This is a genomic window from Polaromonas sp. (assembly GCF_013817205.1).
In the GTDB taxonomy this organism is placed as follows: domain Bacteria; phylum Pseudomonadota; class Gammaproteobacteria; order Burkholderiales; family Burkholderiaceae_C; genus Polaromonas.
On sequence record NZ_JACDDD010000010.1, the window covers coordinates 1 to 55,341 of the forward strand.

At 62.3% G+C, this 55,341-nt stretch carries 56 protein-coding genes, 2 tRNA genes and 1 pseudogene (1 of these 59 only partly in view); 22 read left to right on the forward strand and 37 right to left on the reverse strand.

Annotated elements, in window-relative coordinates:
- From H0W47_RS03905 to hemP, 4 genes are all read left to right on the forward strand, one after another.
- Positions 1 to 325 (forward strand): energy transducer TonB (locus tag H0W47_RS03905; protein WP_296921026.1); only part of this gene is annotated, 325 nt, incomplete at its 5' end.
- 6 nt (positions 326 to 331) lie between these two features.
- Positions 332 to 1,045: a MotA/TolQ/ExbB proton channel family protein gene (locus H0W47_RS03910; RefSeq protein WP_296921029.1), complete on the forward strand. Its 714-nt coding sequence runs from the start codon at positions 332 to 334 to the stop codon at positions 1,043 to 1,045.
- 25 nt (positions 1,046 to 1,070) lie between these two features.
- A complete protein-coding gene (locus H0W47_RS03915) occupies positions 1,071 to 1,484 on the forward strand; it encodes a biopolymer transporter ExbD (RefSeq protein ID WP_296921031.1) in 414 nt (137 codons plus the stop codon).
- A gap of 267 nt (positions 1,485 to 1,751) precedes the next feature.
- Entirely contained in the window at positions 1,752 to 1,907 is a 156-nt protein-coding gene (gene hemP / locus H0W47_RS03920; protein ID WP_296921169.1) for a hemin uptake protein HemP, read from the forward strand.
- A gap of 238 nt (positions 1,908 to 2,145) precedes the next feature.
- Here the strand turns inward: hemP and H0W47_RS03925 are convergent, their stop codons facing one another.
- Positions 2,146 to 2,553, reverse strand: a complete 408-nt coding sequence (locus H0W47_RS03925) for a heme-binding protein (protein WP_296921034.1) — start codon at positions 2,551 to 2,553, stop codon at positions 2,146 to 2,148.
- Between the two features lie 193 nt (positions 2,554 to 2,746).
- Between H0W47_RS03925 and H0W47_RS03930 the strand changes: the two genes are divergently transcribed.
- On the forward strand, positions 2,747 to 3,436 hold the full coding sequence (locus tag H0W47_RS03930; RefSeq protein ID WP_296921037.1) for a Bax inhibitor-1/YccA family protein: 690 nt from the start codon (positions 2,747 to 2,749) through the stop codon (positions 3,434 to 3,436).
- Between the two features lie 66 nt (positions 3,437 to 3,502).
- On the opposite strand, the gene rlmD is transcribed toward H0W47_RS03930, so the two are convergent.
- Positions 3,503 to 4,993, reverse strand: coding sequence for a 23S rRNA (uracil(1939)-C(5))-methyltransferase RlmD (rlmD, locus tag H0W47_RS03935; protein ID WP_296921040.1), 1,491 nt, complete (start codon positions 4,991 to 4,993; stop codon positions 3,503 to 3,505).
- Between the two features lie 61 nt (positions 4,994 to 5,054).
- Here rlmD and H0W47_RS03940 point away from each other — a divergent pair, with 61 nt between their 5' ends.
- Complete coding sequence (locus H0W47_RS03940) at positions 5,055 to 5,483, forward strand: VOC family protein (protein WP_296921043.1); 429 nt, start codon at positions 5,055 to 5,057, stop codon at positions 5,481 to 5,483.
- Between the two features lie 105 nt (positions 5,484 to 5,588).
- Here the strand turns inward: H0W47_RS03940 and H0W47_RS03945 are convergent, their stop codons facing one another.
- From H0W47_RS03945 to surE, 3 genes are all read right to left on the reverse strand, one after another.
- Positions 5,589 to 6,464, reverse strand: a complete 876-nt coding sequence (locus tag H0W47_RS03945; protein ID WP_296921046.1) for a peptidoglycan DD-metalloendopeptidase family protein — start codon at positions 6,462 to 6,464, stop codon at positions 5,589 to 5,591.
- Between the two features lie 131 nt (positions 6,465 to 6,595).
- Positions 6,596 to 7,435 (reverse strand): protein-L-isoaspartate(D-aspartate) O-methyltransferase, encoded by an 840-nt coding sequence (locus H0W47_RS03950; protein ID WP_296921049.1) that lies wholly within the window; start codon positions 7,433 to 7,435, stop codon positions 6,596 to 6,598.
- Positions 7,432 to 8,238, reverse strand: coding sequence for a 5'/3'-nucleotidase SurE (gene surE, locus H0W47_RS03955; RefSeq protein WP_296921053.1), 807 nt, complete (start codon positions 8,236 to 8,238; stop codon positions 7,432 to 7,434). Before surE ends, H0W47_RS03950 begins: the two co-directional genes overlap by 4 nt.
- 108 nt (positions 8,239 to 8,346) lie before the next feature.
- On the opposite strand from surE, the gene H0W47_RS03960 reads away from it, so the two are divergent.
- Entirely contained in the window at positions 8,347 to 9,321 is a 975-nt protein-coding gene (locus H0W47_RS03960) for an NADPH:quinone oxidoreductase family protein (protein WP_296921056.1), read from the forward strand.
- Between the two features lie 123 nt (positions 9,322 to 9,444).
- Positions 9,445 to 9,885: a response regulator gene (locus H0W47_RS03965; protein WP_296921059.1), complete on the forward strand. Its 441-nt coding sequence runs from the start codon at positions 9,445 to 9,447 to the stop codon at positions 9,883 to 9,885.
- Positions 9,886 to 9,940: 55 nt separating this feature from the next.
- Here the strand turns inward: H0W47_RS03965 and H0W47_RS03970 are convergent.
- The 6 genes from H0W47_RS03970 to H0W47_RS03995 form a co-directional block, all read right to left on the reverse strand.
- Positions 9,941 to 10,016: transfer RNA gene (locus H0W47_RS03970), tRNA-His, on the reverse strand.
- Positions 10,017 to 10,069: 53 nt separating this feature from the next.
- On the reverse strand, positions 10,070 to 11,980 hold the full coding sequence (locus H0W47_RS03975; protein ID WP_296921062.1) for a SurA N-terminal domain-containing protein: 1,911 nt from the start codon (positions 11,978 to 11,980) through the stop codon (positions 10,070 to 10,072).
- Positions 11,981 to 12,079: 99 nt separating this feature from the next.
- Positions 12,080 to 12,155, reverse strand: a tRNA-Val gene (locus tag H0W47_RS03980).
- 24 nt (positions 12,156 to 12,179) lie between these two features.
- On the reverse strand, positions 12,180 to 12,452 hold the full coding sequence (locus H0W47_RS03985; RefSeq protein WP_188709168.1) for an HU family DNA-binding protein: 273 nt from the start codon (positions 12,450 to 12,452) through the stop codon (positions 12,180 to 12,182).
- A gap of 256 nt (positions 12,453 to 12,708) precedes the next feature.
- On the reverse strand, positions 12,709 to 13,809 hold the full coding sequence (locus H0W47_RS03990) for a tartrate dehydrogenase (protein ID WP_296921070.1): 1,101 nt from the start codon (positions 13,807 to 13,809) through the stop codon (positions 12,709 to 12,711).
- 13 nt (positions 13,810 to 13,822) lie between these two features.
- A complete protein-coding gene (locus H0W47_RS03995; RefSeq protein ID WP_296921073.1) occupies positions 13,823 to 14,746 on the reverse strand; it encodes an alpha/beta hydrolase in 924 nt (307 codons plus the stop codon).
- Between the two features lie 78 nt (positions 14,747 to 14,824).
- On the opposite strand from H0W47_RS03995, the gene H0W47_RS04000 reads away from it, so the two are divergent.
- On the forward strand, positions 14,825 to 15,784 hold the full coding sequence (locus tag H0W47_RS04000) for a LysR family transcriptional regulator (RefSeq protein ID WP_296921076.1): 960 nt from the start codon (positions 14,825 to 14,827) through the stop codon (positions 15,782 to 15,784).
- Here the strand turns inward: H0W47_RS04000 and H0W47_RS04005 are convergent.
- The 3 genes from H0W47_RS04005 to uvrC form a co-directional block, all read right to left on the reverse strand.
- The gene (locus tag H0W47_RS04005) at positions 15,747 to 16,655 is read right to left on the reverse strand and encodes a DMT family transporter (RefSeq protein ID WP_296921079.1); all 909 of its coding nucleotides are present in this window, start codon (positions 16,653 to 16,655) and stop codon (positions 15,747 to 15,749) included. The two genes, H0W47_RS04000 and H0W47_RS04005, sit on opposite strands and share 38 nt — an antisense overlap.
- Positions 16,652 to 17,218 (reverse strand): CDP-diacylglycerol--glycerol-3-phosphate 3-phosphatidyltransferase, encoded by a 567-nt coding sequence (gene pgsA / locus H0W47_RS04010; RefSeq protein ID WP_296921082.1) that lies wholly within the window; start codon positions 17,216 to 17,218, stop codon positions 16,652 to 16,654. Before pgsA ends, H0W47_RS04005 begins: the two co-directional genes overlap by 4 nt.
- Positions 17,219 to 17,326: 108 nt before the next feature.
- Positions 17,327 to 19,240: an excinuclease ABC subunit UvrC gene (uvrC, locus tag H0W47_RS04015; RefSeq protein WP_296921085.1), complete on the reverse strand. Its 1,914-nt coding sequence runs from the start codon at positions 19,238 to 19,240 to the stop codon at positions 17,327 to 17,329.
- Between the two features lie 39 nt (positions 19,241 to 19,279).
- Between uvrC and earP the strand changes: the two genes are divergently transcribed.
- The 3 genes from earP to H0W47_RS04030 all read left to right on the forward strand — a co-directional run bounded on the left by earP (position 19,280) and on the right by H0W47_RS04030 (position 22,005).
- Entirely contained in the window at positions 19,280 to 20,392 is a 1,113-nt protein-coding gene (earP, locus tag H0W47_RS04020; protein WP_296921088.1) for an elongation factor P maturation arginine rhamnosyltransferase EarP, read from the forward strand.
- A gap of 106 nt (positions 20,393 to 20,498) precedes the next feature.
- Positions 20,499 to 21,053: an elongation factor P gene (gene efp, locus H0W47_RS04025; RefSeq protein ID WP_296921091.1), complete on the forward strand. Its 555-nt coding sequence runs from the start codon at positions 20,499 to 20,501 to the stop codon at positions 21,051 to 21,053.
- Between the two features lie 88 nt (positions 21,054 to 21,141).
- Positions 21,142 to 22,005 (forward strand): TIGR00730 family Rossman fold protein, encoded by an 864-nt coding sequence (locus H0W47_RS04030; RefSeq protein WP_296921093.1) that lies wholly within the window; start codon positions 21,142 to 21,144, stop codon positions 22,003 to 22,005.
- Positions 22,006 to 22,015: 10 nt separating this feature from the next.
- Here H0W47_RS04030 and H0W47_RS04035 read toward each other — a convergent pair whose 3' ends face one another.
- A complete protein-coding gene (locus H0W47_RS04035) occupies positions 22,016 to 22,615 on the reverse strand; it encodes a TetR/AcrR family transcriptional regulator (protein WP_296921094.1) in 600 nt (199 codons plus the stop codon).
- A 109-nt stretch (positions 22,616 to 22,724) separates the two neighbouring features.
- On the opposite strand from H0W47_RS04035, the gene H0W47_RS04040 reads away from it, so the two are divergent.
- Complete coding sequence (locus H0W47_RS04040) at positions 22,725 to 23,210, forward strand: nuclear transport factor 2 family protein (protein ID WP_296921095.1); 486 nt, start codon at positions 22,725 to 22,727, stop codon at positions 23,208 to 23,210.
- Entirely contained in the window at positions 23,200 to 24,126 is a 927-nt protein-coding gene (locus H0W47_RS04045; RefSeq protein ID WP_296921096.1) for an MBL fold metallo-hydrolase, read from the forward strand. Before H0W47_RS04040 ends, H0W47_RS04045 begins: the two co-directional genes overlap by 11 nt.
- Positions 24,127 to 24,155: 29 nt before the next feature.
- On the opposite strand, the gene H0W47_RS04050 is transcribed toward H0W47_RS04045, so the two are convergent.
- The 9 genes from H0W47_RS04050 to H0W47_RS04090 all read right to left on the reverse strand — a co-directional run bounded on the left by H0W47_RS04050 (position 24,156) and on the right by H0W47_RS04090 (position 33,322).
- Positions 24,156 to 25,328: an MFS transporter gene (locus H0W47_RS04050; RefSeq protein ID WP_296921097.1), complete on the reverse strand. Its 1,173-nt coding sequence runs from the start codon at positions 25,326 to 25,328 to the stop codon at positions 24,156 to 24,158.
- A 74-nt stretch (positions 25,329 to 25,402) separates the two neighbouring features.
- The gene (locus H0W47_RS04055; protein WP_296921171.1) at positions 25,403 to 26,740 is read right to left on the reverse strand and encodes a DNA recombination protein RmuC; all 1,338 of its coding nucleotides are present in this window, start codon (positions 26,738 to 26,740) and stop codon (positions 25,403 to 25,405) included.
- A 12-nt stretch (positions 26,741 to 26,752) separates the two neighbouring features.
- Positions 26,753 to 27,736 (reverse strand): D-glycerate dehydrogenase, encoded by a 984-nt coding sequence (locus tag H0W47_RS04060; protein ID WP_296921098.1) that lies wholly within the window; start codon positions 27,734 to 27,736, stop codon positions 26,753 to 26,755.
- 10 nt (positions 27,737 to 27,746) lie between these two features.
- The gene (locus tag H0W47_RS04065) at positions 27,747 to 29,156 is read right to left on the reverse strand and encodes a sodium:proton antiporter (RefSeq protein ID WP_296921099.1); all 1,410 of its coding nucleotides are present in this window, start codon (positions 29,154 to 29,156) and stop codon (positions 27,747 to 27,749) included.
- A 45-nt stretch (positions 29,157 to 29,201) separates the two neighbouring features.
- Positions 29,202 to 30,398: a nicotinate phosphoribosyltransferase gene (gene pncB, locus H0W47_RS04070; protein ID WP_296921100.1), complete on the reverse strand. Its 1,197-nt coding sequence runs from the start codon at positions 30,396 to 30,398 to the stop codon at positions 29,202 to 29,204.
- Positions 30,399 to 30,588: 190 nt separating this feature from the next.
- Complete coding sequence (locus H0W47_RS04075; protein ID WP_077591948.1) at positions 30,589 to 30,939, reverse strand: FKBP-type peptidyl-prolyl cis-trans isomerase; 351 nt, start codon at positions 30,937 to 30,939, stop codon at positions 30,589 to 30,591.
- 267 nt (positions 30,940 to 31,206) lie between these two features.
- A complete protein-coding gene (locus tag H0W47_RS04080) occupies positions 31,207 to 31,863 on the reverse strand; it encodes a nitroreductase (RefSeq protein WP_296921174.1) in 657 nt (218 codons plus the stop codon).
- Between the two features lie 41 nt (positions 31,864 to 31,904).
- Complete coding sequence (locus H0W47_RS04085; protein ID WP_296921101.1) at positions 31,905 to 32,360, reverse strand: thioesterase family protein; 456 nt, start codon at positions 32,358 to 32,360, stop codon at positions 31,905 to 31,907.
- A 5-nt stretch (positions 32,361 to 32,365) separates the two neighbouring features.
- Complete coding sequence (locus H0W47_RS04090) at positions 32,366 to 33,322, reverse strand: histone deacetylase (protein WP_296921103.1); 957 nt, start codon at positions 33,320 to 33,322, stop codon at positions 32,366 to 32,368.
- Between the two features lie 287 nt (positions 33,323 to 33,609).
- Between H0W47_RS04090 and H0W47_RS04095 the strand changes: the two genes are divergently transcribed.
- The gene (locus H0W47_RS04095; protein ID WP_296921105.1) at positions 33,610 to 34,152 is read left to right on the forward strand and encodes a phasin family protein; all 543 of its coding nucleotides are present in this window, start codon (positions 33,610 to 33,612) and stop codon (positions 34,150 to 34,152) included.
- 201 nt (positions 34,153 to 34,353) lie between these two features.
- Here H0W47_RS04095 and H0W47_RS04100 read toward each other — a convergent pair whose 3' ends face one another.
- Entirely contained in the window at positions 34,354 to 35,322 is a 969-nt protein-coding gene (locus H0W47_RS04100) for a patatin-like phospholipase family protein (protein ID WP_296921107.1), read from the reverse strand.
- 32 nt (positions 35,323 to 35,354) lie between these two features.
- Between H0W47_RS04100 and H0W47_RS04105 the strand changes: the two genes are divergently transcribed.
- Complete coding sequence (locus H0W47_RS04105) at positions 35,355 to 36,410, forward strand: extracellular solute-binding protein (protein ID WP_296921109.1); 1,056 nt, start codon at positions 35,355 to 35,357, stop codon at positions 36,408 to 36,410.
- 233 nt (positions 36,411 to 36,643) lie between these two features.
- Entirely contained in the window at positions 36,644 to 37,402 is a 759-nt protein-coding gene (locus H0W47_RS04110) for a 3-hydroxyacyl-CoA dehydrogenase (protein ID WP_296921111.1), read from the forward strand.
- Here the strand turns inward: H0W47_RS04110 and H0W47_RS04115 are convergent.
- Positions 37,399 to 38,319, reverse strand: coding sequence for a LysR family transcriptional regulator (locus H0W47_RS04115; protein ID WP_296921113.1), 921 nt, complete (start codon positions 38,317 to 38,319; stop codon positions 37,399 to 37,401). The two genes, H0W47_RS04110 and H0W47_RS04115, sit on opposite strands and share 4 nt — an antisense overlap.
- A 190-nt stretch (positions 38,320 to 38,509) precedes the next feature.
- Here H0W47_RS04115 and ggt point away from each other — a divergent pair, with 190 nt between their 5' ends.
- The 3 genes and pseudogenes from ggt to H0W47_RS18620 all read left to right on the forward strand — a co-directional run bounded on the left by ggt (position 38,510) and on the right by H0W47_RS18620 (position 41,541).
- Entirely contained in the window at positions 38,510 to 40,378 is a 1,869-nt protein-coding gene (ggt, locus tag H0W47_RS04120; protein WP_296921116.1) for a gamma-glutamyltransferase, read from the forward strand.
- 535 nt (positions 40,379 to 40,913) lie between these two features.
- Positions 40,914 to 41,186: pseudogene (locus H0W47_RS18615) on the forward strand (cyclic nucleotide-binding domain-containing protein); the annotation flags it as partial.
- Between the two features lie 244 nt (positions 41,187 to 41,430).
- Positions 41,431 to 41,541, forward strand: a complete 111-nt coding sequence (locus tag H0W47_RS18620) for a hypothetical protein (protein ID WP_367265082.1) — start codon at positions 41,431 to 41,433, stop codon at positions 41,539 to 41,541.
- Positions 41,542 to 41,711: 170 nt separating this feature from the next.
- Here H0W47_RS18620 and H0W47_RS04130 read toward each other — a convergent pair whose 3' ends face one another.
- Positions 41,712 to 42,620: a YihY/virulence factor BrkB family protein gene (locus tag H0W47_RS04130; protein WP_296921121.1), complete on the reverse strand. Its 909-nt coding sequence runs from the start codon at positions 42,618 to 42,620 to the stop codon at positions 41,712 to 41,714.
- Positions 42,621 to 42,715: 95 nt separating this feature from the next.
- The gene (locus H0W47_RS04135; protein ID WP_296921123.1) at positions 42,716 to 44,362 is read right to left on the reverse strand and encodes an acyl-CoA synthetase; all 1,647 of its coding nucleotides are present in this window, start codon (positions 44,360 to 44,362) and stop codon (positions 42,716 to 42,718) included.
- A 135-nt stretch (positions 44,363 to 44,497) separates the two neighbouring features.
- Here H0W47_RS04135 and dnaG point away from each other — a divergent pair, with 135 nt between their 5' ends.
- Together dnaG and rpoD are read left to right on the forward strand one after the other, a co-directional pair.
- On the forward strand, positions 44,498 to 46,459 hold the full coding sequence (gene dnaG / locus H0W47_RS04140) for a DNA primase (protein WP_296921125.1): 1,962 nt from the start codon (positions 44,498 to 44,500) through the stop codon (positions 46,457 to 46,459).
- A gap of 303 nt (positions 46,460 to 46,762) precedes the next feature.
- Positions 46,763 to 49,162, forward strand: a complete 2,400-nt coding sequence (gene rpoD / locus H0W47_RS04145; RefSeq protein WP_296921127.1) for an RNA polymerase sigma factor RpoD — start codon at positions 46,763 to 46,765, stop codon at positions 49,160 to 49,162.
- 119 nt (positions 49,163 to 49,281) lie between these two features.
- Here rpoD and H0W47_RS04150 read toward each other — a convergent pair whose 3' ends face one another.
- The 9 genes from H0W47_RS04150 to ligK all read right to left on the reverse strand — a co-directional run.
- Complete coding sequence (locus H0W47_RS04150) at positions 49,282 to 50,313, reverse strand: aldo/keto reductase (protein WP_296921129.1); 1,032 nt, start codon at positions 50,311 to 50,313, stop codon at positions 49,282 to 49,284.
- A gap of 9 nt (positions 50,314 to 50,322) precedes the next feature.
- Positions 50,323 to 50,721 carry a hypothetical protein gene (locus H0W47_RS04155; RefSeq protein ID WP_296921131.1) on the reverse strand — a complete coding sequence of 133 codons (399 nt, stop codon included), beginning with the start codon at positions 50,719 to 50,721 and terminating at the stop codon, positions 50,323 to 50,325.
- 70 nt (positions 50,722 to 50,791) lie between these two features.
- Entirely contained in the window at positions 50,792 to 51,217 is a 426-nt protein-coding gene (locus tag H0W47_RS04160) for an AsnC family transcriptional regulator (RefSeq protein WP_296921133.1), read from the reverse strand.
- On the reverse strand, positions 51,214 to 51,594 hold the full coding sequence (locus H0W47_RS04165; protein ID WP_296921135.1) for a GIY-YIG nuclease family protein: 381 nt from the start codon (positions 51,592 to 51,594) through the stop codon (positions 51,214 to 51,216). The genes H0W47_RS04160 and H0W47_RS04165 overlap by 4 nt, the downstream gene beginning before the upstream one ends.
- Positions 51,595 to 51,759: 165 nt before the next feature.
- Positions 51,760 to 52,713 carry a Gfo/Idh/MocA family oxidoreductase gene (locus H0W47_RS04170; protein ID WP_296921137.1) on the reverse strand — a complete coding sequence of 318 codons (954 nt, stop codon included), beginning with the start codon at positions 52,711 to 52,713 and terminating at the stop codon, positions 51,760 to 51,762.
- Positions 52,714 to 53,580, reverse strand: a complete 867-nt coding sequence (locus H0W47_RS04175) for a class III extradiol dioxygenase subunit beta (RefSeq protein WP_296921139.1) — start codon at positions 53,578 to 53,580, stop codon at positions 52,714 to 52,716. It abuts the gene before it with no gap.
- 2 nt (positions 53,581 to 53,582) lie between these two features.
- The gene (gene ligA / locus H0W47_RS04180) at positions 53,583 to 54,026 is read right to left on the reverse strand and encodes a protocatechuate 4,5-dioxygenase subunit alpha (RefSeq protein ID WP_296921140.1); all 444 of its coding nucleotides are present in this window, start codon (positions 54,024 to 54,026) and stop codon (positions 53,583 to 53,585) included.
- 2 nt (positions 54,027 to 54,028) lie between these two features.
- The gene (locus tag H0W47_RS04185; RefSeq protein ID WP_296921142.1) at positions 54,029 to 54,955 is read right to left on the reverse strand and encodes an amidohydrolase family protein; all 927 of its coding nucleotides are present in this window, start codon (positions 54,953 to 54,955) and stop codon (positions 54,029 to 54,031) included.
- A gap of 20 nt (positions 54,956 to 54,975) precedes the next feature.
- Positions 54,976 to 55,341 carry the 3' portion of a 4-carboxy-4-hydroxy-2-oxoadipate aldolase/oxaloacetate decarboxylase gene (ligK, locus tag H0W47_RS04190; protein WP_296921144.1) on the reverse strand. 318 nt of this gene lie beyond the right edge of the window, so only the last 366 of its 684 coding nucleotides appear in the window; its start codon lies off the right edge, out of view — the gene reads right to left on this strand; it ends in the stop codon at positions 54,976 to 54,978.

Sequence of the window (55,341 nt, forward strand, 5' to 3'; positions counted from 1 at the left end):
GCCCACGCCGCCCGCCCCCCCTGCGCCGCCGCGCACGGTAGAAGTCACCCAGGGCGAAACCGAATACATCCGGCCACCGCGTGTGGTTTACCCCTCGCTGAGCCGGCGCAACGGCGAAACCGGTGTGGTGCTGATCGCGGTGTACTACAACGCCGCCGGCCGCGCCGTGCGTGGCAGTGTCTTCAAATCCAGTGGCTTCGAACGCCTGGACCGCGCCGCCTACGAGGCCGTGATGGCCTCACAGGTCACCCCATTCCGCCGTGCAGGTACCGATGCCCATACCGAGTACCTGCTCAAGGCCCCGATCAATTTTGTTCTGGAGTAAGCAATCATGAATTCACAATTTGGCCTGATGAACGTCTGGACGCAGGGCGACCTGGTCACCAAGGCGGTGGCCGTCCTGCTGATCGGCATGTCGCTGGCATCCTGGATGGTCATCATCATCAAGACCCTGGACCTGCTGAAGTACAAAAAAATCGCGCGCGGCGCAGAGGATTTTTGGCACAGCGAGGACTTCCCCGCCGGCCTGTCCAAGCTCGGCAGTGACCCCGGCAATCCCTTCCGCCAGCTGGCCATCGAGGGCCGCGAGGCAACCGCCCACCATCGCACCACCAAGGCGCACCTGCACGATACGCTGGATGTCAGCGACTGGGTTACACGCAGCCTGCGCAACACCATCGACGAATTTACATCGCGCCTTCAGTCGGGCCTGGCGATTCTGGCCTCGGTGGGCTCCACCGCCCCCTTCATCGGCCTGTTCGGCACGGTCTGGGGCATTTACCACGCGTTGCTGGCGATTGGCACGGCCGGCCAGGCCACCATTGACAAGGTGGCCGGCCCTATCGGTGAGGCGTTGATCATGACGGCGCTCGGCCTGGCAGTGGCAATTCCGGCGGTGCTGGGTTACAACGCGCTGGTGCGCGGCAACAAGGGTGTGCTGCAAAAACTCAACCGCTTTGCGCATGATCTGCATGCCTACTTTGTCACTGGTGCCCGCGTCAGCAACGGCACCTCGGCCAAAGTGGTGCCGATGAAAAAAGCCTGACACCGAAACCGAACGGGACTCAACCATGGCTTTTGGAACACAGGACGACACCGACGATGTCATGAACGAGATCAACATGACGCCCCTGGTTGACGTGATGCTGGTTTTGCTGATCATCTTCATCATCACCGTTCCGGTGATGAAACACGCGGTCAACATCGACCTGCCGCGCGCCACCAACGAGGCGCAGGACAGCAAGCCCGAAACCGTGCGCCTGACGGTGGACGCACAAGGGACCTACTACATCAACGAAGCGCCCATAGCCGACAAGGACCTCGCGCCGCGCTTCCAGACCGCCGCAGCGCAGAACCCGCAGCCTGAACTGCACATCCGCGGCGACAAGGCCGTGCGCTACGAACGTGTGGCCCAGGCCATGGCAGCGGCGCAGCTGTCGGGCCTGCGCAAGATCGGGTTTATCACCGAACCCGACAAGCCCTGACACCAGAGGCCCGCCTGCCATCGCGCGACGCTTGGAGCCGCAAGGAGCCAGGCGTTTTTTGTTTTCCATCTCAAGTCGGGTGGTCAAGTCCAGTCGAAAAACAAAATAAAACACCTTGGTGACTTGACTTTTAATTGCGAATCATTATCATTACCATAACGCCAATCCAATCCACAAACCCCTATCCACCAAGCAATAAACACCATGTCCCTCGCCCTTCACCCGACCACCCTGAGTTTGCCCTCTCGCGCCACTCGTCAGCCAGGGATGGCCACGCCTGCGGCACCGGCGCGCGATGTGTCGGGCAATGTACTGGAAAGCACCGAAATCCTGCGCGGCCAGAAGGCCGTGGAGATCAATCACAACGGCCTGACGTACCGCCTGCAGGCCACGCGCCTGGGCAAATTGATCCTGACCAAATAGGCAGTACGCCACACCCGTTTCATCGTGGGGCGATCCGGGGCCTCAACAGGCCCCACAGATCGTTTTTTGCCAGCCAGACCTGCGCCTTCGGGCACAAGCATTAGCCAGGCTTTTTTTCTCCACACTGCATGCAAAAAGCCGACCTGAAGGTCGGCTTTTTCACGTCAAATCGGGCTCCAGCCCTTGTGCAGCAAGCGCCAGCAGCTATTGATTCAATAGCGTTCAGCGAGGGCGTGGCTTACAGGCCGATGGCTGCCATGCCGGCGCGCGCGATCTGCGCATCTTCGGTGGACTTCACGCCGCTGACGCCGACCGCGCCCAGGCACTGGCCGTCCTTCATGATGGGCACGCCGCCTTCGAGCAGGCCCTTGAGCTCGGGCGCGCTCAGGAAGGACACGCGGCCGCCATTGATCATCTCTTCATAAATGCGGCTTTCACGGCGTCCGAGCGCGGCGGTGTGAGCCTTGGCCGGCGCGATATGGGCCGAGATCGGCGCCGCGCCGTCCAGCCGCTGCAGGTGCAGCAGATGGCCGCCATCGTCGACGACGGCAATTGTCACCGCCCAGTTGTTCTTGAGGGCTTCGGCCGTCGCTGCGGCCGCAATGGCCTGCACGTCGGAAAATTCAAGCACTGCTTTTGATTTCATGTTTTTTTCGGGGTTGTAGGACAAGAGCGCAAGCATACGCAACTTTGGCGCTGTCCAAGGGTCACATTACCACCTTAAAACCTGATAGAACCCTCAAAAAAAGTCGGCAGTGCGCAGGGTTAATCCTTGAAATCTGCCGCAGTCCCCTAAAATGATCTTGCCTGCATATGCTGGCCTCTTGGAGAAGACGCTCATGAATGACAATGTTCAAACCCTTGACCATGGCTACGTTGCCTCTGCCGAGCAGCGCAACCGGGTTTTGCGCAACACCTACTGGCTGCTGGCCCTGAGCATGCTGCCCACCGTGCTGGGCGCCTGGGTCGGCGTTGCCACGGGCATCACCGCCTCGCTGACCGGTGGTCTGGGCCTGATCGTGTTCCTGGGCGGCGCCTTCGGCTTTCTTTACGCGATTGAAAAGACCAAGAATTCCGCCGCCGGCGTGCCAGTGCTGCTGGCTTTCACTTTCTTCATGGGCCTGATGCTGTCGCGCATGATCGGCATGATCCTGGGCTTTCGCAACGGTTCCGAGCTGATCATGACCGCCATGGGCGGCACGGCTGGCGTGTTCTTCGTGATGGCCTCCCTGGCCAGCGTGATCAAGCGTGACCTGTCAGGCATGGGCAAGTGGCTGTTTGTCGGCGCCATGGTCGTCATGGTCGGCGGCATCATCAACGTGTTTGTCGGCTCCACCGCCGGCATGCTGGCCCTGTCGGTGGCTGTGATCGGCATCTTCAGCGCCTACATGCTGTATGACCTCAAACAGATCATGGACGGCGGCGAGACCAACTACATCAGCGCCACCATGCGCCTGTACCTGGACCTGTTCAATGTGTTCCAGGCCCTGCTGGCCCTGCTGGGCATCATGGGTGGTGAGAAAGATTAATTGTCCGCTGCGCTCCAGACGGAAAAAAGGGGCCTTTGGCCCCTTTTCCTTTTCTTTTTCTTTTTTTTAGACGGCGGCCAAATCGAACACGGCGATGGACTCCACATGTGCGGTGTGCGGGAACATGTTGACCACGCCGGCTGAAGTGCAGCGGTAACCCGCATCATTGACCAGCACACCGGCATCTCGCGCCAGCGTCGCCGGGTTGCAACTCACGTACACGATGCGTTTTGGCGGCACCCAGTCGCCCCTCTGCAGGTTTTGCTGCCCACCCGCGTCGTCGCAGGGTACGCCCGTGATGGCCTGCTGGTGCAGCGCGGCCAATGCCTTGAACAGCTCGAACGCACCCTCACGAGGCGGATCGACCAGCCATTTGTCGGCCGCGCCGTCCCGCACCAGCATGCCGGGTGTCATCTCGAACAGGTTGCGTGCTACAAATTTGGTAGCTGCCAGCGTCCGTCCTGCGGGGGCTGAGGCCTGATTTGACAGATAATTTTCACGCGAGCGGGCGACCAGCGCCTCGCTGCCCTCGATGCCCAGCACCTCGCGCGCCTGGGTCGCCAGCGGCAGGGTGAAGTTGCCCAGCCCGCAAAACCAGTCAATCACGCGTTCGTCACGCTGCACATCGAGCAGGCGCAGCGCGCGCGAGACCAGCACCTGGTTGATCTGCGGGTTGACCTGGGTGAAGTCGGTCGGCCGAAACGGCATGGTGATGCCATAAGCCGGCAGCGCATAAGCCAGTTGCTGCGCAGGGTCGCTGACCGGATCGAGCAGCGTCACCGTATCCGGCCCGCCCGACTGCAGCCACCACTGCAGGCCCGGATGGGCTGCCGCAAAGGCGCGCAGCTTCGCGCGGTCGCCATCGGACAGCGGCTCCATGTGGCGCAGCACCAGCGCCGTGATGGCGTCGCCGCAGGCCAGCTCGATCTGCGGCAGGGTCTCCTTCGCGTCCATTGCGCCTATCAGCGCGCGCAGCGGCAGCAGCAGATCGCTGACATGTTTCGGCAACACATGGCATTCGCGAATGTCGGCGACGTAACCGCTTTTGCGCTCATGAAATCCGACCAGCACCTCGCCCTTCTTGCGAACAAACCGTACCGACAGACGCGCGCGGTAGCGGTAGTTCCAGGCCGGACCTTCGATGGGCCGCATCACATTTTCTGCCTTGAGCTTGCCAAGGTGCCAGAGGTTGTCTTCCAGCACACGCTGCTTGACGGCCACCTGCGCTGCCACATGCAGGTGCTGCATCTTGCAGCCGCCGCAGGCCCCGGTGTGCAGGCCGAAATGCAGGCACTGCGGCCGCACGCGCTGCGAGGATTCACGCAGCAGCGCCATCAGCGTGGCTTTCTCGAACGTGGGTTTCTTGCGGTAGACGCTGGCGCTGACACGTTCAAACGGGAGTGCGCCGTCGATGAACACCACCTTGCCGTCCTCACGGTGGGCAATGCCCTGGGCCTCGATGTCGAGCGACTCGACGTTGAGGATGTCGGGCGGATAGTCCACGAGCGGCGTCGCGGGCGCGGATTGTTTCGTTTTGTTCTGTTGTCGTCTGGCCATGCGCCATTGTCTCAGGCTGCGTTACCATTTTCGGCAGGCAAAAGACCAGAAGGAATTGACCATGGAACTGCGGATTTGCATCGACGTTGACGACATGGAACGCGCCATCACGTTTTACACCCAAGGACTGGGGCTTCGATGCGGCCGGCGTTTCCAGAATGCCTTCACGGAGATTCTGGGCGCCAGCAGCCCCATCGACCTGCTGCTCAACGAGGCGGGCACGAAGCCGATCACTGGCAACGTGGCCGAGCGCAGTTACCAGCGCCACTGGACCCCGGTGCACCTGGATTTTGTGGTGGAAGACATCGATGCTGCCGTAGCGCGCCTGCTGGCACACGGCGCCGTGCTGGAAATGCCGGTCTATAAGCGCGCCTGGGGCTGCATCGCCGGCCTGGCCGACCCTTTTGGCCACGGCATCGACCTGCTGCAGTTCACCGGGCGCGGTTATGACGAACTGCTGCAACCACCGCCAACACTATCAAATCAGTAGCTATCCGCGCTTGCTGGACGGGGGCTGGAGCCTGATTTGATCTTGAAAATGCGCGACCCATCAAAAAAGCCCCGCTCGCGGGGCTTTTTCATGGAGGGACCGCGCTTATTTCGGCGGCAGATACTTCGCCGGATCCACCGGCTTGCCCTGGCGGCGGATTTCAAAATGGAGCTTCACGCGGTCGGCGTCGCTGTTGCCCATCTCGGCGATCTTCTGGCCCTTGCGCACCGACTGGTCTTCCTTGACCAGCAGGGTCTGGTTGTGCGCATAGGCTGTCAGGAAGGTGTTGTTGTGCTTGAGAATGATCAGGTTGCCGTAACCGCGCAGGCCGGCCCCGGCATAGACCACGCGGCCGTCGGCCGAGGCAATCACTGCGTCACCGGCCTTGCCGGCGATGTCGAGGCCCTTGTTCTTGGCTTCGTCGAACCCCCCCAGCACCGCGCCCTGCGCCGGCCAGATCCAGGCCACGTCCTCGTCGGTGCCGCTTGCTGCAGGTTTGGATGCGCTGGACGCAGGTGCAGGCGCACTGGCGGCGGGCGCAGGGTTGCCCGGCGTGACTGTGCTGGACGTCACGGGTCGGGCCACCGCCACAGGTTCTGGCGGCACCACGCGCAAGACCTGGCCGACCTCGATCAAATTGGGGTTCTCCAGGTTGCTCCAGCGGCCGATGTCGCGCCAGTTCTGGCCGGTGTCCAGACCGATACGGATCAGCGTATCGCCGGGCTTGACCGTGTAGTAACCGGGTTTGCCGGCGTTTTCGGCGCCAGGCAGCAGCTTGACGCCGGCCGGGTCCACCGCCACCGACGGGGCGCGTGTCATGCCGGTGCCACGGTCTTCGACCGGCGCGCGGCTCAGGCCGGGCGACGAGCTGCAGGCTGCCACCAGCAGCGCGGCGGCGGCCAGCAGGCAGCTCAGAGCCAGCCGAGCGGTGCCCTTGCCACCGCGGTGCTCTTCAGGGGCCGGGGAAGAAAACGCTGCCATGGGAAGCCCTGCTTGTTGATTCATTGATAGGTTCGCCTTTTCCAAATGCCATGAGTGACAGGTGTGACGCTTGGCGCCGGTTTGGGTTCAGGACGGCCAGTGTGCGCAATTTACATGTCTGGCACCCGACCTCAGCTTGTTCCCGATTTTAAAGGCACAAAGTGCACCGCCTCCAGAATCGTCTGAGTGACACCCTGCGCGGTCTTGTCCAGCACCACCAGCGCCTGGGCGCCGCCAGCCCTGCCGGCAATGTGCATCGGCGCGACCAGACGGCCACCGACGGCCAGTTGCTCCACCCAGGCCGGCGGAATCTCCTCGCCGCCCGCCGCCGCAATGATGGCCGCATACGGTGCGCCTTTCGCATAACCCGCCATGCCGTCGCCGAACAGCAGGTGCACATTGGCCAGCCTGAAGGCACGCAGGTTCTCGCGCGCCTTGTCATGCAGGCCGCGCAGGCGCTCGATGCTGTAGACCTCGCTGGCGAGCTGAGCCAGCACCGCCGCCTGGTAGCCGCAGCCGGTGCCTATCTCCAGCACCCGGCCCAGTTTGCCGGACGGACTGCCCGCGCCCTGGCGCAGCAGCTCCAGCATGCGGGCCACCACGTTGGGTTTGGAAATCGTCTGGCCCAGGCCAATTGGCAGGCTGGTGTCCTCGTAGGCCTGGTTGACCAGCGCGGTATCAACAAAACGGTGGCGCTCTACGTGCCCCAACGCGGCCAGCACCTGCGCATCGGCAATGCCCTGCGCTGCCAGCTTCTGGACCATGCGGGCGCGCACCGCGCGTGAATCCATGCCGACACCGCTGGAGATCACGGCTTTAGCCGGAAGTTTGAGATCAAAAAGGCCTGTAGCCCTTTCCGGATGGGCGCGACCAGCTACATTTTTTGTAGCAGACGGGGTGCCGGCGTCAGGCGCCAGACGCACCGGAAAACCCGGGCGTTGGACGGCGGTGGGTTTTGCCGGCGGCTTCATGCAGCCAGCTGCGTTACAGCGCTGTCGTGTGTGAGTTTGGCCGCTGTTTGCGCCCAGTAAGGCAGGCGCTCATGGTCGGTCAGGTCCACCTGCAAGGGCGTGATGGCGACGAAGCCGTGTTTGGTTGCAAAAAAGTCAGTGCCCTCGCCCTCTTCCTTGGCCGGCCCGGCGCCGCCTATCCAGTACATGGTTTCGCCGCGCGGGCTGGTCTGGGTAATCACCCGTTCGGCCGCATGGCGCCGGCCCAGGCGGCAGACCTTGTAGCCTTTGAGCTGCTCGTCAGGCAGGTTGGGGATATTCACATTGAGCAGCCAGGGCGCCACCGTGGGCAATGCCTCTTCGGCAATTTTTTCGAGCGAGGGGGTCAGTTGCTGGACCAAGTCGCGAGCGCGGCGGGCTGCCGCGTCGATGTGGCCCCAACCCTTTTCGGTTTGCGAAAACGCAATGGAGGGAATGCCGAACAGATAACCCTCCATGGCCGCGCCCACGGTGCCTGAATAAATTGTGTCGTCGCCCATGTTGGCGCCGTTGTTGATGCCGGACACCACCAGGTCCGGACGGTAGCCCAGCAAGCCGGTCAGCGCAATGTGCACACAGTCGGCCGGAGTGCCGTTGATGTAGCGAAAGCCGTTGGCCGCCGTCTGCACATACATCGGCGAATGCAGGGTCAGCGCATTCGATTTGGCGCTGTTGTTCTGCTCCGGTGCCACCACCTCCACATCGGCAATGTCCTTCAGGGCTTCGTACAGGGCGATGATGCCGGAGGCCTGGTAGCCATCGTCGTTGCAGATCAGGATTTTCATGCAGCGATTTTACGGTCTCAAGGGTGACAAAGCCGGCCCCCCGCGCGGCCTATTTGCCTTTGCAAGCTCTCTATGATGTGTTCACCTGACCTCAACGGAGACCCCCTCATGCATGCCTGGCTTTGTGAAGACCCCACCGGCGTTGACGCCCTGACCTGGAAAGAACTGCCCACGCCCGAGCCGAAAGCCGGCGAGGTGCGAATCGCCATCAAGGCGGCCAGCCTGAATTTTCCCGACCTGCTGATCGTCCAGAACAAGTACCAGATCAAGCCGCCCCTGCCCTTTGTGCCCGGCTCCGAATATGCGGGTGTGGTCGAAGCCATCGGTGAAGGGGTCAAACACCTGAAGGTCGGGCAGAACGTGGCCTGTCTGTCCGGCACCGGCGGTTTCGGCACCCACACCATCGCACCTGCGGCCCTGTGCATGCCGCTGCCCGACGGTTTTCCGCATGTCGATGCGGCGGCCTTCATCATGATTTACGCCACCTCGCACCATGCGCTGGTGGACCGCGCGCAACTGAAAGCCGGTGAAACCGTGCTGGTGCTGGGCGCCGCCGGCGGCGTCGGCACCTCGGCCATTCAGATCGCCAAGGCCATGGGCGCGAAGGTGATCGCTGCGGCATCAACCGATGAAAAATGTGCGCTTTGCAAATCCATAGGCGCCGACGCCACCATCAACTACAGCACCGAGAACCTGCGCGAAGCCATCAAAATCCTGACCGATGGCAAGGGCCCCGACGTGATTTATGACCCGGTGGGCGGCGAGTTCGCCGAGCCAGCCTTCCGCTCCATCGCCTGGCGCGGCCGCTACCTGGTGGTCGGCTTCGCCTCGGGACCGATCCCGTCGCTGCCGCTGAACCTCACACTGCTCAAGGGCGCCTCCATCGTTGGCGTGTTCTGGGGCGGCTTCGCCAAGAACGAACCCAAAGCCAGCGCCGCAGCCCTGGCCGAGCTCGCACAGTGGTACGCGCAGGGCAAGATCAAACCCGTGATCGACCGCACCATGCCCATGGCCGAACTCAAGGCTGCCTACGCCCACATGGGCTCACGCGGCGTCAAGGGCAAGCTGGTCATGGTCAACTGAGCGGTGGCACGCGCTGCGGCGCGTCGGCAGCACTCAGCGGGGCCAAAGCTATCAGCGAGGGAAACATCTGCTTACGCACACATCTTTTAGGTATATATTGAAAATTCCTACAAGGGGCGGCTCATGAACAAACCGACCATGCTGGTGGTAGAAGACAACCCTGACCACCTGGAATTGACGCTGACAACACTGGAGGCAAACGGTGTGGATCACCACATCGTGGTGGCGCGCGACGGGCAGCAGGCCCTGGACTACCTGATGGGCGAAGGCCAGCACAGTGATCGCAATACCGACCTGCAACCGGAACTGGTGCTGCTGGACCTGAACATGCCAAGGATGAGCGGCTTGCAGGTTCTGGAGCGCATGCGCAACGACCCGCGAACACTTTTTGTGCCGGTGATCATGCTGACCTCGGCCAGCGAACAATCGGACACCGTGCGGGAACTCAAGGGCGGGCTCAACAGCTACACCAGCAAGCCGCTGGACTACGACGAGTTCAAAGCCCGGCTGGAGGAAGTCCGCGAATACTGGCGCACATCCAGCTTCGCGCCCTTGATGTCCTGAGCGCCAGCCGCAAGCGGCCACAAAAAAAGCCCCTCGCAAGGGGCTTTTTGAATACTGGGGTGGCTGATGGGGCTCGAACCCACGACAACAGGAATCACAATCCTGGACTCTACCAACTGAGCTACAGCCACCGAAGCCTCAAATTATAGCGGGAACTGCGCGCGCGTTCGCCCCGGACCTGGCTTTATGCGCCGGCTTTCTGCTCGGCGGGACGGCTCACCTTGATGTCCACCTTGAAGCGTTCTTTGAGGACGTTGTAGTAAGCCAGGCTCTCTGCCGAGGTCCACCACTGCGTGTACTGGGTCTGTTCCTGCTGGGCCTGGGCCGGCGCAGGAGCGGCGCGCGGCAGCACCTTGAGCACCTTGACCACGGCGTAACCCTGGGCGCCCAGATCCACGCCCACCAAGGCCGGCAAGCCCACCGCATCGACACTGAGGGCAGCTTTCAAGGCTTCCGCTGGCAACTGCTGCGCCTGTTCACGCGAGACCACCACCGGTGCAGGCATGGCAGCCGTCGCAGGACTGGCCTTCCAGGCGGCGAGTTTTTCGGCGCCGTCTTTGCGCGCCATCTCGGCGCCGCGCTGCTGCTGCAGCCGCTCGCGGACCCGGTCCTTGACTTCAGCCAGTGGCAGGGCGCGCGCCGCAGTGTAGTGCGTGATACGGCCCGACAGCAGTTGATTGCCGCCCAGATCCACCGCTTCGGTGTTGCGCTTTTTCTCCACAGCATCCGGCGAGAACAGGGCTTCAAGAAATTTGGGGTTGGCCAGTGCGCCGGTAGCCCCAGGGCCAGGCGCACGGGTCAGCTTGCTGGCGGTCCTGAGTTCCAGTTTCAGGCGTTCGGCAATCGGGCGCAGGCTCTCGGACTGCTCATAAACCGCATTGCTGAAGGCTTCGGCCGTCTCTGCAAACTTCTTCTGGGCCTGCTGCTGGCGCAGGTCGGCTTCAAGGGCCGGTTTCATTTCCTCAAAGGTTTTCTGTTTGGGCGCCCGGATGTCTGTCAGCCAGATGATGTGGTAGCCGAACTCGGTCTCCACCACATCGCTGATATCACCCTTCTTCATGCTGAAGGCAGCGTCGGCAAAGGGCTTGACCATGGACTTGCGGGAGAAGAAGTCGAGATCACCGCCGTTGGCTGCCGAGCCGGTATCGCTGGAGTTTTTTCGCGCCAGATCGGCAAATGAGTCGGGCGCCTTTTTGACTGCGGCCAGCAGTTCCCCGGCCTTTTCCTTCGCCTTCTGGCGATCTGCGGCGGGCGCGGAAGCCGGTGCTTCGATCAGGATATGGCTGGCACGGCGCTCTTCATTGCCGGCGAGCTGGGCCGCGTTCTGCTCGTAATAGGTCTTCAGGTCCTGCTCATTGAGGGTGATGCTTTTGGTCACCGCCTCCTGGTTGAGCAGCACGTATTCGATGTCTACCTGCTCGGGTGCCTGGAACAGGGCCTGGTTGGCCTTGTAGAACTGCTCAAGCTCTGCGTCGCTGGGGTTGACGCGCGCGGCATAATCGGCGGTGGTGAAGCGTGCGATCTGTACTTCGCGCTTTTCAAAAAAGGCATTGAGAGACGTGTCCGCCGCCCCCTTGGCCGCGAAACCGCTGCCGGCAATGCCGAGCATGACCTGCCGCGTCGCAAGCTCGGCCCGCAGGCTGGCCTCATAGGCCTCGGGCGTCATGCCCGCCTGCGCAATAAAACCCGCACGGTCGAACTTGCCGTCGGGCAAGCGGAACGATGCGATGGCCTTGTCTTCAGCATAGAGCCGCTGCAGCTTCTGGTCGGGGACGACCAGGCCACTCTGGAAGGCGGCAACCGCAAACACGCGATCACGCACGAGTCGTTCCAGCGAGGCGTATTTGGCTTCGGGTGAGTCCAGCAACTTGGCGTCAATGGACGGCATGGAGGCACGCAGGCGGGTCACTTCGTTCTGGTGGGCCAAGTCCCATTCGGCCTGCGAGATGTCCTGGCCATCGACACGGGCGACGATGGCGGTGTTCTGGTCCGAGCGGTTGTAGCCATCCAGGCCGAACAGCACAAAGGACGGAACAATGAGCAAAAACAGCAAGCCCATCGTGACCTTGGTGTGCTTGCGAATGAATTCAAACATCTCGAACTTCCTGTGCAGCCGGGAACCGGCTTTGATAACAAATTTTTACGCCGCCATCAACGAAAAAGGCGAACCCTCAGTTCGCCTTTGTCCAGTTTCTGGTGGGTGCTGACGGGCTCGAACCGCCGACCTACGCCGTGTAAGGGCGCTGCTCTACCAACTGAGCTAAGCACCCCACCTCAACTTTTAATTCATCGGTTCAGTTCAGGGCGTCCTTGAGCGCTTTGCCTGGACGGAACTTGGGCACCTTGGCTGCCTTGATTTTAATCGCATCGCCGGTACGCGGGTTGCGGCCGGTGCGGGCAGCACGTTTGCCCACGGCGAAAGTGCCAAAACCCACCAGAGACACGGAGCCTCCTTTTTTCAGGGTTGATTTGACGGCGCCAATGGTTGACTCCAGCGCGCGGGTCGCGGCAGCCTTGGAAATGTCAGCATGTTTGGCAATGTGCTCGATCAGTTCAGTCTTGTTCACAAGGAGCCCCTCGTTGATAAAGTTAATCTGGTTGTCTCTGGAAATATCCCCCTGGACACCTGCAAAAAGATGGCAGCGGGAGGCGGCATGTGCAGATCGTCTGCTGCGTCCAATTAGAGCCATGGACTCCAACCGTGTCAAGACAACATCAGATTTTTACAACGTGCGGTGGCGGATTCTAGTCTTTTTTGCGCTTCCCCGCCTGTCCATATGCACACGCAGTAATTCGGGACTCTGCCAGACCAGCCAGTTTGCCTCAGGCGAGTGTCTGCGCAATGGCCTTGCCCAGGTCAGTGCCACTCGCGCTGCCGCCCAGGTCGGGCGTGCGCGGCGCACCGCTCTGGGGACTGAGCACTTGTTCGATCGCTGCGAGCACCGCATCGTGCGCGTCCTTGTGCCCCAGAAACTCCAGCATCATCGCGCCGCACCAGATCTGCCCGATCGGGTTCGCGATGTTACGTCCTGCGATGTCGGGTGCAGAGCCGTGAACCGGTTCAAACAGCGAAGGAAACTTGCGCTCGGGGTTCAGATTGGCACTGGGTGCGATGCCGATGGTGCCGGTGCAGGCCGGACCCAGGTCACTGAGAATGTCGCCGAACAGGTTGCTGGCCACCACCACATCGAAGAAGTCCGGGCGCTGCACAAAGTGGGCGGTCAAGATGTCGATGTGAAACTTGTCGAGCGTAAGGTCGGGATAGTTTTTGGCCATCTCGGCCACGCGTTCGTCCCAGTAGGGCATGGTGATCGCGATGCCGTTGGACTTGGTCGCGCTGGTCAGGTGTTTTTTCGGCCGCGACTGCGCCAGCTCAAACGCGAACTTCAGCACCCGGTCCACGCCAATGCGTGAAAAGATGCTTTCCTGCATCACGATCTCGCGCTCGGTGCCAGCGTACATGCGCCCGCCTATGCTGGAATATTCGCCCTCGGTGTTTTCGCGCACGATGTACATGTCGATCTCGCCGGGCAGGCGCGGGCTGCCGTCGCGACGCACTACTGGCGCAATGATGCCGGGCATCAGGCGCGCGGGCCGCAGGTTGATGTACTGGTCGAACTCGCGGCGGAACAGCAGCAGCGACCCCCAGAGCGACACATGGTCGGCAATTTTTTCAGGCCACCCAACAGCGCCGAAATAGATCGCGTCATGCCCGCCAATCTGGTCTTTCCAGTTGTCCGGCATCATCTGGCCGTGTTTTTCGTAGTAGTCCCAACTTGAAAAATCGAAGTGGTCAAACTGCAGGTCGATGTTGAATTTCGATGCGGCAGCCTCCATCACACGAATGCCCTCGGGCATGGTTTCCTTGCCGATGCCGTCGCCGGCAATGACCGCGATTCTTTTCTTTCCGCCGCTCTTGTTCATGGTGCTTCCTGGTTCAGTGGGTAAAAAAATTCAGTGCTTCGTCCAGCAGCAGGGCCGGCGCTTCTTCAGCAATATAGTGGCCGCAGGGCAGCGCATGTCCCGACACATCGACGGCGCGCTCGCGCCACAGGGGCAGCACGTCAAAACACTGCCCCATCGCGCCGTGTTCGCCCCATAACACCCGCAGCGGCTGGGTCAGCTTGTGGCCGGATGCCACATCGGCGCGGTCGTGGTCAAGGTCGATGCCGGCGGAGGCCCGGTAGTCCTCACAAATGCTTTCGGCCGTTCCCGGAATTTGCACGCAGCGTTCGTACTCGGCCATGGCGTCGGGCGCAAATGCCGCCAGCCCGGCGTGGCGCTTTCCCATGACGCTGCGGATGTATCGCACCGGATCGCTGATGATCAACGCCTCCGGCAAGGGCGGAGGCTGGATCAGAAAAAACCAGTGCCAATAGGCTCGCGCGAAAGCTTGCGAGGTGTTCTCGTACATGGCCAGCGTGGGCGCAATGTCCAGCAGCATCAGGCGCTGGACAGCCGCCGGGTGATCAGCCGCAAGGCGGTGCGCGACCCGCGCGCCACGGTCATGCGCCAGCACCTGGAAGCGCTCGAAGCCATGATGGTGCATCACCGTTATCGCGTCGAGCGCCATGGCGCGTTTCGAATATGTGAGGTGCATGGGATCTGCGCCCGGCCGCGCCGAATCACCGTAGCCGCGCAGATCCATGAGGATGACCGTGAAGCGGCGCGCGAGATCATTCGCGACGCGGTGCCACATCACATGGGTCTGCGGGTGGCCATGGATCAGCAGCAGCGGTGCGCCCTGCCCTCCCCGCAGTGTGTGCAGCGCACCGGCCGGCCCGGAAACAACCGACGGCGTAAACCCTTCAAACAGCAGGCGGGACCTGCTTGCCTTGGTTTGAATCTCTGTGGCGTTCATGTGTGGATGGATTCTCCGCAATCGGTGCCCGTGATTCAAGCAATAATCAGGCAATTGATTATTTCCATGGAAGCATGAATGGAACGCAGTGACCTGGAACTCGTGCTCGCTGTACGCGACCAGGGCAGCCTAAGCGCTGCTGCCCTGAGCCTGGACGTCGCGCCGCCCGTGGTCACCAAGCGGCTGGCTGCGCTGGAGGCGCGCCTGGGCCAGCGGCTGTTTCAGCGCACCACCCGACGCGTCAGCCCGACGGCCGAAGGCGAGACAGTCTGCGAGCGCGCCCAGGTTTTGCTGCGCGGCTTCAGCGAGCTCGAATCAGAGCTGCAGGAGCGCAAGTCCGAACCCACCGGCCTGATCCGGCTGGCGGCGACGCTGGGCTTTGGCCGGCTGTGGCTGGGGCCAGCGCTGGCCAGCTTCCAGGAGCGCTACCCGCGCATCGAGATCCAGTTGCAGCTGAGCGAACAGTTGCCGGACCTCGCCGCCGATGGTTTTGACGGCGCCATCTGGCTCTGGCAGGTCGAGGGTCGGCAGGCCGCGCAGTGGGTGTCACGACGGCTGGCGCGCAACCAGCGTGTGCTGGTGGCCTCGCCGCGCTACATTCGCCAACACGGCATGCCCGCCAGTCTGGACGAGTTGCAACAGCGCGCCTGTCTGATCGTGCGCGAAAACCGCAGCGCGAGCGGCCAGCGCTTCGACGTCTGGCCCTTGCAGAAGGAACGTGACAAAACCCCGGCGCGGGTCCGCGTGCAGGGCCCGTTGTCCAGCAATTCCGGCGAGCTGGTGCGCGACTGGTGCATCGCCGGGCGCGGCATCATGCTGCGCAGCCTGTGGGACATCGCGCCGCAACTGGCGTCTGGGGACTTGGTGCGGGTGCTTCCCGCCTATGTGATGCCCGATGCTGACGTCCACTGGCTGGCGCCCTACCGTGCGGATTCGCCGCGTCGCATCCGCCTGTTGATCGACCATCTGCTCGCGCAATTCCAGGGCGCGCCCTGGAAAACTAAACCGGCGCCTTTGAGGGCCGCACCACAAGGCTGACACCCAGCGCCGTGAGCGCCGTACCGGCCACCGTCACCATCGTGATGGTTTCGGAAAATAGCAGCCAGGCCATCAAGGCGGTGGTGGGCGGCACCAGATACAGCAGGCTGGTCACGGCAGTAGAGGCACCGCGCTGGATCAGCATGTAAAGCAGCGAGCTGCCGCCCAGGGTCAGGCCCAGCACCGACCAGGCCAGCGCGCCGACAAAGCCGCTGGTCCATTGCACCGCTTCCGTTTCCAGAAAAGTGAACGGCAGCGTCACCAGCAAGGCAGCGCCGAGCTGGATGGCGTTGGCGCTGCGCACATCAGCGGACTGGACAAAACGCTTCTGGTAGAGCGTGCCGGCGGTGATGCTGAGCAGCGCAAAAACCGCCCAGGCCAGTGTGTAAGCCGTGGCTTCATTGCCCGCACCAAACTTGCGCGAAACCACCAGCAGCAAGCCGGCCAGACCCAGCATGAGGCCCAGCCACTGCCGCGCACTGACGCGGCTTTTGCCGGTGCCGGACTCGCCGATCTGCGACACCCAGACGGCTGTCAGCACTGGTTGCAGGCCGACCACCAGCGCCGACAGGCCCGAGCCCATCCCGCCCTTGATGGCAGACCAGACCCCGCTCAGGTAACCGGCGTGAATCAGGATGCCGGTGACCCCCAAGTGCAGCCACTGCATTCGGTTGGTTGGCCACGCCACCCGTGCAACAGCAATCCAGGCGATAAAACACAGCAGGGACAGCGCATAGCGGATCGCCAGAAAGCTCAGCGGGGGCGCGTAAGGCAAGCCGTATTTGGCGACGATGAAGCCGGTGCTCCAGATCAGGACAAAGACTGCGGGCATCGCCCGGATCAGGGCGTCATTGGATGCAAGCCGGCTCATTTGGCGCGGGCGCGGATTTCGGGGATGGCTTTTTTCAGATAATAAATCATGGACCACACCGTGAGGATGGCCGACAGCCAGATCAGCCAGGTGCCCCACAGGTTGGTATCGATCACCTCAAACAGTTCCCCGTCATAAAGCAGGAATGGAATGGCCACCATTTGCACCGTGGTTTTGAGCTTGCCCAGCATGTGCACCGCGACACTTTTGGTCGCGCCTATCAGCGCCATCCACTCGCGCAGGGCGGAGATGGCGATTTCGCGGCCGATGATGATGAGGGCCACAAAAACATCGGTGCGCTGCAGGTGCACCAACACCAGCAAGGACGCACACACCAAAAATTTGTCAGCAACCGGATCCAGAAAGGCGCCGAAAGACGAGGTCTGGTTCAGCTTGCGCGCCAGGAAGCCGTCCAGCCAGTCGGTGGCTGCAAACACCACGAACATCACGGTCGCGATCAGATTGGCCTTCTCCGGCGCGATCTCGATGTAAAAAATCCCCACAATCAATGGAATCGCAACGATGCGGGTCCAGGTCATCACGGTGGGTATGGTCAAAAACATCGTCTGATTTTGGCATGGGCCGGCCCCAACCGCTCGGGAAGGCCGGCGGCACCCGTGAAATAGCCCGTCATCGCGGTGACGACGTTGTTCAAAAGCGTCTTTGTCCGGTCAATGCAGGGCCCGGTAAATTTCATCGGCCAGCTCGCGGGAAATGCCTTCAACGGTGGCGATGTCCTCGGCGCTGGCCGACGTCACGCCGCGTATGCCGCCAAAACGCTGCAGCAAACTGGCGCGCTTTTTGGGGCCAATGCCGGCAATGTCTTCGAGCCGGCTGGCGCCGACCCGCACCTTGGCGCGTTTGGCGCGCATTCCGGTGATGGCAAAGCGGTGCGCCTCGTCGCGGATCTGGGCAACCAGCATCAGCGCGGCCGAATCCCGGCCCAGATAGACCTTTTCCCGGCCGTCGGCAAACACCAGTTCCTCCAGGCCGACCTTGCGGCCCTCGCCCTTTTCCACGCCGGCAATCAGACCCAGATCCAGGCCGAGTTCCTCGAACACCTCGCGTGCCATCGACACCTGGCCCTTGCCGCCGTCGATCAGCACCAGGTCCGGCAAGCGCGCGGCGTTGTTGCGCGCAGCTTCCGCAAGCTTGCTGTAGCGGCGCATCAACACCTGGCGCATCGCCGCGTAGTCGTCACCCGGCGTGATGCCGTCGATGTTGTAGCGGCGGTATTCGGCGCTTTGCATCTTGTGGCCATGGAAAACCACGCATGAGGCCTGGGTTGATTCACCGGCCGTGTGCGAGATGTCGAAGCATTCAATGCGCAGCGCATCGAGGTTGTCCAGCGAGAGCTCCAGCGCCTCGGCCAGCGCGCGTGTGCGCGCCTGCTGTGAGCCCTGCTCGGCCAGCAGACGGGCCAGTTGCAAATCGGCATTTTTCTGCGCCATTTCCAGCCAGATGCGGCGCTGCTCGCGCGGCTGGTGGATGGCCGTGACCTTGTTGCCGGTCTGCATGATAAGCGCAGCGATCAGTTCCTTGTCCACCGGTTCGCTGCATACCAGCACGGGCGGCACTGGTGTACCAACGTAATGCTGGGCAATAAAGGCTTCGAGCACCAGGGTTTCCAACTTGACGGACTTGGCGGGCTTGCCGGGCGCCACACCCTCCACGCTGTCTTCGTCCAGGCCTGCCAGATCAACAGCATGCTCGACGTGGGTCGGAAAGTAAGGCCGGTCACCCAGATGCCGGCCGCCGCGCACCATGGCCAGGTTCACGCAGGCCTTGCCGCCAGACACCTTGACCGCGAGGATGTCCACATCCTTGTCACCGCCGGTTTCCATGGACTGCTGGTGCAGCACCTTGGACAGCGCCGACATCTGGTTGCGCAGTTCTGCCGCCTGTTCAAATTCAAGCTTCTCTGCGTGGCTGCGCATCTGTTGCTCGAGCTCGGTCAGGATGTCTTGGGCCTGCCCCTGCAAAAACCGCTCGGCATTGGCGACGTCGAGTGCGTACTGCTCCGGCGTCACATGGGCTACACAGGGCGCAGAGCAGCGCTTGATCTGGTACAGCAGGCAGGGCCGGGTGCGGTTGTTGAACACCGTGTCTTCACAGGTACGCAGCTTGAACACCTTCTGCAACAGCAAAATGGTTTCCTTCACCGCCCAGGCACTGGGATAAGGCCCGAAGTAGCGGTGCTTTTTCTCGACGGCACCCCGGTAATAGGCCACGCGTGGAAAGGCGTGGGACGCCAGCTTGAGATAGGGATAACTCTTGTCGTCCCGGAACAGGATGTTGAACTTGGGGTTCAGCGTCTTGATCAGGTTGTTTTCCAGCAGCAGCGCTTCGGCCTCGGAGCGCACCACGGTGGTTTCCATGCGCGCGATCTTGGTCACCATGTGGCCGATACGCGTGCCGCCGTGGCTTTTCTGGAAATAGGTCGAGACGCGTTTTTTCAGGTCGCGCGCCTTGCCGACGTAGAGCACGCCGCCTTCGGCATCGAAATAACGGTAAACGCCCGGCATGGCCGGCAGGGCCGCGACTTCGCTGAGCAACTGGGGATCAAATTCGTGGGGTGCGGTCATGGTGATGTCGAAACTAACCGTATTGTGGACAATCCGGAAATGAATCGCAGCCGGCAGTGGGACATATTTTGCAAAGTGATCGACAACCATGGCGACATCGGTGTCTGCTGGCGGCTCAGCGCCGACCTCGCTGCGCGCGGCCAGCAGGTGCGGCTGTGGGTCGATGATGCCTCGGCGCTCGAATGGATGGCGCCCGACCGGCATGCGGGCGTCACCGTGCTGCCGTGGCTGGAGCCGCTGGGCCTGAACCTGCTGCGCCTGGACAGCGCGCCCTGCGAGGTGCTGGTGGAAGCCTTCGGTTGTGAGGTTGCTCCTGAATTCATAGCTGCTTGCGCAGACCAGCAAAGGGCTGGAGCCCAAATTCCCGTATGGATCAACCTCGAATACCTGTCCGCCGAGCCTTATGTGGAGCGTTGCCACGGCCTGCCCTCGCCAGTGCAACACGGTGCTGCCGCCGGCTGGACCAAATGGTTTTTTTACCCGGGGTTGACGGCGGCCACCGGCGGCCTGCTGCGCGAACAAGACCTGGTGCAGCGGCAGGCTGCCTTCGGCCGGAAGGCCTGGCTGCAAGCGCAGGATATTGATGGGTCGGGCGTCAAACTGGTCAGCCTGTTCTGTTATGAGCCCCCTGCACTGACCAGGCTGCTGCACCAGTTTGCGCGCGAGGGATTGGCCGGCGAGCCGGTTCGCCTGCTGGTGGCGGCCGGCCGAGGCGCCGCGGCGATCAAGGCCGTGTTGATGAATGAAAATGGGCTTCAACCCTTGATGGACAAGCGCAAGCTGCTATCAATTTCATATCTGCCCCTGCTGGCCCAGACCGATTTCGACCATCTGCTGTGGGCCTGCGACCTGAACTTCGTGCGCGGCGAGGACTCGGTGGTACGTGCGCTCTGGGCCGGCAAGCCCTTTGTCTGGCAGATTTACCCGCAGGATGACCAGGCGCATCAAGCCAAGCTGCAGGCTTTTCTGGACAGCTTGAACGCGCCGCCCTCACTGCGCGCTTTTCACCTGGCCTGGAACGGCCAGAGGCCTGATCTGCCGGCCATGGACTCTCAAGCCTGGTCCGAGTGTGTCCGCACAGCGCGGCAGGAGCTGCTGGGCCAGCCCGACCTGGGCAGCCAGCTGCTCGGGTTTGTGGCAAAAAAAAGCTAAAATCAAGGGCTTTGCGGAGAGTCCCGACCGGGCCGGCCGCACAACCCGCTGCAGAACCAGCCGCCCCGGCCAGCGTTTCGCGGCCCAGACTCAAGTAAGAACTGTTATGAAAATCGCTCAGGAAATACGCGCCGGCAACGTCATCATGCACGGCAAGGACCCGATGGTTGTGCTCAAGACCGAATACAGCCGCGGCGGCCGCAATTCCGCCACCGTGCGCATGAAGCTCAAGAGCCTGATCGCCAACTTCAACACCGAGCAGGTGTTCAAGGCCGACGACAAGGTGGACCAGGTCATTCTCGACAAGAAAGACTGCACCTACTCCTACTTCGCCGACCCGATGTACATCTGCATGGACGCCGACTACAACCAGTACGAAGTCGAGGCCGAAAACATGGGCGACTCGCTGAACTACCTTCAGGACGGCATGGAACTCGAAGTCGTGTTTTACGACGGCAAGGCGATCTCGGTCGAGCTCCCAACCAGCGTGCAGCGCGAAATCACCTGGACCGAGCCGGCCGTGAAGGGCGACACCTCCGGCAAGGTGCTCAAGCCGGCCAAGCTGGCCACAGGTTTTGAGATCGGTGTGCCGATTTTTGTGGCCCAGGGCGATCTGGTTGAGATCGACACGCGCACCGGCGAATACCGCAAACGCGTCTGAGCCTGCCCGCTCCCCGCTACAAGGCTCCCCTGTGGAGCCTTTTTTGTGGGCAAGCGGGTGCGGCCTTCCCTTCATGGACAATGCAGCCATGGAAAACACCCAAGACCTGAAAGAGAACCGCCTCGCCGACGCCTGGGCCGAGCTGCAGTCCCATGCCGACCGGGGCAACCCGCTGCAAGCCGACGCCTACCGGCTCGCGTTTGCCGACCCCGAGTTTTTGCTGCGCCGCGAGACGCGCGGCATCCGCTTCCAGCTCGAAATGCTCAAACCCGACGTTGAGCAAGTAGCCCAAGGCATTGAAAACACCATCGTGGTTTTTGGCAGCGCCCGTTTTCCGGCGCCTGAACAGGCCGAAGCAGCGCTGAAGCTGGCCCGAGAAAGCGGCGATGCGCAGGCCATGGCGCTGGCCGAGCGGCATGTGCGCAACGCGCACTATTACGAACAAGCGCGCTTGTTCGGGCGCATGGTTGCGACCCACTGCAAAAACCGACCCCCGGCCGAACAACTTTTCATCTGCACCGGCGGCGGCCCGGGCATCATGGAGGCGGCCAACCGCGGCGCCCATGAGATGAACATGCCCACCGTGGGACTGAACATTGCCCTGCCGCATGAGCAAAGCTCCAACCCCTACGTCACGCCCTCGCTGAGCTTCAAGTTTCACTATTTCGCGCTGCGCAAGATGCATTTCATGATGCGGGCCAAGGCGCTGGTGGCTTTTCCGGGCGGCTTCGGCACGCTCGATGAGTTGTTCGAAGTCATCACCCTGGTGCAGACCCGCAAGGCCAAGCCGGTGCCCATCATCCTTTTCGGCTCAGACTACTGGAAACGCCTGCTCAACTTTGATGTACTGATCGAGGAAGGCGCGATCTCGCCGGAAGACCTCAAGCTGTTCGAATACGTCGACGATCCGCAGGTTGCCTGGGATGCCATCAAGACCTTTTACCAGCTCTAGCCTCGCGCATCTACCGCACGCGCAGCGCGTCGACCATCTCCGAAACCAACTTGACCGCCTGGCGCTTGAGTTCGGTCGGCTTTGCTGCATACCCCATCAACAACGCCGCCTCGCAAATCATGGCGCCAATCATTCGGCCCGCGACTTCGGCATTCGCAACATTCAGCACGCCGGCTTTCTTCAGCCCCGCTACGGCCGCAACTAGAAGCCCGATAGCACTCGCGTCCTCGATCTCTCGGCAGCGCCGCGTCCCCAGCACGGCCGGCGCGTCTTCAATCACCAAGCGGCGGTAAGCGGGCTCGCTGCACTCGTCGAGGAAAGCTGCCACGCCCACCTTCATCTGCTGGAGCGGGTCGCGCTCGACCGAGGCCAAATCACGCACGCGCAGGGCCACCTGTTCCTGCAATTCCACCACCAGAGCCTCGAACAGCGCCTTCTTGTCGGTGAAGTGGTGGTACAGCGCTCCGCGCGTAACGCGCGCGGCTCGGGCAATGCCCTCGATGCCGGTCGCATGAAAACCCTCGGCGGCAAACATCCCGCCCGCAGTTTCAAGCAATGCCGCGCGAGTGGCCTCGGCATATTCCTCACGGCGGGTTCGGGTGTTGTCCATGTAGCCGTAAGCATACCGCTTGACTTTATTAATACTATCGTTATTATAAATACCGTTGGTATGTCAAATTTGGAAAGTATCCGAATGCAAGACCGGCGAAGGAGTTTTTATGACGTCGACAAGTCTTCCCAACGCGCGCCCGCGCGGCTACCAGCCGCCCACCCCCCAGCAGGTGGTCGCTGCACGCGACTTGGTATCTCGATTCGAGACGCAGTGGCAACGCGGTGACGCTGAAGGGCTCCGGGATCTGATGCACGAGGACACCCGCAACCTTATCCCGCCCATGACGCAGCCGGCCGACCGCGAAGGCGTTGTCGCGCATTTCGCGCAAGTGCTTGCGCGGTTGCCCGACCTGCGGCTGGCTGTGCTGCGCTGGGGTTTGACCGGCGACACCGTGATGATCGAATGGCGGGCTACGGCCACCGTTGCGGGCGCGCCGCTCAGTTGGGAAGGCATGGACGTGATGCGGCTGCGCGATAACCGCATGTACGAGGCGCAGGTGTACTGGAATACCCGCCTGCTCGAAAATCAGGTGGCGTCGCGGATCGCGGCGGCTACCGCGAAAGCAAAGGCACAGGTGCAACATGCGCAGTGACGCATTTTTTGCATCCGGTCGGCAGGCGGCGTTGATGGCCGGCATCGCACTGTTCATGAGCGGCTGTGCCGGGGTCGGTAGCGGCGTACCTGACAGCCCGCTCTGCTGGGTGGAGTTCGCGCGCGGCGACGCGCCAGGTGCGCTCGGGGCCGCCGGCGCTACTGCCGCGGTCTGGCACAACACCACGTCCGGCCTCCTGGTTCGGCATCCGTCAGGCAACGTGCTGATCGACGCGGGTTGGAGCGCTGCGGCCGCGCAAGAGATGGACGAACTGCATCCGATGAAGGCTGCGGTAGCGCGCCGGGTGCTGGGCAGCCTGGCCTGGCGCACCAACGCGCCTCAGGCGCTGGGCGCTGCCAGCATCACGCCTCAAGAGCTTCGCTACATTATTCCCACCCACGGCCACTACGACCACATGGCCGGCGCAGTCGACCTGCCGCACGTGCCCGTGCTGCTGTCTGCGGCGGAGCGCGGCTACCTGCAGGTCCAAGCGGCGCAGCCGGATATCGTTCCCGCGTCGAACATCCGGGCGCTTGCGCATCGCATGCAGACGCTGGAGTTTGCGACCAAGCCATTCCTTGGATTCGAACGCAGCTTCGACCTATACGGCGACGGGAGTATCGTGATCGTGCCGCTGGCGGGTCACACGCCGGGCAGCGTGGGCGTGTTCATCCATTCGGGCGAGCGGCGAATCTTCCATGTGGGAGACGCGGCGTTTGTCAATGAGGCCATCGCCAGGTCTCTGCCCAAAAGCGCCGCTCTGAGGACCTTCGCCGATCACGATCCCCTGTCGGCGGACGCCCAGGTGGTGAGGCTCGCGGAGTTCGCTCGCACCCATCCGCAATATGCGATGCTGCCCGCACACGATCGCACCGCCTGGCAGGCAATCTTCGGCGACCAACCGGGTTGCCGCTGACAATCGCGGGCCCGCAACCCGCGGCGCACCTACTGCGCGTCTGCCGGCCGCAATCCCCAAGCGGCACGCGCGCCCGCACCCACCAATGCGCCGGTAGCCCAGAACACGCCGGCGATGCCGATCACGGCGCCCATAGTGCCGAACAGCAGGGGCATCACCACGCTGGACGCGTTGATAGCCATCAGGCGCAGGCCCAGCGCCTCGCCGTGTCGCGCTTCCGGCGTTATTTGGTGCAGCATGCTCATGATCATGGGCTGAACCGTGCCCAGCGCAAAACCCAGCAGCACCGAACACACACCCATGCCCAGCGCCGTGCCCATGAATGGGTAAACAGCAAACAATACGGCAGTCATCAGCATCGCGCCCACCAGCACGCGCCACTCGCGCAGGTGCGCGGCCAGCAAGGGCATGACCATGCGGATGGCGGCCGCGGCCACGGCAAACGCGCCAAGGATGGAGCCGATCACTGAGGCGCTGATGCCTTTTTCAAAGCCCAGAACGGGCACCACAAAAGTGTGCACGTCCCAGCAAGACGACAGAAACCAGTTCACCAGCATGAGCCGGCGAAAAGCCGGATCGCGCAGAAGGTCCCAAGCCCTGGGCGGCGCGCTTCCCGGCGGCGCGACCACCGGGGCCAGCTCGCGCGTGGGCCGCACCAGCAACCAACTAGCCAGTGGCAACACCGCCATCAGGAAAAAGGCCGCGCGATAACCGGTGGTGCTGTTGGGCAAGGCGCCCGCGTGGTCAATGAGCAGCCCGGCTGCGAAGGGACCGACGAAGTTGGAGACCGCCGGCCCGATGGACAACCAGCTGAACACGCGCCGCAGTTGCAGCGCCCCCTCTGCCGCCCGCCCCACATGGCGCTGCAGTGAAATCACCGCGACGCCGGTGGCGCCACCAGTGAGCAGCGCGGCCAGGCACAGCACGGGGAAAACCGGGTATGCGACCGCCATCCCGGCGCCCAGCATGGCGGCAACGACGCTGTAGCCCATGGGGCGCTTGAGGCCGTGGCGGTCGGCAAACCGCCCGGCCGGCAGGGCCAGGAAAACCTGCGTCAACGCAAACATGGCCAGCAACACACCCACTGCCGCCGGACTGTAACCCTCGCGCAGCGCCAGCAAGGGCGCGGCCATGCGGGTGCCGGCCATGCAGGCGTGCAGGCAGACCTGCGCAAAAATCAGGCGGGCCAGCTCAGGGGTCATAAAATAGTGATCAAATCAGGCTCCAGCCCCCGTCCTTCGGGCGTGATCAGCTATCAAATCAGTAGCATCTCGAATCAATCATCCAGTCCGTCGGCATCAGCCACCGGCGGCAGCAGGGTCTGGGATTCGGCATCAGGCAGAGCCTCGACCTTGCGCAGGGCCAGCCGCATCTGCTTGGCGCGGGTGTCAGCCTTGTCCAGGGTGTCGGACGCCTTGGCCACCTGCTCCTTGATGCGTGCCACCCATTCGCCATACCGCTCGAACTCGGTCTTGACGGCGCCCAGCACCTTCCAGACCTCCGAGGCCTGCTGTTCCAGCGCCAGCGTGCGAAAACCCATGTGCAGGCTGTTGAGCATGGCCAGCAAGGTCGTCGGCCCGGCCAGCGTCACGCGGTGCTGGCGCTGGATGGCGTCCATCAGGCCGGGCCGGCGCAGCACTTCAGCATACAGGCTTTCGACCGGCAGAAAAAGAATCGCAAAGTCGGTCGTATGGGGCGCTGCTAGGTAGTTCTCAGCAATCGACTTGGCCTCGCTGCGGATACGCGCTTCCAGCGCCTTGCCGGCCAATTCGACCGCGGCGGGGTCCACGCGTTCATGCGCGTCGAGCAGGCGTTCGTAGTCGTCGCGCGGAAACTTCGCATCAATCGGCAACCACACCGGCGAGCCGTCATCGCCACGGCCGGGAAAGCGAATCGCAAAGTCCACGCGCTGTCCGCTGCGCGGTTTGGTCTCGACCTGCTTGGCGTACTGGTCAGTCGTGAGCACCTGCTCAAGCAGGGCTTCGAGCTGCACCTCGCCAAACACACCGCGCGTCTTGACATTGGTCAGCACGCGCTGCAGGTTGCCCACCCCCACCGCCAGCGACTGCATCTCGCCCAGGCCTTTGTGCACCTGTTCGAGCCGGTCGGCCACCTGCTTGAAGCTTTCGCCCAGGCGCGTCTCCAGCGTGGTCTGCAGTTTTTCGTCGACGGTCTTGCGCATCTCGTCGAGCTTGGCCGCGTTGGTCTGCTGAAGTTGCGCGAGTTGCTGCTCCAGCGTCTCGCGAACTTCCAGCATGCGCCTGGCGTTCGATTCGCTGACAGCCTGCAACTGAGTACTCAGGGTGTCCGAAAGGGTTTTCTGCAGCAGTGCGAGCTGCTGACCAAAGGCGTCAATTTGCGTGTTCTGGGTCCGCGTCGCTTCGGCGGCCTGTTTGACCAGAGTCTCCTGGAAGGTCGCCAGGCTGTGCGTCATCTCCTGGCGCGCGCCACGTGAGGATTCACTAATCTCGCGCCGCAGCTCGCGTTCCAGCCGCTCGCTGGCGGCCAGCAACTCGGCGCGACCGTTGTCCTGCAAAGCGGGTTTGCGCACCAGCAGCACGATGACGGCCACCAGAATGGCCAGCGCCAGGCCGATGAGCACCCACAATTCAATCAAGACGAGTCCTTACCCACCGAGCACCGCGGGGTTCAGCGGTGTCAGTGGTTTTTTGTCCTTGAAGAAACTGATCAGGTTGTCAGCCGCCAGATTCGCCATGGCCAGGCGCGTCGGCACGGTGGCGCTGGCGATGTGCGGCGTCATCACCACGTTGGGCACGGTGAGCAGGTCGGGATCCACCTTGGGTTCTCCTTCAAACACGTCGAGACCGGCGGCGGCGATGGTCTTGTCGCGCAGGGCTTGGGCCAGCGCGGCATCGTCCACTATGCCGCCGCGCGCGATGTTCACCAGCGTTGCGGTGGGTTTCATCATGGCCAGCTCGGCCGCGCCAATCGTGTGGTGCGAGGCAGGCGAATACGGCAGCACCAGCACCACATGGTCGGCAGTTCTCAAGAGATCTTCCTTGCTCACGTAGCTGGCCTTGCATTCGGCTTCCAGCGTGACATCAAGGCGCGAACGGTTGTGGTAAATCACCTTCATCCCAAAACCGTGGGCACCCCGTTTGGCAATGCCCTGCCCGATGCGGCCCATGCCCAAAATACCCAGCGTGCTGCCATGGATGTCCGAGCCGGCGAACATGTCGTAGCTCCATTTGCCCCATTTGCCAGCGCGCAGAAAATGCTCGCTCTCGGTGACGCGGCGCGCCGTTGCCATCAGCAGCGCAAAACCAAAATCGGCAGTGGTTTCGGTTAGCACGTCCGGCGCGTTGGTGGCCAGCACACCGGCCGCGGTCATGGCGTCGATGTCGAAGTTGTTGTACCCCACCGCCATGTTGGCGCAGATCTTCAAGCGCGGGCAGGCGGCCAGCACTTCGGCATCAATGCGGTCTCCTCCCGTGGTGAAGGCGCCGTCCTTGTCCTTCAGCTTCTCCGCCAGCTCGGCCTTGGACCAGATGGCGTCGGACTGGTTGGCCTCGACCTCGAAGTGCTGCTCCAGGCGGCTGATGACTTCGGGGAAAATCGCGCGCGCGACGAGAATCTTGGGTTTGCTCATGATGTATTTCCTATTTGAACCAGATGAAGGTCATCACGACAAACAGGGGAATCAGCACCGCGCCTGACCAGGCCATGTAGCCGAAGAAGCTGGGCATGTTAACGCCGCGGTCCTCGGCAATCGCCTTGACCATCAGGTTGGGCGCATTGCCGATATAAGTGTTGGCGCCCATGAACACCGCACCGGCTGAAATGGCTGCCAGCGTCGGCGCCAGCGCACCCATCAACGCCTGCGGATCACCGCCGGCGGTATTGAAGAACACCAGGTAGGTCGGCGCATTGTCGAGAAAAGAACTCAAGGCGCCAGTAGCCCAGAAGTACATCGCGGGGTCGGGCTGTCCATCCGGCCGCGTGACCAGGGACACCACGGCGCCGAATGGGCCGCTGGTACCGGCCTTGAGCATGGCAATCACCGGGATGATGGTTAGAAAGATACCGGCGAACAGCTTGGCAACCTCGGCCATCGGACCCCAGGAAAACTGATTGTCCTCGTGCACCTTGTCGGCGGTGAGCTTGAGCGACAGCAGCGTGATCGCAATCAGCCCGGCATCGCGCACCAAGCCCGGCAGTCCGACTTCGGTTCCGTAGATGTCGAACACCACGGGCGACTTCCAGAAACCACTGAGCAGTACCAGACCGGCGATACCCGCCAACAAACCGAAGTTAAAGGCGCCGTCGAAGCCCAGCCGCTGGGTGTCAGGCGTCGGGTCCACCGGTTGCACACCCTCGTTGCGATAAAACCAGTTGTCCAGCAGGTAGAAAATTACGAGCAGGCTGCCGATCAGGAACAGGGTTTCCGGAAAGATGTGCTTGAGGGTCCAGAAAAAATCCACGCCCTTCAGGAAGCCGAGGAACAGCGGCGGGTCACCCAGCGGCGTCAGTGAGCCGCCGGCATTGGACACGATGAAGATAAAAAACACCACGATGTGCGCGCTGTGCTTGCGGTTGTCATTGGCGCGGATCAGTGGCCGGATCATCAGCATGGAGGCGCCGGTGGTGCCCATGAAACTCGCCAGCACGGCACCGATCAGCAGCAGGCCTGCGTTGAGCGCGGGACTGCCGTGCAGATTGCCGCGGATAAAAATACCGCCGGCGACGGTGAACAGCGCCGTCAGCAGGATGATGAACGGGATGTACTCCGCCACCAGCGCATGCACCAGGCTGATACCGGCCACCGAGGGCCCGAACATCACGGCAAAGGGAATGAAAAATGCCAGCGTCCAGGCGGCGGCCACCTTGCCGAAATGGTGATGCCAGAAGGCAGGCATCAGCAAGGGCATCAGCGCGATGGACAGCAGCAGGCCGGCAAAGGGCACGCCCCACAGCGGCGAGAGCTGGCTGCCGTCGAAGTCGGCCGCCAGGGCCAGCCCCGGCCAGACCAGAACCAAAGCCGCGACAGCGGCCCAGCGTGATTTTTTCATGGTATCTCCGAAGTTCAAGAAGCAGGGTCAGCCCCCGACCCTCAATTATCCCGGTGAGGCGATGTCAAAAACCTGACGCAGATAGGCCAGGTATTTCTCGTCGTCACACATGTTTTTCGACGGCGTGTCCGACAGCTTGGCCACCGGCTGGCCATTGCAGCGCACCATCTTGATGACGATCTGCAGCGGTTCGTAACCGAGGTCATTCGTCAGGTTGGTGCCTATGCCGAAAGCCAGCTGGCAGCGTCCCTTGAACTGCGAATACAGCTCCACGGTGCGCGGCACCGTCAGGCCGTCACTGAAGATCAGGGTCTTGGTTTTGGGATCGACGCGATTTTTGGCGTAATGCGCCAGCATGCGTTCGCCCCACTGGAAGGGGTCGCCACTGTCATGGCGCGCGCCGTCGAACAGCTTGCAGAAATACATGTCGAAGTCGCGCAGGAAGGCGCTCATGCCATAAACATCGCTGAGCGCAATGCCCAGGTCGCCACGGTACTCCTTCGCCCAGGACTCGAAACCGAACACCTGGCTGTCGCGCAGCCGCGGTCCGAGGGCCTGGCAGGCCTGCAAATACTCGTGCGCCATGGTGCCCAGCGGCGTCAGCCCAAGTTTCATGGCAAACAGCACATTGCTGGTGCCCGCAAACTGGCCGTTGGAGCCGGTACCCAAGCGCGCGCTCAGGGTCCGCAACACCTCTTCATGCCAAGCCTTGCCAAAGCGGCGGCGTGTGCCGTAGTCGGCGATCTTCAGCTCGGCCAGTCCGTTGGCCTTGAGTTGCCCGATCTTGGTGTCAAGGCGCTTGCGCCCTTCCATCACGTCGGCCAGCTTTTGCGTGTTCCGGAAGTAGACCTCGTTAATGATGGCCAGCACCGGAATCTCGAACAGGATGGTGTGCAGCCAGGGGCCTTCGATCACCACTTCGATCTCACCGGACGGCAGCGCGGTAACGCTGACGTATTTTTCGTTGAGGCGAAACAGGCCGAGGAAATCGACGAAGTCACTCTTGATGAAGCGCATGGCGCGCAGGTAAGCCAGTTCGGCGTCCTGGAACTGCAGGCTGCACAGCAAGCGTATCTCTTCGCGGATCTCGCGGACATACGGCGCCAGGTCACCCATGCCGGCCGCGCCCGCGTTGCGGCACTTGAAACGGTATTCGACCTGCGCACCGGGAAACTGGTGCAGCACGACCTGCATCATGGTGAATTTGTACAGGTCAGTGTCAAGCAGGCTGGTAATGATCATCGGCACATCCGTAAATTCATTTTTCGGGCGAATTGCTGCACTGAGCACCAGCGAACACCTTGCATTCGGCGGTGCTCGCAATCCTCACGTACCCCAAGTACGTTCCGGTTGCTGCGCGCGGCGCGCCTTGCACTTCATCCCAAAAAAATGAATCTCTGGAAATGCCCGGCCCGCGTGCAATCAAAAAAAATCAACCCAGAAAATCAACCTCAAACAGCAGCGTGGCGTTAGGCGGAATCACGCCGCCGGCGCCGCGGGCACCGTAGCCGAGTTCGGCCGGGATCACCAAGCGACGCGTGCCGCCCACCGACATGCCCTGCACGCCCTCGTCCCAGCCCTTGATGACCTGGCCGGCGCCCAGTGAAAACTGGAACGGATCGCCCCGGTCTTTGCTCGAATCAAACTTGGCACCCTGCACGCCATCGTTGTACAGCCAGCCGGTGTAATGCACACGGACGTTTTGGCCGGCCTTGGCGATCGCGCCGGTGCCGAGCACGGTGTCTTCGTATTGGAGGCCGGACGGTGTGGTGGTCAATGCCATGATTGCTCTTTCAAAATGTGAGTTAGTTGCGCGGTTGCGCGAACCCCTGACTTTACCCGCTAGAGCCCACCTACCGGCTAGCGTTGGTTTTCCATACAAGCCGGGGCCGCGGTTCCGGCTCCGCCGGGCCGCAGGCTGCGGCTCCGAGCCCGCCTGCGCGGGCTTGGACAGCCTTCAGATACGCCGCCTCTGGCGGCGTGGCGCCCTGCAAGGGCAGCGCCCTCATGGGCGGCAGCGCAGCACAGGCAAGGCAAGCGTGGGGGCTATTCAGTCCAGCCAGGTCGTGAATTCCCGCGGGCTCACGCGCGGGGTGCGGAAGGTGTTGACCAAGGCGCTGTCATCGGCGTAACCCAGCGCCATGCCGCAGACCAGCATTTCATCCGGTCCGGCGCCCACGTGCGGTAGGATGATGCTGGAAAAGCCATTCCAGGCGGCCTGCGGGCAGGTGTGCAGCCCATGGCCACGCGCAGCCACCATCAGGTTCTGCAAAAACATGCCGTAGTCCACCAGACTGCCACGCCCCATCACGCGGTCCAGCGTGAACATCAGGCCCACGGGCGCGTCGAAAAACGTGAAGTTGCGGTGATGCTGGGCATGCATCTTGTCCTTGTCGCCCTTGCCGATGCCGAGCAGGCCGTACAGGCCCCAGCCGTTCTCGCGGCGCCGGTCGATGTAGGGCGAGACCCATTTTTCAGGGTAGTAGGGGTACTCCTCCGGGTACTGCGCCGCCAGATCCGGGTTGGCGCGGATGGCGTCGTGCGCGCTGCAGACCTTGCCCACCAACGCGTCGCGGCTGGCGCCTTGCAGCACATAGACCTTCCAGGGCTGGGTATTGGTTCCGGACGGCGCGCGGCTGGCCAGCGTCAACAGATGTTCCAGCGTTTCGCGTGCAACCGGTGTGGGCAAAAAGGCCCGGGTCGACATGCGGCTGTCGATGGCCGCGTCCACGGCGTTCAGGGTTTCGGTCACTTGAGTTGTTCCAGTGCTGACAGGAGTTGGGAAGGCAAGGCGACGGGCCGACGCGTCTGTTTGTCGACGTAGACATGAATGAAATGCCCCTTGGCCGCAGTCAGTTCTGCGGACGGATCCGCGGGGTTTCCGGAGAACAGGCCGACTTCGTAACGCACGCTGGACTTGCCCACCTGCGCCACGCGGATGCCGGCGTGGACAGGGTCGGGAAAGGCCAGCGGCGCAAAGTAATTGCATTGGGTTTCAACCACCAGGCCGATCACCGCGCCCGCATGGATGTCGATGGCCCCGGACTCGATCAGATAGCCATTGACGGCGGTGTCGAACCAGCTGTAGTACACGACGTTGTTGACGTGGCCATAAACATCGTTGTCTGACCAGCGTGTGCCGATGGGGCGGAATACGGGATAGGCGCTGCGGGGCTCAGCTTGTGGGCGCGAGGGGGGATTCATCGCCGCTATTTTGCCAGCGCCCGCCAATGTTGCCAGTACTCCAGCGCAGCCCGGAAGGTATTGACCTGCACCTGAACCGTGTCCTCAATGTTGACGCCATACCCACCGGCCATGGCCAGCGCCAGCGGGATGCGGCGCCGGAAGGCCCAGTCGAAGACGCGCCGGTCACGCGCCTCCAGACCATCCCAGCTCAGTTTGAGTCGTCCCAAGCGGTCGCCTTCGTGCGGGTCAGCGCCAGCGAGGTATATCACCAGACCCGGTGAAAACCGCCGGTCCAGTTCGTCCATCGCAAGTCCCAGCGCGTGCAGATAGGCGTCATCGCGGCAGCCGTCGGGCAGTTCCACGTCCAGGTCGCTGGCCTCCTTGTGGAAGGGAAAGTTCTTCTGGCCGTGCAGGGACAGCGTGAACACGCTCGGGTCGCGGCTGAAAATGCTGGCCGTGCCGTTGCCCTGGTGCACGTCGAGGTCGATGATGGCAACCTGCAGTGGAGGCTGCCCGCTGCGGCGCAGCCGCGCATGCTCTACCTGCATCAGCCGTGCGGCGATGGCGGCGTCGTTGAACACACAAAAGCCGCTGCCTTTGGACGCCGACGCATGGTGGGTGCCGCCGGCCATGTTGGCGGCCATCCCCTCCGCCGGCTGGCCGCCCAAGCCCATGGCGACGCGCGCAGCAGCCACCGTGGCACCGGCCGAGCGGCGCGAGCGCTCCACCATGGCAGCGCTCCAGGGGAAACCGATCTCGCGCATGGCCGCAGCGCTCAGGCTGCCGTCCACCACGGCCTGGATATAAGCCGGGTCGTGCGCCAGCGCCAGTTCACCGTCGCTGACCGGCAGCGCCACACCCGGCCGTACCTGCGGCAGTTCGAGCGCCACGCGATCACGCAGGCGCGCGTACTTGCCCATGGGGAAACGGTGCCCGTCCGGCAAGGGCAACACGAAGTGGTCGGCGTAGAAAGCTTGCATGGATCGGATGGATTCGAAAGCCCGGCGAAAGGGGAGCATTGTGGCCACAAGGCGGAAAGTTCGTCTTTGGCGGCCCCTGTCAGCTCAGCCACAGGGCGAAACATCAGCGTGCCAGATAGAGCCTCACCCCTAATATGCTGCACTGCAGCAAAAACACCTTGCAAACGCCCGGGTAATCCCTATACTTGAGTCATGTTGCAGTGCAGCAATCGACAAAAGCAAACCAGCAGATTGTCCAGCAGCGCAACTATTTGAAATCATTAACTACCTATATCGGAGATTTAAATATGTTGACCGCTGAACAAATCATGGCTTCCCACAAAGCAAACATCGAAACCCTGTTTGGTCTGACCAGCAAGGCTTTCGAAGGCGTCGAGAAACTGGTTGAACTCAATGTCCAGGCCTCCAAGGCTGCCCTGGCTGAGTCCGCCAACCACACCCAGTCGCTGATGGGCGTCAAGGACGCACAGGAACTACTGGCCCTGCAAGCCGGCCTGTTCCAGCCTCTGGCTGAAAAGACCGCTGCCTACAGCCGTCACCTGTATGACATCGCCACCGCTACTGGTGCTGAAGTCGGCAAGTCCTTCGAGGGCCAGGCTGCCGAAGCCCAGGCCAAATTCATGGGCCTCGTCGACAGCGCTTCCAAAAATGCACCTGCCGGTTCCGAAACCGCCGTTGCCGTGATGAAAAGCGCCGTGGCTGCCGCCAACAACGCTGTCGAATCCATGCAGAAAGCCGTCAAACAAGCCACCGACATGGCTGAAGCCAACTTCACCGCTGTGACCAACACCGCCGTGAACGCTTCCAAGACCGCTTCGAAAAAGCGCTGATTTTTACGGGGCTTGAATTCGCCGGCGGCAACGCCAGCTGATTCCCGTCAAGGGCAAGCCCCTGCCAGTTGTCTCCTCGGGTCCTTCCAGAAATCAGTTCACGGACCCCTTAAAGCCTGATCGCAAGAGCGGGCTTTTTTTTGGTCATTTTGGCCTCTGGCCCCCGTCCCGAATGCGTCACCAGCTATCAAAAACGTAGCATCAACGGGTCTGCAGCGTGGCCAGCCGGGCACGCAGGGCTGGCAGTGCGGCGAGCATGGCGGCGCGCCCCGCATCCATGGCGCGCTGGCGCGCCGAGAAGTCCGCACTTTTGAGGCCAAGCTGCGAAGGCTGCACCAGCACATCCGCGTCCTTGAGCTCATAATGGTTGATGCTTTTGCCCATGATGGCAAAGGTCTGCAGCAGGATCTGCAAGGTGCCATCGGCCGGGTTGGCCTCGGGCGGAGCCGAGATGTCCACGGCAATCACCAGGTCGGCGCCCATCTGCCGCGCAAAACGCACCGGCACCGGCGAGACCAGGCCGCCATCCACATATTCGCGGCCATTGATCTTCACGGGTACAAACACCGCCGGCACGGAACTGGACGCACGCACCGCCGTGCCGGTGTCGCCACGCTGGAACAGCATGGCCTGCCCACTATGGAGGTCGGTGGCGACTATGCCCAGCGGGATCGCCATGTTTTCCATCCGCCGCCCTGCCACCAGCCCGTTCACGTAGCGGGCCAACGCTTCGCCGCGAAGCATGCCGCGCCCGAAGATGGGCAGCATCCAGTCGGTGATGGCTACCTCCTCCATGGTCAACGCCGTCTGCTGCAGTTGTGCAGAGGTTTGGCCACTGGCATACAACGCGGCAACCAGGCTGCCGGCCGAGGTGCCGACCACCAGCGAGGGCTTGAGGCCGGCTTCTTCCAGTGCGGCAATCACACCGACATGCGCGAACCCGCGCGCCGCGCCGCCACCCAGCGCCAGGCCGATTTTGACCGGCTTGGCCGAGGCCACAGGGGCCGCCGGGGGCACGCCAGTTCCGGTTGTCGCACACCCGCCCAGCAGCAGCACGGTTGTTGTCCCCAGCGCGGCCAGCACCGCACGGCAGAGCACCGCTGCCGCAAGCCATGCCCTCGCCGCCCCACAGGTCTTGCGATTGAGATCAATTCTTGTTTGTATTAACATCCAGATATCCGCCACTTCATTTAACTGATTCCATGTTCAAAAACGCATCCTCCCTGGCCGTAGCCGCGCTCGCAGCCACCACCCTGTTCAGCGCTGTCAGCATCGCCAGTGCTCAAGAGCAGGTCAACCTGTATTCTGCACGCCACTACCAGACCGACGAAGGCATGTACGAGGCCTTTACCCGTACCACCGGCATCAAAATCAACCGCGTGGACGCCGACGACGCCGGCATTCTGGCAAGACTCAAGGCCGAGGGCGCCGCTTCTCCCGCCGACGTGATCCTGCTGGTGGACGCCGCCCGCCTCGCCTCGGCAGATGCCCAGGGCATGTTCCAGCCGATCAAGTCCAAGGTGCTGGACACCGCCATTCCGGCCAATTTGCGCGCCTCTCCCACCGCTGACGGCGTGACCTGGACCGGCTTTTCGACGCGCGCCCGCGTGGTCGTGTATGACCCGGCACGCGTCAAGGCCACCGACGTCGACACTTACGAAAAACTGGCCGACCCCAAGCTCAAGGGCCTGCTCTGCACCCGCTCCGGCTCGCACCCCTACAACCTGTCGCTGTTTTCCACCGTGGTCGAACGCCTGGGCGATGCCAAAGGCGAGGAATGGCTCAAGGGCGTGGTCGCCAACATGGCGCGTGCGCCCAAGGGCGGCGACACCGACCAGATCAAGGCCGTGGCGTCTGGCGAATGCGGCGTGGCATTGACCAACACCTATTACGTCGCCCGGCTGATCAAGTCCGACAAGATCGATGACAAGGCTGTAATGCAGAAGGTCAAGGTCATGTTCCCGAACCAGGCCACCACCGGCACCCACGTCAACATCGCTGGCGCGGCCGTCGCCAAACATGCCAAGAACACGGCCAACGCCGTCAAGTTCATGGAGTTCCTGTCCAGCCCCTTTGCCCAGGACTACTTCGCCAATGGCAACAACGAGTTCCCGGCCAGCAAAGGCGTGACCGTCAACAACCCGGCCATCGCCGCCATGGGCGGCGCCAACTTCAAGTCCGAAACCATCCCGCTCGGTGTTGTGGCGAAAAACCAGGTCAAGGTGCAGCAGATGTTGGACCGTGTCGGGTACAAATAAAGCCCCCACGTTCGCTCGCTGCGCGTAGCTCTCTGCCCCCCAAGGGGGCGCTGCGCCTGCGGGCCGGCGGAGCCGAACCCGCGGCGCCTGTTTGAAAGGGCATCCGCCTATCGAAAAGCCCGACCATTGATCGATGGTTGGGCTTTTTTTATGCCCGATAATCCGTGTTGACGTTGACGTTCACGTCAACTCCCCAACGCCCCTCTCCCTTTCACACTTCCTAAGGAATTCTCATGGACATCGCAGGCAAAGTATTCATCGTCACCGGCGGCGCGTCGGGCCTGGGCGAAGGCACGGCACGCATGCTGGCAGCCGAAGGCGGCAAGGTCGTGATCGCCGACATGCAGGTTGAAAAAGGCGAAGCAATTGCGAAAGACATCGGCGGGGCCTTCGTCAAGTGCGACGTCAGCCAGGAAGCCGACGGCCAGGCTGTCGTCGCCAAGGCTGTGTCCATGGGCAAATTGATGGGCCTGGTCAACTGTGCCGGCATTGCGCCCGCGGAAAAAACCGTGGGCAAGAACGGCGCGCACAAGCTCGACGTGTTCAGCAAAACCATCATGGTCAACCTGATCGGCAGCTTCAACATGATTCGCCTGGCCGCTGACGCGATGTGCAAGAACGAGCCCGAAGCCACCGGCGAGCGCGGCGTGATGATTTCCACCGCATCCGTTGCGGCTTACGACGGCCAGATCGGCCAGGCCGCCTACAGCGCCTCCAAGGGCGGCATTGTTGGCATGACCTTGCCCATCGCGCGCGACCTGGCACGCAACGGTATCCGCAACATGACCATCGCCCCCGGCATCTTCGGCACACCGATGATGTTCGGTATGCCGCAGGAGGTGCAGGACTCGCTGGCGGCATCGGTGCCCTTCCCCAGCCGTCTAGGCACGCCGCAAGATTACGCCAAACTGGCGCAGCACATCTTTGAAAACGACATGCTCAACGGCGAGGTAATTCGCCTTGACGGCGCGATTCGCCTGGCGCCGCGCTAAGCCCCCGTACGCACGGCTGCCAGCTTTTCCTCGAACAGCGCGGCCAGCCGGTCGATGACTTCGGTCACCCGCGCTGGCACATAACGCCTGCTGGGCAGCACAACGTAAAGGGGTGCGGGCTCACCCTGATACCCGGGAAACAGCCGCACCAGTGCGCCGCAAGCCAGCGCCGCTGTCAAACCCAGTTCCGCTTGGTAAACAATGCCTCTGCCTTCCACCGCCCATTGTTGGGCGATGGAGGCGTCGTTGCAAGACAAGCGCCCCCGCACCCGCACATCCATTGGCGCGCCATCGGCTTTGAAATGCCAGGTATCCAGCCGGTGGCCGCGTACGTGATAGACCAGGCACTCATGCTGCGCCAGCTCGCACGGAGAAACTGGCGTGCCACGCTCTGCCAGATAAGCCGGGCTGGCGCAGGCCACACGTTGTGCCGGCGCCAACAGCCGCGCTGTGTGGCTGGAGTCGGCCAGCGGCCCGTTGCGCAGCGCCATGTCGATGCCCTCGCGCACCAAGTCCAGCTGGGCATCACTGACCTGCAGATCGATGCTGATGCCGGGGTTGGACTTGGCGAATTCAGCCAGCCACCAGGCCAGCATCTCGCGCGCCAGCGCCGCCGCCACCGTGATACGGATAGTTCCGGTCAGACCGTGCGTGCCCACCCGCACCAGCGCCTGACCTTCGGACACCAGTTCCAGCGCTCGCCGCGCATGGTCGATCATGACCTCGCCCTCTGTGGTGGGCCGCACTGAGCGCGTGGTGCGTTCGAACAGAAGCACACCAATTGACTTCTCCAGCCGCTTGAGAGCGGCACTAACGGCAGCCGTGCTAAGGCCGCAGCGCTTGCCGGCGGCTGTGAGGCCTCCGGTCTCGGCGATGGCCAAGAGCACGCGCAGGTCGTCGAGATTGTGAAATTCCATGGAAGAGTTAATTCTGCTTGCCTGCATTGTGGACCGGCGCCCAGGCTCGTATAGTGAGCGCTGCAGGCCGCGAGCCTGCGCACCTTGCCGACCACAACACAGGAGATTCTATGGGCCCCCGTTTCATTTGTTTGTTGCTCTCCAAGGGAGCGTATGCCACGTTTGAGGCCCATCGGCAGGAGTCAGGGACATGAAAAAACCCGTCTTCACCGCCCTCGCCGCGGCCGCCCTGCTTGCGGCCTGCGCCTCAGCGCCCTCCAACTTCAGCTACCAGATCCCCGCCGACGAGGTAGCACGGGGCAACAAATATCTGCAGCCTGAAGGCTCCTCCGGCTACACCGACAAACCCGGTTGGGCCACCACCAAATATGCCGTCGCTGCCGCCAACCCGCTGGCCACCGACGCTGGCTACCAGGTCCTCAAAGCCGGCGGCTCAGCCATTGACGCAGCCATTGCCGTGCAGATGGTGCTCACACTGGTCGAGCCGCAATCAAGCGGCATCGGCGGCGGCGCTTTCCTGCTGCACTCCAGTGGCAGCAAGGTCGAGGCCTTCGACGGCCGCGAAACCGCACCTGCGGCGGTCGACGAAAAACTCTTCATCGGCGCCGATGGCAAACCGATGGCGTTTATCGACGGCGTGGTCGGCGGCCGCTCTGTCGGCGTGCCGGGCACCGTACGTATGCTGGAGATGGCGCACAAGCAGCACGGCAAGCTGCCATGGGCGCAGTTGTTTGCGCCGGCCATCACGCTGGCCGAAGGCGGCTTCACGGTCAGTGCGCGCCTGGCCACCCTGCTCAAGACCGAGCCACATCTGAAAAAAGACCCGGTTGCGGCGGCCTATTTTTACAAGCCCACCGGTGAGCCCCTCGATGTGGGCACCAGACTGCGCAACCAGCCGCTGGCCGACGTGCTGAAGAAAATTGCCGCCAGCGGCTCCAAAGGTTTGCTTGAAGGCGAGGTTGCGCAAGCCATCGTCGACAAGGTGCAAAAACACCCGACCAACCCTGGCAAGCTGAGCATGGCCGACCTGGCGGGTTACCAGGTCAAAACGCGCGACCCGATCTGCCACGACTACCGAGCCCAAGCACGCGACTACCGCATCTGCGGCATGCCGCCCCCCAGCTCAGGCGCCATTGCTGTTGGGCAAATTCTCGGCATTCTGAACAACACCAACGCAGCCAAGCTGCCGCTGGGCACAGGATCAGGCGGCGTCCCAGGCACCGTCGGAGCCGCACCGTCCGCCGACTGGCTGCACCTGTACACCGAGGCCTCGCGCCTGGCCTTTGCCGACCGCGCGCAGTACCTGGGCGACCCAGACTTTGTGCAGCCTCCGGGCGGCAGCTGGATGAGCCTGCTGGCACCCGCCTACCTGGCGGAGCGCGCCAAGCTGATCGCGCAGGAGCCTAACGGTCAAAGCATGAAAACCGCCAAACCGGGCGTTCCCGGCACGGTGAAACTTGCCTACGCACCCATGCCCGACCAGCCCGAGTACGGCACCTCGCACATCAGCATCGTCGATGGCTATGGCAATGCCGTGGCCATGACCACGACGATTGAAGACGCGTTTGGCTCACGCCAGATGGTCCGAGGCTTCCTGCTCAACAACGAGTTGACCGACTTCAGCTACGCACCCACCGACGCTGACGGCAAACCAGTTGCCAACCGCGTTCAGCCCAACAAGCGGCCGCGTTCGTCCATGGCACCTACGCTGGTGTTTGACAAAGCCACCGGCCAACTCGTGATGAGCGGCGGCAGCCCGGGCGGTGCGCTGATCATTCACTACACCGCCAAGACGCTGTACGGCGTTCTGAACTGGGGAATGATGCCGCAGCAGGCGATCAACCTGCCCAACTTCGCCTCACTCAACGGCCCGACGCTGCTGGAAGAAAAACGTTTCTCGCCAGACACCGTCGAGGCTTTGAAATCCCGTGGTGCAGAAGTGCGCGAGATGAACATGACCAGCGGCCTGCAGGCGATTGCCCGCGGCCAGGCACATGGCACACCGATGCTGCTGGGCGGCGCCGATCCGCGCCGTGAAGGCGTGGTGATGGGTGACTGAGAGCAAAAAACGACTTGCGCCCATATTCCACGGGCGCAAGTAGCTACATTTTTAATAGCAGATCAAGCTGGCCGGCGGCTTTGCCGGCCAGTTTTTCTTTTTCCGTTTCGCCGGTGCACCTTGGTTCGAGGGGCGAATAGGCTGGCCTTCAGAAGTTAGCCGCCATCGCCAAACACGCTTAGGGCGACGTCCGGCCACACGATCACAGCCGTCCCTGGGACCGCTAACAACACACTCACAAAGATGACGGGCGCGCCAGTCAGGTGGCCTGAAGGGGGGGTTCCTTCACAGCCATACCCCGCGCATATTGCCCGGAGGTCCCGATTCGCGCGTAGCCTGAAACCATCTGAGCGCCCAACCAACCGCGGTCCGCGCCCTCACCCAAACAATCTGCGCGGGCACGTACGATTTCGCACATCCGTCTGCCCGCCTCCGGCCATAAGCTGCAGCTGTCTTCAACCACCATCGAAAGAACAGCCATGAACAGGATTACAAAACGAGTGGCTCGCCACCGACCGACGAGGCGATTGAGCGCGTGGCACGCGTCTGTTCATGGCGGCGGTATGAGGCCGGCCAGGCCGTCATCACGCGCAGTTCAGTGAGTTGCGATCTCTGCTTTCTTATCTCGGGTCGGGTACGTGCAACCGTTTACACCGCCTCGGGCAGGCAGGTCACTTTCCGCGACCTGGCCGAGGGCGAGACAGTCGGCGCCATCGCGGCCGTTGACGGCGGGCCGCGTTCGGTCGATGTCGTGGCGCTGACGGAGGTGCTCGTCGCCGTGATGACGCCGCCGGATCTCAACGCCCTCTTGCGCGAAAACCCTCTCGTCGCCGAACGGTTCACCCAACACCTCGTTCAGCTCATTCGCCGCCTGACCGAGACCGTCATTGAACTGAGCACCTTGGGCGTCGTGAACCGCATCCACGCCGACTTGCTCCGACTGGCGCGCGAGGCCGGCGCGGAGCCGACCGGCCCCTGCGTGTTAGCCCGCGCCACGCCACGCGGACATCGCCGCGCGGGCCAGCACGACACGCGAGCAGGTTACGCGCGAACTGTCTTCACTGGCCAAGCTGGGCCTGGTGGTCAAGCATCCGGACGGCATGCTGATCTGCGATGTGACCACACTTGAGCGCATGGTGGAGCGGGCGAGCTACGATGCGTGATTCAAAGTAAAAAGTGGTCTGCGCCCTTTACCGACTGGCGCATGCAGCTACCATTTTTATAGCTTTTTTGTCATTGCGGACTTGATCCGCAATCCACGCCGGCATATGCGCGAGAGTAGTTGATGCACGTGGATCCCGGATCAAGAATGGAATGACACTGCGGGCCTCACTCAGCCCGTTCGCATCGGCTCGGCCGGCGCATCCTGCTTCGCGGTGCCTACACGCTCGTACTCCGAGATCACCTGCGCGCCCAGCAGCAGCAGGGTGGCCGCGATTTCCAGGCTGAGCAACACCACGATGGAGGTGGTGAGCGAGCCGTACACCAGGCCCACCTGCGACAGGGTTCCGAAGTACCAGACCAGCAGGTGCCGCGTCACCTCCCAGAGCAATGCCGCCGTGATGCCGCCTATCAGCGCGTGGCGCAGTGACGGCTTGCCGACCGGCATCACCATGTAGACCGAGGTCAATACAAAAATCTCTCCGCCGAGTCCGAGCAGGTAGAGCAGCACGCCGGAAAATCCATCGAGCGACCAGCTGGTGCCGAAAAACTCGATACTTTGGTCGCCCAGCGCCGCAAAACTGCCCGAGACTAGCGTGACCAGAATCAGGCCGGCCCCCAGACACAGGATGTAAACATAGGGCAGGATGGCCGACACCAGAAAATGGCGGCGCCGAATGGCCACTCGGTGCAAAAAGATCACCGACATCGCGTTTTCCAGCACGGTGAAGGCCAGCGAGCTGAAAAACAGCATGGTGATCAGCAGCACCCAACCCATCAGCTCGCGGTGCGCCAGAAAATTTTTCAGCTCGCCGACGATGAAGTCGGACTGCCCGGGTGCTAGCCAGCCGATGTAGCGGCCCAGCGCCTCCAGCAGCTCCGACTGGTCCACCACATGCGACAGTGCAATCGCCATCAGGATCAGCAGCGGAATGATGGACAGCAAGGCGTAATAAGCCACGGCACCGGCCAGCAGCAGTCCCTGGTTGGCGCGAAAACCCAGCAGCACCCTCAAGGCAAAAGTGCCGGGGTGGCGGATCACATAGGCAGCTTTGGGGCCAGGAGTCATTGGTGAGGTCATTTTTTAACAATAAAAAACTGCCTCAAACCCTTATTGCACGGGCGCCAGCAGCTATATTTATCATAGCAAATATACCTGCCACAGACGCCCTGGCATCACACATCGATGGCCGCTGCCGAGCCCGCCTGCTTGCGCAGCTCGAACTTCTGAATCTTGCCGGTGGCGGTTTTCGGCAATTCACCAAACACGACCGCTCTCGGCACCTTGAAGCCCGCCAGGTACATTTTGCAGTGCGCCACGATGTCGGCGGCCGTAGTGGCTGCGCCGGATTTCAGCTCAACGAAGGCGCAGGGCGTTTCATCCCAGCGCTCGTCAGGCTTGGCCACCACGGCCGCAGCCAGCACGTCGGGGTGGCGGTAGAGCACGTCCTCGACCTCGATGGAAGAGATGTTTTCACCGCCAGAAATAATGACGTCCTTGCTGCGGTCCTTGATCTTAATGTAGCCGTCAGGGTAAGTCACCGCCAGGTCGCCGGTGTGGAACCAGCCGCCAGCGAAAGCTTCCTCGGTGGCCTTCGGGTTCTTCAGGTAGCCCTTCATCGTGATGTTGCCGCGGAACATGATCTCGCCCATGGTCTCGCCGTCTTGCGGCACAGGCTGCATGGTTTCGGGGTTGATCACGCAGGCGCCTTGCTGCAAGTGATAACGCACGCCCTGGCGCGCGTTCAGGCGGGCCCGCTCGCCAATGTCCAGCTCGCCCCAGGCCGCGTCCTTGGCGCACACGGTCGCCGGGCCATAGGTTTCGGTCAGGCCGTAAACGTGAATCAAATCAAAACCCAGTCGCTCCATGCCTTCGATCATCGAGGCCGGTGGCGCGGCGCCCGCCACCATGGCCTTGACGCCGCGCGGCAGGCCAACCTTCATCTCATCAGGCGCATTGACCAGCATGCCGTGCACGATGGGCGCGCCGCAATAGTGGGTCACGCCATATGTCCGGATCGAATCCAGGATGGCGCCCGCCTCGACTTTTCGCAGGCAGACGTTGACACCGGCTCGCGCCGCCACCGTCCACGGAAAACACCAGCCGTTGCAGTGAAACATCGGCAGCGTCCACAAATACACCGGGTGTTTGGGCAAGTCCCATTCAAGAATGTTGCTGATCGCGTTGATGGCTGCGCCGCGGTGGTGGTACACCACGCCCTTGGGGTTGCCGGTGGTGCCGCTGGTGTAGTTCAGCGCAATCGCGTCCCACTCGTCGTCCGGCAGGCGCCAAGCAAAGGTCGCATCGCCGGTGGCTACAAACTCGTCGTAGAAGATGCTGCCGAGGCGCTCCACCGGTCCGGCGTACAGCGTGTCCTGCACGTCAATCACCAGCAGCGGCGTGGTGGCCTGGCGCAGGGCCAGCGCTTTTTTCATGACACCGGCAAACTCCGGGTCAACGATGAGCACCCTGGCTTCACCGTGGTCCAGCATGAAGGCAATGGTTTCGGCATCCGGCCGCGTGTTCAGCGCATTGAGCACCGCACCCGTCACCGGAATGCCGAAATGCGCCTCCACCATCGGCGGCGTGTTGGGCAGCATCACGGCCACCGTATCGCCCTTGCCTATGCCGTGCTTCTTCAGCGCACTGGCCAGTTGCCGGCAGCGCGAGAAAAGCTCGGCCCAGTTCCTGCGCAGGCCGCCGTGCACCACGGCCAGGCGGGTCGGGTAGACGTCGGCTGCGCGTTCGATGAATGACAGCGGCGACAGAGCCGCGTGGTTCGCCCCGGTTCGGGGCAGATCCTGGTCAAAAATGCTGGGCATGAATGTCTCCTCCGGGTCGGTCGCCGGCTTCGCCGGTGGTCCGGCCATGGTAGCCCCACGGCGGCTCTGAAGGCTGACAGTCTTGCAACATCCTGGGCGGGGCGTGGTGTCAGGCACCCGGGGCACAATACAACTGTGACCATTCCCCAATCATTCATCCAGGAGCTGCTGGCGCGCGCTGACGTGGTGGACATTGTCGGGCGTTATGTGCAGCTCAAAAAAGGCGGCGCCAACTTCATGGGGCTGTGCCCCTTCCACGGCGAAAAATCGCCCTCTTTCAGTGTCAGCCCGTCGAAGCAGTTTTACCACTGCTTTGGCTGCGGTAAAAACGGCAATGCCATCAGCTTTTTGATGGAGCACGGCGGCATGACTTTCGTCGAAGCCGTGAAGGACCTGGCCCAGCAGTATGGCCTGCAGGTGCCCGAAGACGACGTCTCGCCGCAGGAGCGCGCCCGCGCCGCCAAGCAACGCGAGCAGCAGTCGACATTGACCACCGTGCTGGAAAAAGCTGGTATGGCCTACATCAAACATTTGCGGGCGACGCCGCGGGCCATCGACTACCTCAAGGGCCGCGGCCTGTCGGGCGAAATCGCGAAAACCTTCGGCCTGGGCTACGCCCCCGAAGGCTGGCGCGCGCTGGCCAGCGTCTTCCCTGACTACAACGACCCGCTGCTGGTCGAAAGCGGCCTGGTCATCACCGGCGAGCCAGGCGAGGAAAACGCGCAAAGCGAAACCAAGCGTTACGACCGCTTCCGCGACCGCATCATGTTCCCTATCCGCAACGTCAAGGGCGAATGCATAGGGTTTGGCGGTCGGGTACTGGGCGACGAAAAGCCCAAGTACCTGAACTCGCCCGAAACCCCGGTGTTCAGCAAAGGTCGCGAGCTCTACGGCCTGTTCGAGGCGCGCAGCGCCCTGCGTGAACATGGCTACGCGCTGGTCACCGAGGGCTACATGGACGTGGTGGCGCTGGCCCAGCTTGGTTTTGCCAACGCGGTGGCCACCCTGGGCACGGCCTGCACCAGCGACCATGTGCAAAAGCTGTTCCGCTTCACCGATGCGGTGGTCTTCAGCTTCGACGGCGATGGCGCCGGCCGGCGCGCCGCGCGCAAGGCGCTCGACGCGGCCCTGCCCTTTGCCAGCGACGTGCGCAGCGTCAAGTTTTTGTTCCTGCCGGCGGAGCACGACCCCGACAGTTTCATCCGCGCCAACGGCCAGGACGGTTTTGCCGCTGCGGTGGCCAAAGCGGTGCCGCTGAGCAAGTTCATGCTGGAGGCCGCTGGCGAGGGCTGCGAGTTGGACACCGCTGAGGGCCGCGCCCACATGGCCAGCAACGCGCGCCCGCTGTGGAGCCTGCTGCCCGACGGCACGCTCAAACGCCAGTTGCTGGCCGAGATCGCCGACCAGGTGCTGATCGACAGCCGCGAGCTGCTGCAGATCTGGCAGCCGGCAAACGCGCGGGACTATAAAAACAATAGCAGCTTGCGCCCATCCGGCAAGAGCCAGAGGCCAAAAACACCCGAAATATCGACTTCCATGTCGTATGAAGAGGCGTTTTCCGGCAACTTTTCCGACCTGCATGACGAGGGTGCTTATGCCGCCTCGCTGCCCATGGTTGCCAGCCCGTCCGGCCGCAGCTTTGCCGCCAAAGGTGGCAGCACCCGGCCAGTCCGGCGCATCGCCGGCCGCGTTCTGCCCGCCAGCCGCGAGGACCGGGTGCTGCGCCTGATGCTGACCGACCCGCAGAGCTGGGAAAAGCTCAGCGGCGAGGAGCATGCGCTGCTGTGCGAGCTGCCGGCGCCGCACGGCCCGCTGTTTGTCTGGCTGGAAAGCCAACTGCATGAACACGGCCCGCAGCCCTGGGCGGCGTTGCGCGAGGGCTTGCGCGAGCACCCGCACGAGAAGCACGCGATCGACCAGATCGCCCAGCTCCTCGAGGGCATTGAGTGCGACTGGGACGAGGTGCGCGCCATTCTGGACCAATTGCTCAAGCTCAAGCGCCAGCAGGACATGGTCGATTTGCTGCCCCATGTCATGACCGACCCGGCCGCGCGCCAGCGGTACGAAGAACTCTCGGCCTTGCTGAAAAAAAGCTGATTTCAGGCGCATTTTGATGCCCAAAAATGAGGCATCAGGGTATAATCCGATTTTCCGCTACGGCAAGCGCGACAGCAGCACCTCCGGCAACCGCCCCCCGCAAGAACGGGACCGCACTGGTTGAGGGCAATATCTCCGCAAGGACTGCACACCAAATGTTCGCCCAAACAACTTGCCTGGGGGCCTGAAAAGGCCCCTGAATGCCCAGCCCTCCGGCTCCGGGCATTTTTTGTGCCTGAGCCCCGATTACGCCGGTGCCGGGAACCCAGTCTGTTGAAGGAAGTTTCATACCGGGAGTTCGTCATGCCTGCTCAAAAAACCAGCAAGTCCGCCAAAGCCGTGCCCAAGTCCAAAGCCGCAGTCAAAACTGTCGCCCGACCGCCTGTCAGCAAGGCTGCCAGCAAGCTTGAAAAACCCGCAAAAACCGCCATCTCCAGACCAGTTCCCGGCAAAAAGGCCTCAGTACCCAAAGCGCCCCTGAAATCTGAAAAGCCCGTCAAGAAAGTCCCCCCTGTGCTGACCAAATCCCCTGCCTCTCCCGCCAAACCCGTCGCCAAAAAAGATGTCCCGCTGAAGGCCGCGCCGGCCGCAGTTGTTGCCGAAGTGCCTGTCAAGAAAAAACCCGGCCGGCCACCCAAAAGTCCGGCTGCAGCCGTCGAAGCCGGTGGCGCCAAGCGCGGTCGCAAACCCAAGCTGGCTGGCAAGGTTGATGGCGACGAGGACATGTCGGATATCGAAGACGACCTGGTCGGCGAACCGGTGGCGGAGACGACTGAAAAGGTCAAACCGCTGCGCATGAAAATCAGCAAGGCGAAAGAACGCGCCTTGATGAAAGAATTCGGCCTGGACGAAACCGTCCTGTCCGAAGAAGACATGGCCAAGCGCCGTGCGCGCCTGAAAGCCCTGATCAAGCTCGGCAAGACGCGCGGCTACCTGACGCATGGTGAAATCTCCGACCACCTGCCCGACAAGCTGATCGACGCTGAAACCCTCGAAGCCGTCATCGTTACCCTGAACGATCTCGGCGTGGCTGTGTACGAGCAGACGCCTGACGCGGAAACCCTGCTGATCACCGCCAACGCCCCCGCCGGATCAAGCGAAGAGGAAGCCGAAGAAGCCGCTGAAGCCGCCCTGTCCACCGTTGACAGCGAGTTCGGCCGCACCACCGACCCGGTCCGCATGTACATGCGCGAGATGGGCACGGTCGAGCTGCTCACGCGTGAAGGCGAGATCGAAATCGCCAAGCGCATCGAGGGCGGCCTGATGAAGATGATGGAAGCCATCTCCGAAAGCCCGGCCACCATCGCCGAAATCCTGCGCCTGGGCGAGGACATCCGTGAAGGCAAGGTCGTCATCTCCACCGTGGTGGACGGTTTTTCCAACCCCAACGAAGCCGACGATTACGTGGCCGAGGAAGATTTTGACGAGTTCGACGAGGAAGACGACGACGACGGCAAGGGCGGCTCCAAGGCGCTGACCAAAAAACTCGAGGAGCTGAAAAAGGAAGCGCTGACGCGCATCGACACCATCGCCTCGCTGTTCGAAAAGGTTCACAAGACCTACGACAAAGAAGGCTGGGGCACACCCGCCTATGTGAAGGCGCAAAAGGCACTGAGCGACGAGCTGATGACGGTTCGCTTCACCGCCAAGACGATTGAAAAACTCTGCGACCTGCTGCGCGGCCAGGTGTTGGACGTGCGCAAGAAGGAACGCGAGCTGCGCCGCATCATCGTCGAGAAATGCGGCATGCCGCAAGAAGTCTTCATCAAGGACTTTCCGCCTAACCTGCTGAACCTCAAGTGGGTCGAGAAACAGGTGGCGTCCGGCAAGCCATGGTCTGTCACCATGGCGCGCAACATCCCGCCGATTCAGGAACTGCAGACCAAGCTTGGCGAACTGCAGGCCCGCGTGGTGGTGCCACTGGCCCAGCTCAAGGACATCAACAAGCGCATGAACGAAGGCGAGACCAACTCGCGCGACGCCAAGAAAGAGATGATCGAGGCCAACTTGCGCCTGGTGATATCTATCGCCAAGAAGTACACCAACCGTGGCCTGCAATTCCTCGATTTGATCCAGGAAGGCAACATCGGCTTGATGAAAGCCGTGGACAAGTTTGAATACCGCCGCGGCTACAAATTTTCGACCTACGCCACCTGGTGGATTCGCCAGGCGATCACACGCTCCATCGCCGACCAGGCGCGCACCATCCGCATCCCGGTGCACATGATCGAGACCATCAACAAGATGAACCGCCTGTCGCGCCAGCATCTGCAGGAGTTCGGCTTCGAACCCGACGCCAGCATCCTGGCCGAGAAGATGGAGATTCCTGAAGACAAGATCCGCAAGATCATGAAGATCGCGAAAGAGCCGATCTCGATGGAAACACCGATTGGCGACGACGACGATTCGCACCTCGGCGACTTCATCGAGGACAGCGCCAACACCGCACCGCTGGAAGCCGCCATGCAGGCCGGTCTGCGCGATGTGGTGAAAGACATCCTCGACAGCCTGACGCCGCGTGAAGCCAAGGTGCTGCGCATGCGTTTCGGTATCGAGATGTCCACCGACCACACACTGGAAGAAGTCGGCAAGCAGTTCGACGTGACGCGTGAGCGTATTCGCCAGATCGAAGCCAAGGCCCTGCGCAAGCTCAAGCACCCTTCGCGTTCAGACAAGCTGCGCAGCTTTATCGACACGCTGTAACGCCAGGCCGGCAACAAAAAAAGCCGCATCCCGTTTGACGGGTTACGGCTTTTTTCATGGGCGAAGTTACAAGCATTTTTGGCCTGCAGCCCTTGTCTGGATTGCATGAGCAGCTATTATTACGATAGCAAATCACGCCTGCGGTTGCAGACGTCAAATTCCTCGGTATCCACTTCGCTGGCGCTCTGGGCGCTGTAGCGCTGGCCGGTCACCGTCTGCTGGTTGATCAAGGCCTCGAGCTTCGCCAGCAACCCGACATCCAGCTGTACTTCCACCGCGCCCAGATCGTCCTGCAGATGCACCACACTGGTGGTGCCGGGAATCGGCACGATGTGCGGTGCCTTGTGCAGCAGCCAGGCCAGCGCCAGTTGCGCCGGCGTACACCCGGCCTCCAGCGCCAGGGCCCTGTACGGCGGCAGCAGCTGGAGATTGGCGGCGTAGTTGTCGGCGGCAAAACGCGGCATGGCAGCGCGGATGTCTTTGGCCTGCAAGGTGCTGACATCGTGCAGCGCGTCGCACAGAAAGCCGCGCGCCACCGGGCTGAAGGCGACAAAAGCGGCGCCGATCTCGCGGCAGGCATCCAGCACCGCGATCTCGGGGTTGCGGGTCCACAGCGAATACTCGGTCTGCACCGCGGCAATGGGGTGCACTGCATGGGCCTTGTGCAAGGTCGCTGCCGATACCTCGGACAAACCAATGCTGCGCACCTTGCCCTCACGTACCAACTCAGCCATGGCCCCCACGCTGTCTTCAATCGGCACCTTTTTATCCCAGCGGTGCAGGTAATACAGGTCGATCACATCTGTCTGCAGGCGCTTCAAGCTGTCTTCGCAGTTTTTGCGAACGGTCTCGGGCCGGCCGTCGATGACACGTTTGATACCGTCGTCAAACTGCACACCTGCCATGCCGCCCTTGCTGGCCAGCGTGAAACGGCTGCGGTGTTTGGACAAGACCTTGCCCACCAGGGTTTCGTTGGCGCCAAAGCCATACAGCGCCGCCGTGTCGAACAGGGTGACGCCGGCATCGAGCGCCGCCAGCAGCACACGTTCGCCCTGCTCTGCCGTGGGTGGCGTGCCGTAAGCATGGCTCAGGTTCATGCAACCCAGGCCTATGGCTGAAACGTTGAATCGGCCTATGGTTCGCTCTTGCATCACTCAAGCTTAACTGGAAACGAAACTGCTCCGGGGAGCCCTCATCCGCTGACCTGCGAGCAGCAGCCACGCGCTTCCCCCATATGCAGCCACCAGGTCATGCGTGGCCTCAGCCCATGCGGGATGGCTAGTGTCCACGCCCAGTTCCTGGATGAAATCCGCCTGAACGACCATGAACTGGCGCCGGTAAGGCAGCAGGAAGGCTTGCGGATCGGCCTCAAGCGCCGCCCGCGCCTCCTCGTACCTTGCCAGCCACAGGTTCAGCAGAATGCCTGTCCGCGGCGCGTGCCAGAAGGTCCCCATGTCGTCGTCCCGCGCCGCCACGCCTCCCAGCACCACCCGCGCGTGCTCCCAGTGGGCAAAGCCCACTTCGCGCGCGACCTGGTTTAGGCAATAGCGCAGGCGCATCCCGGCGGAGCCCGCCGGGCGGCGTTGAGTCGAAGCCGCGCACGTGTCTTCAACTCATCCAGCAGCGCTGTCACGTGAGCTCCAGCGCGCTGCTGCGGCATAGCTGTGACAACACGCTCCTCAAGCTCTCGCGCGCCGCAGCATCCGTGCCCGCCAGCGCGTCTGAACAAACAGCCTCGGCGGTCACTGCAGCCTCGGTCACCCGCGCACGTCCGGCCGGCCGCAGGGTCACCACGCGCCCGGGCTCACGCTGCAGGTAGCCCGTCTTTTCCAGAGGCGCAAGCTGCCGGAGCACCCCCGACATACGCACACCCAGGGGGCGCTCAAGGTCAACCAGCGGCAGGCGCCCGCCTTCGGCCTTCGACAGGAGGCGCAGCAGCATGAACTCGCCCAGGCTCAGGCCATGAAAAAGGCCCAGAACGTCGTCCAGTTTCAGTGTGAGGCTTGAATGAGCAAGGCTGACCCTCAGGCAATCGTCAAGTGCATCGGTTTTCATACGCCCAGCTCCTCGCGCCACATCGTCAGCAAACCGGCCAGCTCCGCCTTGTAATCGAAGGCGGGGTCGTCCCGCCGCTTGACGAGGTCTATGACCTCGAAGCGGCAGTTGTCCGGCCCGAGGGCCAGCCAGTCGTTCTGCAGTTGTTTGTCGCGGTGGGACTTGTGGTCCAGCTCGAAGCGGGCGCGGTTCATCGCCGCGTGCACGTTCATGCTGGCCTCCACGATCACGCGGCCACTGGACAGGCTGCGGATGGCGTAGATGCCCATGGGCGGCGGGGTTTCCCGGTACTGCTTTTTAAGCTCGCTGCGGCTGCGGCCGGCAGAAGCCGGCGCGGGGATATCAGGGAAAGAAGGGGCAGAAGAGGCAGATGCCATGACAAGACTCCTGGGTACGTTGGAGGCCAATCCCGCGCTTGGCCAACGAACCCGTGATCTGTCAGGTTGAAAAGAGAATGAATGAAGGAGGGTGAGAGCCTCTTGTGCGGGCAGGCGCCCCTCAGCGCCTGAACCGCAATTATAAACACCCGCGTGGCCAACACCCTAATTGAGCTGCTGCTCAAGCTTGTGCAGCACTTCATAACAAGCCAGTACCTGGGCCACGTTGCTGTTGGGTTCACGCCCCTCGCGGATGGCAGCAAAAAATTCGCGGTCCTGCAGCTCTATGCCGTTCATGGACACATCCACCTGGCTGACGTCGATTTTTTCTTCCTTGCCGTTGAACAGGTCGTCGTAACGCGCGATGTAGGTGGCGCTGTCGCCGATGTAACGGAAGAAGGTGCCCAGCGGACCGTCGTTGTTGAAGCTCAACGACAGCGTGCAGATCGCGCCATTGGCGGCCTTGAGTTGAATGCTCATGTCCATGGCAATGCCCAGGCCCGGGTGAATCGGCCCCTGCATGGCGTTGGCCTGAACAACCGGGCTGCCACACTGGTAAGCAAACAAATCAACCGTGTGCGCTGCGTGGTGCCACAACAGGTGATCGGTCCAGCTGCGCGGCTGGCCAAGCGCGTTCATGTTGCTGCGGCGGAAGAAATAGGTCTGCACATCCATCTGCTGGATGTTGAAGCGGCCCGCCGCAATTTCCTTGTGCACATACTGGTGACTCGGGTTGAAGCGGCGGGTGTGGCCGCACATGGCGACCAGGCCGGTCTGCTTCTGCAGCGCCACCACCTCCTGCGCGCCCTTGAGCGTGTCGGCCAGCGGGATTTCGACCTGCACGTGTTTGCCGGCCTTCATGCAGGCGATGGACTGCTCGGCGTGCATCTGCGTCGGCGTGCACAGGATCACGGCATCGACATCCTTTAGCGCCAGGCTGGCGGCCAGGTCGGTGCTGACGTGGGCGATGCCGTATTTGGCAGCGACTTCTTTGGTCTTCTCGAGATCACGGCTGATCAGCGAGACAACTTCCACGCCGTCTATGTTCTTGATGCCGTCCAGGTGTTTGATGCCGAAGGCGCCGGCGCCTGCCAATGCGACTTTGATGGTTTTGCTCATTTACTTGTTCTCCAGAATCAAATGGCCCACCGCCGTATTGCTGGCGGGCACATGGTAAAAGCGGTGCGCAACCTTCGGCGCGGGGCCACCGGCCACGTCGGCCATCGCGCCCCGGGCGATCAGCCACATCACCAGCTCTATGCCTTCAGAACCGGCTTCACGCACATAGTCAATGTGCGGCTTGGACGCCAGGCCTTCCGGGTCGGCGATCAGCTGGTCCAGGAAAGCATTGTCAAATTCCTTGTTGATCAGTCCGGCACGCGGGCCCTGCAACTGGTGGCTCATGCCGCCGGTTCCCCAGATCTGCACATTGAGCGGTTTGTCAAAACTCTCAATCGCCTTGCGTATCGCCTTGCCCAGCTCGAAGCAGCGCCGGCCCGAAGGCACGGGGTACTGCACCACGTTGACGGCGAACGGAATCACAGGGCAGGGCCAGGCCCCTGTAACCGGATCTTGCTGGCCACACATCAAAGACAGCGGCACGGTCAGGCCGTGGTCCACGTCCATCTTGTTGACAATGGTCAGGTCAAAGTCCTGCTGGATCACCGACTGCGCGATGTGTGCCGCCAGCTCGGGGTGGCCCCGTACCACCGGCACCGGGCGCGGGCCCCAGCCTTCGTCGGCCGGCGTGAAGGACTCTGCACAGCCGATGGCAAAGGTGGGAATCATGTCCAGGCTGAATGCCGTGGCGTGGTCGTTGTAAACCAGAAAAATCACATCTGGCTTGTTCTCCGTCATCCAGTGTTTGGAGAAGTCGTAGCCATTGAAGACAGGCTGCCAGTAGGACTCGCCGCTTTTGCCGAGGTCCAGTGCCGCGCCAATGGCGGGGACGTGCGAGGTGTAAACCGATGCGCTGATTTTTGCCATGGTCATGAATTCCGTGTTGCGTCGGCTTTGCCCTGCGGTTGGCGGTGGGCCTGCGCCGTGCCATCTTCGCCAACCACGCGGTTGCCTTCGACCGAACGGCCACCCGCGATCATCATGTTGCGGTATTCGTCCTCGGTCATGCCTGTCATGCTGCCAGCCATTTGCTGAAAGCTCTTGCCATCGGTCGCACCTATCTTAGCCAGAAAGTAGATGTTGCCGCCGGCCTTGATGCAGCGGTTCAGGTCACGCGCCAGCACCGCCTGCTTTTGCTCCTCGGTCATGGGCCACTCGTCCAAGTAGGCGCGCTCATTGGCCTTGAAGCGCTCACGGTTGGTCGCCTTCATCAGCGACATGCAGAACTGGTTCAGGTGGTAGCCAAGGCGCGACTGCTCGGCATCAAAAATGGTGGTGCCGGGCACGTCAAGATAAGGTTTTTCGAGGGACATGGTCAGCTTGCCCAGTAAAGCCGTGTCGGGTTATCGACCAGCAGTTCTTGTTGCAACTCGGGGGTGGTGGCGATCTGGGGAATGTAGTCCACCAGCAGCCCATCGTCGGGCATGTGGTCTTTCAGATTCGGATGCGGCCAGTCGGTACCCCAGAGCACGCGGTCAGAAAAAGTCTCCACCAGGCGCCGCGCAAAGGGCACCACGTCCTGGTAGGCGTGCTGCTGGCCGTTCAGGGCCGGCGGTCCGCCCAGGCTCAAGCGCTCGGGGCAGCTGACCTTGCTCCAGATGTTGCTGTGCTCACGCATCATCTTCACAAACAGCTCGAACTCGGGGCCGTCCACCGGCTTGCTCACATCAGGCCGACCCATGTGGTCCACCACCACCGTGGTGGGCAGCGCGGTGAAAAAGTCGTAGAGCTCGGGCAAGTCCTGCGCTTCAAAGTACACCACCACATGCCAGCCCAGCGGCGCGATGCGATTTGCAATTTCGAGCAGCACTTCACGCGGCGTGAAGTCAGCCAGACGCTTGACAAAATTGAAGCGCGTGCCACGCACACCGGCGGCGTGCATGTCCTGCAGCTCCGCATCAGATACATCCCGCCCGACCGTGGCCACACCACGTGCCTTGTTGTCCGAATGCCTGAGCGCATCGACCAGCGCGCGGTTGTCGCTGCCATGGCAGGTGGCCTGCACAATCACGTTCTTGTCAAAGCCCAGGTTGTCTCGCAGCGCAAACAGCTGCTCTTTCGAGGCATCACACGGGGTGTATTTGCGCTCTGGCGCATAGGGAAATTGCGCACCGGGGCCGAACACGTGGCAATGCGCGTCGACTGCGCCAGCCGGCAATTTGAAACGCGGTGTGGCGGGGCCGTCATACCAGTCCAGCCAGCCAGGCGTTTTGGCGAAGTCGCCGCTTGCAGCTTTTGTCATGGTCAGAGTCAGTCCGTATGTCAGTCGATGTATTTGAGGCCAGCTTTGGCCAGCGGCTCACGCATGTTGTACATGTCCAGGCCCAGGATACCGGAAGCGAGTTTGTTGCGTTTTTCACCCTCGTTGGCCTCACGCGCCCGCGCGGCATCCAGCGTTTTGCCGGCCAGCGCCGCCGGCACCACCACCACACCGTCGTCGTCGGCCACCACCACATCACCGGGGTTAACGATCATGCCGGCACACACCACCGGAATGTTCACAGAACCCACCGTGGCCTTGATCGTGCCCTTGGAACTGATGACCTTGCTCCACACCGGAAAGCCCATCTCGGTCAGTGTTTTCACGTCACGCACACCGGCATCGATGATGAGGGCACGCGCACCATG

Bases quoted from the DNA above. Each gene is read 5' to 3' on its own strand.
- H0W47_RS03910 (WP_296921029.1), top strand. From the start codon at position 332: ATGAATTCACAATTTGGCCTGATGAACGTCTGGACGCAGGGCGACCTG.
- H0W47_RS03915 (WP_296921031.1), top strand. From the start codon at position 1,071: ATGGCTTTTGGAACACAGGACGACACCGACGATGTCATGAACGAGATC.
- hemP (WP_296921169.1), top strand. From the start codon at position 1,752: ATGGCCACGCCTGCGGCACCGGCGCGCGATGTGTCGGGCAATGTACTG.
- H0W47_RS03925 (WP_296921034.1), bottom strand. From the start codon at position 2,553: ATGAAATCAAAAGCAGTGCTTGAATTTTCCGACGTGCAGGCCATTGCG.
- H0W47_RS03930 (WP_296921037.1), top strand. From the start codon at position 2,747: ATGAATGACAATGTTCAAACCCTTGACCATGGCTACGTTGCCTCTGCC.
- rlmD (WP_296921040.1), bottom strand. From the start codon at position 4,993: ATGGCCAGACGACAACAGAACAAAACGAAACAATCCGCGCCCGCGACG.
- H0W47_RS03940 (WP_296921043.1), top strand. From the start codon at position 5,055: ATGGAACTGCGGATTTGCATCGACGTTGACGACATGGAACGCGCCATC.
- H0W47_RS03945 (WP_296921046.1), bottom strand. From the start codon at position 6,464: ATGGCAGCGTTTTCTTCCCCGGCCCCTGAAGAGCACCGCGGTGGCAAG.
- H0W47_RS03950 (WP_296921049.1), bottom strand. From the start codon at position 7,435: ATGAAGCCGCCGGCAAAACCCACCGCCGTCCAACGCCCGGGTTTTCCG.
- surE (WP_296921053.1), bottom strand. From the start codon at position 8,238: ATGAAAATCCTGATCTGCAACGACGATGGCTACCAGGCCTCCGGCATC.
- H0W47_RS03960 (WP_296921056.1), top strand. From the start codon at position 8,347: ATGCATGCCTGGCTTTGTGAAGACCCCACCGGCGTTGACGCCCTGACC.
- H0W47_RS03965 (WP_296921059.1), top strand. From the start codon at position 9,445: ATGAACAAACCGACCATGCTGGTGGTAGAAGACAACCCTGACCACCTG.
- H0W47_RS03975 (WP_296921062.1), bottom strand. From the start codon at position 11,980: ATGTTTGAATTCATTCGCAAGCACACCAAGGTCACGATGGGCTTGCTG.
- H0W47_RS03990 (WP_296921070.1), bottom strand. From the start codon at position 13,809: ATGAACAAGAGCGGCGGAAAGAAAAGAATCGCGGTCATTGCCGGCGAC.
- H0W47_RS03995 (WP_296921073.1), bottom strand. From the start codon at position 14,746: ATGAACGCCACAGAGATTCAAACCAAGGCAAGCAGGTCCCGCCTGCTG.
- H0W47_RS04000 (WP_296921076.1), top strand. From the start codon at position 14,825: ATGGAACGCAGTGACCTGGAACTCGTGCTCGCTGTACGCGACCAGGGC.
- H0W47_RS04005 (WP_296921079.1), bottom strand. From the start codon at position 16,655: ATGAGCCGGCTTGCATCCAATGACGCCCTGATCCGGGCGATGCCCGCA.
- pgsA (WP_296921082.1), bottom strand. From the start codon at position 17,218: ATGTTTTTGACCATACCCACCGTGATGACCTGGACCCGCATCGTTGCG.
- uvrC (WP_296921085.1), bottom strand. From the start codon at position 19,240: ATGACCGCACCCCACGAATTTGATCCCCAGTTGCTCAGCGAAGTCGCG.
- earP (WP_296921088.1), top strand. From the start codon at position 19,280: ATGAATCGCAGCCGGCAGTGGGACATATTTTGCAAAGTGATCGACAAC.
- efp (WP_296921091.1), top strand. From the start codon at position 20,499: ATGAAAATCGCTCAGGAAATACGCGCCGGCAACGTCATCATGCACGGC.
- H0W47_RS04030 (WP_296921093.1), top strand. From the start codon at position 21,142: ATGGAAAACACCCAAGACCTGAAAGAGAACCGCCTCGCCGACGCCTGG.
- H0W47_RS04035 (WP_296921094.1), bottom strand. From the start codon at position 22,615: ATGGACAACACCCGAACCCGCCGTGAGGAATATGCCGAGGCCACTCGC.
- H0W47_RS04040 (WP_296921095.1), top strand. From the start codon at position 22,725: ATGACGTCGACAAGTCTTCCCAACGCGCGCCCGCGCGGCTACCAGCCG.
- H0W47_RS04045 (WP_296921096.1), top strand. From the start codon at position 23,200: ATGCGCAGTGACGCATTTTTTGCATCCGGTCGGCAGGCGGCGTTGATG.
- H0W47_RS04050 (WP_296921097.1), bottom strand. From the start codon at position 25,328: ATGACCCCTGAGCTGGCCCGCCTGATTTTTGCGCAGGTCTGCCTGCAC.
- H0W47_RS04060 (WP_296921098.1), bottom strand. From the start codon at position 27,736: ATGAGCAAACCCAAGATTCTCGTCGCGCGCGCGATTTTCCCCGAAGTC.
- H0W47_RS04065 (WP_296921099.1), bottom strand. From the start codon at position 29,156: ATGAAAAAATCACGCTGGGCCGCTGTCGCGGCTTTGGTTCTGGTCTGG.
- pncB (WP_296921100.1), bottom strand. From the start codon at position 30,398: ATGATCATTACCAGCCTGCTTGACACTGACCTGTACAAATTCACCATG.
- H0W47_RS04075 (WP_077591948.1), bottom strand. From the start codon at position 30,939: ATGGCATTGACCACCACACCGTCCGGCCTCCAATACGAAGACACCGTG.
- H0W47_RS04080 (WP_296921174.1), bottom strand. From the start codon at position 31,863: ATGTCGACCCGGGCCTTTTTGCCCACACCGGTTGCACGCGAAACGCTG.
- H0W47_RS04085 (WP_296921101.1), bottom strand. From the start codon at position 32,360: ATGAATCCCCCCTCGCGCCCACAAGCTGAGCCCCGCAGCGCCTATCCC.
- H0W47_RS04090 (WP_296921103.1), bottom strand. From the start codon at position 33,322: ATGCAAGCTTTCTACGCCGACCACTTCGTGTTGCCCTTGCCGGACGGG.
- H0W47_RS04095 (WP_296921105.1), top strand. From the start codon at position 33,610: ATGTTGACCGCTGAACAAATCATGGCTTCCCACAAAGCAAACATCGAA.
- H0W47_RS04100 (WP_296921107.1), bottom strand. From the start codon at position 35,322: ATGTTAATACAAACAAGAATTGATCTCAATCGCAAGACCTGTGGGGCG.
- H0W47_RS04105 (WP_296921109.1), top strand. From the start codon at position 35,355: ATGTTCAAAAACGCATCCTCCCTGGCCGTAGCCGCGCTCGCAGCCACC.
- H0W47_RS04110 (WP_296921111.1), top strand. From the start codon at position 36,644: ATGGACATCGCAGGCAAAGTATTCATCGTCACCGGCGGCGCGTCGGGC.
- H0W47_RS04115 (WP_296921113.1), bottom strand. From the start codon at position 38,319: ATGGAATTTCACAATCTCGACGACCTGCGCGTGCTCTTGGCCATCGCC.
- ggt (WP_296921116.1), top strand. From the start codon at position 38,510: ATGAAAAAACCCGTCTTCACCGCCCTCGCCGCGGCCGCCCTGCTTGCG.
- H0W47_RS04130 (WP_296921121.1), bottom strand. From the start codon at position 42,620: ATGACCTCACCAATGACTCCTGGCCCCAAAGCTGCCTATGTGATCCGC.
- H0W47_RS04135 (WP_296921123.1), bottom strand. From the start codon at position 44,362: ATGCCCAGCATTTTTGACCAGGATCTGCCCCGAACCGGGGCGAACCAC.
- rpoD (WP_296921127.1), top strand. From the start codon at position 46,763: ATGCCTGCTCAAAAAACCAGCAAGTCCGCCAAAGCCGTGCCCAAGTCC.
- H0W47_RS04150 (WP_296921129.1), bottom strand. From the start codon at position 50,313: ATGCAAGAGCGAACCATAGGCCGATTCAACGTTTCAGCCATAGGCCTG.
- H0W47_RS04155 (WP_296921131.1), bottom strand. From the start codon at position 50,721: ATGCGCCTGCGCTATTGCCTAAACCAGGTCGCGCGCGAAGTGGGCTTT.
- H0W47_RS04160 (WP_296921133.1), bottom strand. From the start codon at position 51,217: ATGAAAACCGATGCACTTGACGATTGCCTGAGGGTCAGCCTTGCTCAT.
- H0W47_RS04165 (WP_296921135.1), bottom strand. From the start codon at position 51,594: ATGGCATCTGCCTCTTCTGCCCCTTCTTTCCCTGATATCCCCGCGCCG.
- H0W47_RS04170 (WP_296921137.1), bottom strand. From the start codon at position 52,713: ATGAGCAAAACCATCAAAGTCGCATTGGCAGGCGCCGGCGCCTTCGGC.
- H0W47_RS04175 (WP_296921139.1), bottom strand. From the start codon at position 53,580: ATGGCAAAAATCAGCGCATCGGTTTACACCTCGCACGTCCCCGCCATT.
- ligA (WP_296921140.1), bottom strand. From the start codon at position 54,026: ATGTCCCTCGAAAAACCTTATCTTGACGTGCCCGGCACCACCATTTTT.
- H0W47_RS04185 (WP_296921142.1), bottom strand. From the start codon at position 54,955: ATGACAAAAGCTGCAAGCGGCGACTTCGCCAAAACGCCTGGCTGGCTG.